This is a genomic window from Lederbergia citrisecunda, from assembly GCF_018343695.1.
Lineage (GTDB): Bacteria > Bacillota > Bacilli > Bacillales > Bacillaceae_C > Lederbergia > Lederbergia citrisecunda.
Map to the genome: position 1 here is coordinate 3,670,182 of NZ_JAGYPJ010000001.1, position 57,671 is coordinate 3,727,852.

Genomic DNA, 57,671 nt, shown 5'->3' on the forward strand with positions numbered 1-57,671 from the left:
TATTTGCGCCTGGGAAGTACATATTGGCCGGTCTAGCTGTAAAAGCCGTTTCAAATTTCATATTTGTACCTTTTTTTGGCACGATGGGTGCTGCTGTTGCAACGATCATCGGTTTAGCAGTCGTATCCATCCTTATGGTGAAAAAATTAAATAAAAAAGTGGCCGTTCTAGCGGTTTTGAAAAAAATGGTGAACAGGCTGATTGTTGCGGGGCTTGCCATGACGGCAGTTGTGCAAATATGGATGCTTCTAGTTTCTTTGATGGGCGATGGCCGCTTGGTTTATGCATTCATGGCATTAAGTAGTGTGATGTTAGGAGCGGCCGTTTATTTGGTTATGATAGTAAAAAGTCATATATTAACTGCTGAGGAAATATCGCTGATTCCTTTCGGAGAGCGACTTGTAACAAAAGAGCGGGAAAGGAAGTAATGATGGAAAAGGAAATAGTAATTATCGGGATTGGATCAGGTGATTTAGATCAGCTACCGCTTGGAGTTTATAAATTATTGAAGCATGGTGGCCGTCTAATGTTAAGAACAAAAGAGCATCCTGTTGTGGAAGAATTGGTTCGTGAAGAAATCGTTTTTGAATCATTCGATGAAGTATATGAAAAACATGATCAATTTGAAGCCGTATATGAGGAAATAACCGATACGCTTTTAAAAATGGCGGAGACTGAAAAGGTCATATATGCTGTCCCTGGACACCCAATGGTAGCGGAGAGGACGGTTCAATTGTTAATAGAGCAAGGTCCTTTGCGTGGCATCGAAATAAAAATAGGCGGCGGCCAAAGTTTTTTAGATAGTTTGTTTGCAACTGTAAAAGTGGACCCGGTAGAAGGCTTTCAGTTGCTTGACGGGACGATGCTCCAAAAAGAGCAAATTAGGATTGATCAACATATAATTATTGCTCAAGTTTATGATACTTTCGTAGCGTCCGATGTAAAATTGACGCTAATGGAGAAATATCCGGATGATTATGAGGTTGTTATGGTCACTGCGGCGGGCAGTACATTGGAGCAGATTTCAAAAATTCCTTTATATGAACTAGACAGGCAAATGAAGCTGAATAATTTAACAAGCCTTTACGTACCGCCAATTACTACACGAGAGCTTTCGTATAAAGAGTTTTCAACGTTGAGGGATATAATTGCGGAACTTAGAGGACCTGACGGGTGTCCATGGGATAAAGAACAAACACATGAATCTTTGAAAAAATTTTTAATAGAAGAAGCGTATGAACTGCTTGATGCGATTGATCGAGATGATATAGAGAACATGATTGAGGAATTGGGAGACGTATTGTTGCAAATCATGCTTCATGCGCAAATTGGTGAAGATGAAGGAATGTTTTCGATAGAAGATGTCATTGCTGGTATTAGTGAAAAAATGGTCCGTCGTCATCCCCATGTATTCGCAGATGTTCAAGCAGAAGACTCTGAACAAGTGGTTGCGAATTGGGCAAAAATCAAGGAAAAGGAAAAAAGTTCAACAGAACATAAAAAGTCTCTACTAGAGGGAACGAGTAAGGGTTTACCTGCTTTGTTGAGGTCCTATGAGTACCAAAAAATCGCGGCAAAAGTCGGCTTCGATTGGGGTGCTCCTGAAGAGGCTTGGGAAAAAGTAAAAGAGGAAATGCAGGAATTTGAGGATGAATTGACGAATGGAAATAAGCATGAGCAGCTTTTGGAATTAGGCGATTTACTATTTGCAATGGTAAACGTAGCTAGACTGCTTGGTCTTCATCCGGAAGAAGCGCTGCAAACCTCAAATGAAAAGTTTTTACGCCGTTTTTCTTTCATAGAAGCAAAAGTGCATGAGAGTGGGAAACCTTTTGAGGAATACAGTCTAGAAGAGCTTGATCAATTTTGGAATGATGCAAAAAAAGCAGGATTATAAGAGGAGTGAAATAGATGGCAACAATGCGTTTAGATAAATTTTTAAAAGTATCACGATTAATTAAAAGGCGCACTCTCGCAAAAGAAGTAGCGGATAAAGGTAGAATTACAATCAATGGACAAATTGCGAAAGCTAGCTCCAACGTAAAAACTGGAGATGAACTAGAAATTCGTTTTGGCCAAAAAACAGTAACAGTCCAAATAGACGTACTTCAAGAATCTTCAAGAAAAGAAGAAGCTGCTAATATGTACACAGTGTTAAAAGAAGAAAAGGTTGCAGGAGACGACCTTTAGGTTCTAAAGTTCAAATACCTGGCTAGTAAACGAGAGATAAGTCAATATCGGCTCGACTAGTCTAGCTGCAGATGCTAGGAGCTCGATCAAATAACCTGAGGGATACAAGTCAAAATACGGACTTTTTGCCTCAGGTTATTTGCTTGTAGCCGCTGATCGAGTCCCTCTCGCTTTTCGTACAGCTTGTTCTATAATCCTATTTTCCCTCATATGTATTAAACAAAATTAGTACGAAAATGAGGGATGAAAATGAACCAATATTACGAATCTATGCCTTCAAAAGGAACACCGCCTGAACACGATGTTGTGATGAGAGGAAGAAAAATCCTCGATATTACAGGGGTGAAGCAAGTAGAAAGCTTCGATAATGAAGAATTCTTGTTAGAAACATCGATGGGCTTTTTGGCCATTCGTGGCCAGAATTTGCAAATGAAAAACCTTGATGTTGATAAGGGGATTGTTTCTATAAAAGGGAAAATATATGACCTTGTCTATCTAGATGATCACCACGGTGAGAAAGCAAAAGGATTCTTTGGGAAGTTGTTTCGATGAGTTTATCTACTCAGTTTTATACAATGCTTTCCATGATCGCCATGGGAAGCTTTTTTGGCGCATCTCTCGACACGTATCAACGGTTTTTAAATCGAAAGAATCGAAAAAAACTAATCGTTTTTGTCAACGATATATTATTTTGGATTATCCATGGGCTAATTGCTTTTTATATCTTATTTCTTGTTAATTACGGAGAACTTCGTTTTTACTTACTTTTGGCGCTTCTTTGTGGCTTTTCAGCATATCAAGCATTATTGAAGAAGTTTTACTTAAAAGTTCTTGAATTAGTTATACATTTGACGAAAGAAACCATTCGTTTTCTTTATAAGTTATTTATCACACTTATCTATACCCCGATCAAATGGCTCGTTTTATTTATAATAGGGGCCCTTTTGTTTCTGGGGAAGGTCCTTTTGTCCCTTGTAAAATTTATGGTAAAAGTGTTATTATGGGTGTTAAAGGTTGTCCTCTATCCGATAAAATTAATAGGTAAAGGACTTCTTCAGCTTGTTCCAAAGCAAGTTAAGCAGGCTTTTCAAAAATTATTTAATGTTTTGGAAGGATATTTTATCATTATCAAGAATGTAATGACTAAAGGGATTCATTTCATAAAAAAGATATTTCGTATTTAAAAAAGTAGAAGCGCCGGAGTTAGCCGGCAAATGCTTAACTTAAAAAATATAGACCTATTAAAAATACTTTCATTTCTTTTAAAAAGGAGGCCGGAGGATGGGAGTTAAAAAGATTAAACCGATCACTTCACTAGAAACGAACTATATGAAGCAGCAAGAAGTCCACATGAGAAGAACGGCGAAAAGAAAAAAACTGCTCATTCGAAGGCTATCTGTTTTCCTCATCCTAACAATGGCGTTATCCTATTTGGTCATCTCCACCTTTATTTTTAGAACAGATGTCCTGGAAACTAAGAAAAAGGAAGAAGCAGAGTTGGAAAAAACGTTGGCTGAGCTCGAGAAGAAACAAACAATGCTTGAGAACGAGATTGTGAAGCTAAACGATGATGATTACATAGCAAAACTGGCAAGAAGTGAGTATTTCCTTTCTGAGAAAGGCGAAATTATTTTTAATATACCAGAGCCAAAAAAGAAAAAGAAAGAAGATAAGGTGTCTTATTGACACTTTTTTTATAAGTTCTATATAATGTATAATAAGGCTTATTTTTTATACTTTAAGGAGGATCATTTTTTTTATGTCGATCGAAGTAGGCAGCAAGTTACAAGGTAAGGTAACAGGCATCACTCATTTTGGGGCGTTCGTTGAATTGCCCGAAGGCACAACAGGTCTTGTTCACATTAGTGAAGTAGCCGACAATTATGTGAAAGACATCAATGAACATTTAAAAGTTGGCGATGAAGTCCTAGTAAAGGTCTTAAATGTTGAGAAAGACGGAAAAATTGGCTTGTCAATCCGTAAAGCGAAAGATCAGCCACCTGCTCAATCTCATTCAAATCCACGTCCACGACCAAATCGAGTAAATGATGTTCGTACAAAAGAAAGCTTTGAACAAAAAATGAATAAGTTTTTGAAAGATAGTGAAGACCGCCTGTCTTCATTGAAGCGTCATACGGAATCGAAACGTGGTGGACGAGGAGCAAGAAGAGGTTAACTTGCTGTCTGTTTTAAATAAACGGGACTGCCTATATCACTAGGAGTGATTGGGCAGTTTTTTCGTTATTAAGGATTGCCGATATGATTATAAGTAGACTAGCATTAGTTTTTTTTAAAATGTTTTTATATTTAACGCATACAAATTCTATAAGGCCTCATATTCTTTACAATTTCTACAATTGTTCTTATAGCAATGTAGACATCATTTTTACATATTAAGGAATTTCGCAATTCGTGTAAAAATTTGATTGACAAGATTATAAGTCGTCTGTATTATAGACATTGTGCCTTTTATAAGGTCCATGGCGGCGTAGCTCAGCTGGCTAGAGCGTACGGTTCATACCCGTGAGGTCGTGGGTTCGATCCCCTCCGCCGCTATAACGAAAAGCGAAAGCGCCTGCCCAGCGGCGTACAAACTTCAAGGCCTTTGACTTATCGTAGGAAAAGGACAGGAAGTCTGCTAGGCGCAGTAGCTAGACAATACGAAAAGCGAAAGCGCCTTGTTTAGCCTCGACAAGCAATTGTTCTGAGGCAAAAAGGGCGCTTTTTTTTGCCTTTTTATGCCTCAGGTTATTTGACCTCGAGGGGCTAGGCGCTACAATAAAACACAAATACCAAATAGCAGAGCAAAGCGTAAGACATTCTACACATGTAGGAAAGTCTTACGCTTTTTATTTTGCCCAAATTAGTCGAACTCTTTTTTTAGTCAACCCCATCAAATTGACAAAATATTAAAACAAGCCCCTTTATAATGAAAGCTATTATAAACAGTGGGGAGTGTATTAAAAGTGGAAAGAGGAGATCTAAGTATCATAACACCGTTACGAAATGTGGAGTTGCAACAGAATAAGTTTGACATCTCGAAGAAGCTCAAAATCATTCAACAGAAGCTCGATTATGTATTCCTGCAAAAGGGGATTGCCTTGCTTCTCATTTCTCTACTTCTTGGTCGAGCTTTAATATTATCCCATTTAACTCCGTTCGCATTGCCATTCTTCGCCGTTGTCTACTTATCCAAAAGAGACAAGGCCTCGTCCGTCCTTCTCGGTCTCTTAGCTGGTTCACTTACGCTTTCCATAGGAAATGCTGCGTACACCTTTATTTTATGTGTTATATTCCTGATTACTTATAAAATTCTGGAAAATTTATTCAAACATGCTTTTAAGATAGTGCCTTATGCCGTTCTATGTATCTCTTTTTTTATGAAATGCGGTTTCCAATATGTACAAAATGGCCAAACACTCACTCGTTACGATGGTGTAATGGCAGGAGTTGAAGCTAGTCTTGCATTTGTCCTTGTTTTTATTTTTATGCAAAGCATTCCATTTCTTTCTTCCCAAAAAAGAAAAAAATCTTTAAAGACGGAAGAAATTATCAGTTTGATCATCTTGCTTGCTTCCGTTTTAACGGGAACGATCGGTTGGACGGTATATGAATTATCCATCGAGCATATTCTGTCGCGTTATCTTGTTCTTCTTTTCGCTTTTACGGCGGGTGCGACTGTTGGATCGACTGTTGGGGTTGTGACAGGGCTGATTTTCAGTCTTGCGAATATTACTAGTCTCTATCAAATGAGTTTACTTGCTTTTTCAGGTCTACTTGGTGGTCTGCTTAAAGAAGGAAAGCGAATCGGTTCAGCAATCGGGTTAATGGTGGCAACGGTTCTAATTGGAATGTACGGGGAAGCGAACACACCACTTGCTTTGACAGTATATGAATCATGTGCAGCGATATTTCTATTTTTCATCACTCCATCAATTATGACCGATAAATTAGCGCGTTTTATTCCTGGCACTCCTGAACATGTAAAAGACCAACAACGATATGCTAGGAAAATTAGAGATATTACCGTTCGTAGAGTTGAGCAATTCTCATCTGTCTTCCAAGCTTTATCCAATAGCTTTTCTCAGCCCGAAAAATGGGAAGATGATAAAAACGAAGAACAAGAATTTGATTTATTCCTTAGTCATGTTACAGAAAAAACATGCCAAAACTGCTTTAAACGTAATAATTGCTGGAGTACCAACTTTGATAAAACATATGAATTAATGAGGACGGTTATGCATGATATGGATGAAATTTCGGGTACTCTCTCTTCTCCTGTTTATCGACAGCTTGACAAGCATTGTACGAAAGCAAAAAAAGTGAGGGATGCGATGCATAAGGAACTTACGATTATGAAGGTAAACCAGCAATTGAAAGTACAATTGCAGGAAAGTAGAAAGCTTGTTGCAGAACAATTATTAGGTGTGTCAGAAGTAATGGGGGATTTCGCAAAAGAAATTCAGCGGGAACAAGAAAGTCATCATCGGCAAGAGGAGATGATGCTTGATGTATTACAGGATTTCGGGATAGAGATTGAGCAAATTGAAATTTATAGCCTCGAACCTGGAAATGTCGATATTGATATAACCCTTCCTCATTCCAGTAGTTTAGGAGAATTTGAAAAAATAATTGCTCCTATCCTTTCTGACATTTTAAACGAAACAATAGTCGTAAAGGGAGAAGAGTATGAAGATTACCAGTCGGATCTCTCATACGCAACACTTCGATCAGCAAAAGCCTACCTTGTTGAAACGGGTATCGCGCATGCGGCGAAGGGAGGAGGTTTTTTATCTGGAGATAGCTATTCCACGATTGAATTGGGTCCCGGTAAGTTTGCAGTGGCGATTAGTGATGGGATGGGAAATGGGGAAAGAGCTCATCATGAAAGTAGTGAAACGCTAAAGCTTTTACAAAAGATACTTAAATCTGGCATTGAAGAAAAGGTGGCGATTAAATCAGTCAATTCGGTTTTATCTCTTAGAACGACGGATGAAATTTTTTCAACATTGGATCTTGCCATGATTGATTTGCATAATGCACAAGCAAAATTCCTTAAAATTGGTTCCACACCTAGCTTTATAAAAAGGGGGAATAAAATATTAAAAATTGAATCTGGTAATTTACCGATGGGAATTTTACAGGAATTTGATGTAGATGTCGTAACCGAGCAGCTGCGTGCAGAGGACTTACTCATCATGATGAGCGATGGCATTTTCGAAGGACCTAAAAATGTAGAAAATTATGAGCTATGGATGAAACGGAAGTTAAGGGAAATAGAAACAGATGAACCACAAGCTGTTGCAGATTTAATTATGGAGGAAGTGATAAGGACAAGATCTGGAGTAATTGCCGATGATATGACGATTGCTGTTGTCGCGATAAAGCATAATACTCCAAAATGGGCTGCCATTCCGGTAAAAAGTAGACATATGAAAATATCATAAAGAAGTATAAAAAAGGTTACTCCCGGCGAGGATGATAGCAACGAAACAGTTTCACTGTATGAAAACTGTTAAATCTGGAGGGGAGTACATGAAAAAGGGCAGTTTAAAACAAATTTTGTTAATTACGGACGGCTGTTCCAACCAAGGTGAAAATCCAATTTCAATGGCAGCGCTGGCACAAGAACACGGCATTACTGTAAACGTCATTGGTGTAGTTGAAAATGATTCGATTGAAGAAAAGGGAATAAAGGAAATTGAAGGGATTGCCACATCCGGTGGTGGCATTAGTCAAGTAGTTTTTGCGGAGCAATTATCACACACGGTACAAATGGTGACAAGAAAGGCGATGACCCAAACATTACAAGGGGTTGTAAATAAGGAATTGAGACAAATTTTAGGGAAAGAGATGGATTTAGAAGAGCTGCCGCCAGAGCAGCGAGGCGAAGTGATGGAAGTGGTGGATGAACTCGGCGAAACAAGTGACGTAGAGGTCGTTATATTAATTGATACGAGTGCAAGTATGAAGTCTAAGCTTCCTACTGTAAAAGAAGCCTTATTAGACCTTTCTTTAAGTTTGAACGCAAGGATGGGCAATAATCGTTTTGCAGTGTTAATATTTCCCGGGAAAAGGAGAGATGTAGAAAGGCTGCTAGATTGGACTCCTAATTTAGACCTGTTGACGAGCATTTTTCCAAAGCTCGCTGTTGGAGGGATTACACCGACTGGTCCGGCCATTCGTGAGGCGATATCATATTTCAAGAAAAAGCGTTCTTTGAAAGGGTTGCTGACGGGTGATGATGAACAATACATGGAAGAATCAATGTAGATATACCGGCGGCACGGTAATCGTTGGAAAATGGAATAGAAATCGCTATGAGATTGTCAAAAAGCTTGGCTCAGGTGCAAATGGAGTGGTGTATCTCGCTAAAAGCAGCTTTGGTTACACAGCTATAAAAATGAGTATCGATAGTGTTTCGATTATCTCAGAGGTAAATGTCCTAAAAGCACTTGAGAAGGTCCAGGGATCAACCCTCGGGCCTTCTTTGTATGATGTTGATGACTGGGAAAATGGTCCAAGAAAAATTCATTTTTATGCAATGGAATATATTAAAGGTCCAGAACTGCTTACTTTTATTAGGGAAAAAGGTCATTCCTGGGCAGGAGTAATGATGGTCCAACTGCTAGATGTTTTAGACGGTCTCCATCAAAAAGGATGGATTTTTGGTGACTTAAAACCAGAGAATTTAATTGTTGAGGGACCAACACCTAAAATTCGTTGTATAGATGTCGGTGGGACGACGATGAAGGGGCGCGCTATAAAAGAATTTACGGAGTTTTTCGATCGCGGCTATTGGGGGCTTGGTTCTAGAAAAGCTGAACCAAGTTATGACCTTTTTTCGACTGCTATGATGATGATTAATTTATACTACCCGAAACGGTTTGTTAAAAGCGGAAATAGTGTAAAGCAATTAACATCTATAATTCAGGGAAATAAAGATTTGATAAAATTTGAAACAGTTTTGATGAAGGCGCTACTAGGGAAATATGACAGTGCTAAAGAAATGAAAAAAGAGATTCTCATGATTCTCTCCGTAGGCGAGCGTTCGAAGAAGCAACGTACTACAAGGTACGTACAAAAACCGAAGAAGAATAAAATGAAATCGTTTCTTGAAACAGCTTCGATCCTGTTGGTTACCGTGATTTTATATACGTTATACATATATGGCTATATATTATAGGTAATTTTTAATGCTTTAAGCTACTCCTTCCAAACAAGTAAATGGTAACATGTAAGTAGAAAAGCGGAAGGCGCCTGTCCATCGACGTATAGGCCCACAGGATGTGGGTCCGTCGACGTCGCCACAGGACGTGGCGGTTTTAGTCGACGTTCTTTAGGGTCTCTGACTGAGATAAAGGAAACACGATGAGTCCGATAGGACGAATCGATGTTGACTATCGTAGGGAAGAGGGCAAAAAGTATGCTAGTCAATAGGCGCTGTAGCTAGACAAAGAAAAGCGGAAGGCGCTTGAATAGGGACGACAAGCAGATGTTCTGATGCAAAAAAGTCGTTTTTTGACTTTTATGCATCAGGTTATTTGACCTCGAGCCCCTAGCGCCTGCAGCTAGACAAAGAAAAGCGGAAGCGCCTGAAGTCAAAAACGGATGACAGAGCTTTTGAAAAAGGCGGAATTTCTGCAATAGTGTAAGGGAATGGTTTTTGTGTTGGAATTTGAGAGAAAAACGCATAACTTTATTTCAAAACATTCCTTGCTTCAAGAGGGAGATTATATTCTTGTCGCTGTGTCAGGTGGACCTGATTCTCTGGCGTTACTTGATTTTCTATATCATCAATCGGCAAAGTTTAATATAAAGATTGCAGCTGCTCATGTTGATCATATGTTAAGAGGAGATGCATCAAAAGAGGATCTTATTTTCGTTCAACAGTATTGTGAACATCGAGATATTGTCTTTAAAAGTGCTTCAATCGATATTAATACAAAAATGACTACCGATAAAACGGGTTTACAGGAAACGGCTCGAAAATATCGTTATCAATTTTTTGAAAAAGTAATGGAAGAACTTTGCGCAAATAAGCTTGCGGTCGGTCAGCACGGTGATGATCAAATAGAGACGATCCTTATGCGGCTTGTGAGGGGAAGTAGTGGAATTTCCAGAGCTGGTATTCAAGTGAAAAGGTCATTTGGGTCTGGTAAAGAAATGATTCGTCCGCTAATGGGCGTATCGAAAATGGAAATAGAGGAATACTGCGAGGCTCATCATCTAAAACCGCGTCGGGATTTAAGCAATGATACAAAAAAATATACAAGAAATCGGTTTAGACTTGATGTACTACCATTTTTAAAAAATGAAAACCCCCGAGTGATTGAACATTTTCAACGTTTCAGTGAAGAGTTGAGTGAGGATGAAGCGTTTTTTCAGGAATTGGCGAAGGAAGCCTTTAACAATTTGTGTCAGGAGTATGGAGAGGATGAAATAACTCTAGATATTCCCTCGTTTTGTGGAATAGCTTTGCCTTTACAAAGGAGGGTGATTCATCTAATATTAAACTATCTTTACAAGCAGTACATACCTGATTTAACGTCTTTACATATAGATGCACTACAACAGTTGATCAAAGGAGAGAATCCGTCAGGAAGATTGGATTTCCCAAATGGTTTAAAAGTAATTCGTTCATATGAATTATGCCGATTTACGTTTGTGGTGCAAGAGCGAAATAGTAGTTATTATTACGAAATTTTTGCAGGTGATCAAGTAGCTATTCCAAAGGGTAAAATGATACGTGTAGAAAAAGCCTCGCATTTACCTTTAAAAGCAGATGCGAATACACTTATCATCGACTCGGAATCCATTCAGTTTCCTTTAATCATTCGAACGAGACAACATGGAGACAAAATAAAAGTTAAAGGGATGAATGGCAGAAAGAAAATCAAGGATATTTTTATTGATATGAAAATACCTTTGGAAGAAAGGGCGATATGGCCCATTGTCACTGATCAAACTGGTGAAATTCTCTGGGTCCCTGGATTGAAAAAGTCTTCCTATGAAACACCTCCTGTACTACAAAAAGATTATTACCTAATATATTATAGCAACTAACTTTTCCTAGGAGGAAACCGACGAATGAAACATGATATTGAAAAAGTATTAATAACAGAAGAAGAAATTAATGCAAAAATAACTGAACTTGGACATAAACTTACAGAAGAATATGATGGGCGTTTTCCTCTTGCGATAGGAGTCCTAAAAGGGGCAACACCATTTATGACGGATCTTATGAAGAGGATTGATACATATTTAGAAATCGATTTTATGGATGTATCGAGCTATGGGAGATCCACTGTTTCTTCTGGGGAAGTAAAAATACTGAAAGATTTAAATACGCCTGTTGAGGGTAGAGATATCCTTATCATTGAAGATATCATCGATAGTGGCTTGACACTAAGCTATCTCGTTGACTTATTTCGCTACCGTAAAGCGAAATCAATCAAAATTGTTACGCTTTTGGATAAACCGACAGGCAGAAAAGCAGATATTCAAGCAGATTATGTAGGGTTTATCGTCCCTGACGAATTTGTAGTCGGCTACGGTCTTGATTACGCTGAGAAATATCGTAACCTGCCCTATATTGGGATATTAAAGCCTGAAATTTATGGCTAGAATGAATAATAATGAATAAAATATTGAAAAAGAAGTGGATTTGTTGTAAACACAGAAACTACTATGATACTATTGAATATAGTTTTTTTAAAAGCTAAAAATGAAAGCTTTTTTATAAGAAAAAATTTAAAATACAGTCATTTTTATATGCGCTTTTCGTAAAGTGGGAGGAGGTAAGGGATGAACCGGATTTTTAGAAATGTAATATTTTATGCTCTAATTTTTCTTGTGCTTGTGGGGATATTAAGTTGGTTTAAAAATAGCAATGAAACAATAAAACCGATGACGTATAATGATTTCGTCATGCATTTGGAAAATAATGATATCAAGAAGTATACAATGCAACCTGAACGGGGCGTTTATGAAATAAAAGGTCAATTAGCAAAAGCTAAAGAAGGTGAGTTTTTTATCACATATGTGATGAACAGTCCTGCTATGCTAGACCGTATTGATGCCGCAACTTCCTCTGAATTGGAAGTTAAGCCCGCGAAGGAAACTAGTGGTTGGGTATCGTTTTTCACGACGATTATACCTTTCATCATTATCTTTATTCTATTCTTCTTCTTGCTAAACCAAGCACAAGGTGGCGGAAGTCGAGTAATGAATTTCGGGAAGAGTAAAGCAAGACTCTATTCGGAAGAAAAGAAAAAGGTTCGTTTTAAAGATGTTGCGGGTGCCGATGAAGAAAAGCAGGAGCTCGTAGAAGTAGTGGAATTTTTAAAGGATCCAAGGAAATTCTCGGAGTTGGGAGCAAGAATACCAAAGGGGATTTTACTTGTTGGACCTCCTGGTACAGGTAAGACGCTTTTAGCACGTGCTGTAGCTGGGGAGGCTGGAGTGCCATTCTTCTCAATCAGTGGTTCCGACTTTGTTGAAATGTTTGTCGGTGTCGGTGCGTCTCGTGTCCGTGATTTGTTTGAAAATGCAAAGAAAAATGCTCCATGTATCATTTTTATTGATGAAATTGATGCTGTTGGACGCCAGCGTGGTGCTGGACTTGGTGGTGGACACGATGAGCGCGAGCAGACATTGAACCAATTACTCGTTGAAATGGATGGATTTGGTGAAAATGAAGGAATCATCATTGTAGCCGCTACAAACCGTCCTGATATTTTAGACCCTGCTCTATTACGTCCTGGTCGTTTTGACCGTCAAATTACGGTTGACCGTCCAGATGTGAAAGGGCGTGAAGCGGTCTTGCGTGTTCATGCAAGAAATAAACCGCTTGATGAGTCAGTTAATTTGAAATCAATCGCGATGAGAACGCCAGGTTTCTCAGGCGCAGACTTGGAAAATCTATTGAATGAAGCAGCATTAGTGGCTGCAAGGCACAATAAGAAGAAGATTGATATGCTTGATGTGGATGAGGCGACAGATCGCGTAATTGCCGGTCCAGCTAAGAAAAGCCGTGTCATATCCGAGAAAGAGCGAAACATTGTTGCGTATCACGAAGGTGGACATACGGTTATCGGTCTAGTATTGGATGAAGCAGATATGGTTCATAAGGTTACAATTGTTCCACGTGGTCAGGCTGGAGGGTATGCGGTCATGCTTCCTAAGGAAGACCGCTATTTCCAAACGAAGCCAGAGTTGCTTGATAAAATTACCGGGTTGCTTGGAGGTCGTGTGGCTGAAGAGATTACCTTCAATGAAGCGTCCACTGGTGCGCATAATGACTTCCAGCGTGCTACAGGAATTGCCCGCCGCATGGTCACTGAATTTGGAATGAGTGAAAAACTCGGTCCACTTCAATTTGGTCAAGCGCAAGGCGGTCAAGTATTCTTAGGTCGTGACTTACACAATGAACAAAACTATTCAGATGCGATTGCATATGAAATTGATATGGAAATTCAACGCATCATTAAAGATTGTTACAAGCGAGCTGAAAAAATTCTCAGAGAAAACCGTGATAAGCTTGAATTGTTTGCTCAAACACTTCTTGAAGTAGAAACCCTTGATGCCGATCAAATTCAGAGCCTTTATGAAAAAGGGGTTCTTCCAGATCGTCCAGTTTCTAAGGTGACTCCAGATTCATCAGATCCTAAAGTAACGATTCAGCCGAAGGACGATGGAGACATGTCGTTAAAAGAAGAACGAATCGACCCTCCTGTAGGCAAACCTGATAAAATGGGTCCAACGAAAAAAGCAGATGATCCATCCGATTCAAATGAAGAGGAAAATAAGGAATAGAATGAAGAAGACATCGAATGCAAATTCGGTGTCTTTTTTGATTGTTGTGAAAGTTGTCTTATCACCTACCTACCGGCCACACTTCAGTCAAGAAGTTTATAAATTTACACACAATAAAACAATTATGGTATGATGTTTGAAGAAAAAAAGTCTCTATAAAAAAGTGGTGAAGATGTTGATTTTTGTTTTGGATGTAGGAAATTCAAATATCGTTCTTGGTGCGTATCAAGGGAATGATTTGAAATATCATTGGCGCATTGAAACGAGCAGGCATAAAACGGAAGATGAGTTTGGCATGGCGATTAATGCCTTGTTTCAACATGTAGGATTAAGATTTGAAGATATTAATGGGATTATTATTTCCTCTGTTGTACCACCTATTATGTTCACGTTAGAGAGAATGTGCTCTAAGTATTTTCAAGTGAAGCCGTTGATTGTTGGACCTGGAATTAAAACAGGCTTAAATATAAAATATGAAAACCCCCGTGAGGTTGGAGCGGATCGCATCGTTAACGCGGTGGCGGGAATACATGAGTATGGAAGTCCGTTAATCATCGTCGATTTTGGGACAGCTACAACGTTTTGCTATATTAACGAAAAAAGTGAATATATGGGCGGCGTTATTGCACCAGGTATTGGAATCTCCACAGAAGCACTATATTCAAAGGCAGCGAAGCTTCCACGGATAGAGATTACGCATGTTGATGAAATCATTGGAAAAAATACAGTAGCGGCGATGCAGGCGGGTATTTTATTTGGTTTTGTTGGACAGGTTGAGGGTATTGTAAAGCGCATAATAGAGAAAAGTAAGCAAAAGCCTACGGTTGTTGCAACAGGTGGGCTTGCTAATTTAATTGCATCAGAAACGAAGATGATTGATATTATAGATCAAGATTTGACTCTTAAAGGGCTGCAACTCATTTATAAGAGAAATGTCAGCGAATGAAAGGTGACTAGCAAATGGCGGACTATTTAGTAAAAGCACTAGCCTACAATGGCCAAGTACGTGCATATGCAGCACTCACAACGGATACCATTGGAGAGGCGCAACGTCGTCATTATACATGGCCTACTGCTTCTGCTGCTCTTGGTAGAGCAATGACAGCAGGCGTAATGATGGGGGCTATGCAAAAAGGTGAAGAAAAAATTACGGTTAAAGTAGAAGGAAATGGACCACTCGGTGTTATCCTTGTTGATGCAGACGCCAAAGGGAATGTTCGTGGATATGTAACGAATCCGCAAACCCATTTTGATTTAAATGAGCATGGGAAATTGGATGTAAGGAAAGCAGTCGGGACAGAAGGTACGTTATCGGTAGTAAAGGATGTTGGTCTGCGCGAACATTTCACAGGTCAAGTACCAATTGTCTCCGGTGAAGTAGGAGAAGATTTCACCTATTATTTTGCAAAATCCGAGCAAACTCCATCTTCAGTTGGGGTGGGAGTACTCGTTAATCCGGATAACACTATTTTGGCTGCGGGTGGATTTATCATCCAAATTATGCCTGGAGCAAGTGAAGAAGTGATTGACGATATTGAAAAACGTTTAGGATCTATTTTGCCTGTTTCCACTATGATTCGAGAAGGGTATACACCTGAAGAAATTCTTAATCAGGTACTTGGATCCGATAATGTAAAAGTATTAGAAAAGGTACCAGTACAATTTCTCTGTACTTGCTCAAAAGAACGATTTGCCAACGCGATCGTCAGTCTTGGTGAAGAAGAAATCCAGGATATGATTGATGAAGATGGCGAGGCAAATGCTCAATGTCATTTTTGTAACTCCACTTACCATTATTCGAAGGAAGAACTGGAAGAGCTTAAAGAGACATCGAGAAAAAGTTTGAGCTAAAACGAAATGATGTGAAAAAGGCGGGCGTTGAATAAAACGAACCGCTTTTTTTGCTTTTATGGAAAGCAAAATTTACATTGGTGTTGTTTTGTAAAATTGCATGTGGTGTATGCCGATGAGCAAGGTGCGTGTTTTTTTACCTTATGGGAATATTTTCATAGGAATATGGAAATAATAAGTCTTCGTTATTGACAGTTCACCTATTTACTGGTAATTTGTAAATAAACCAACAAAAATACTCGGATTTAGAGGTGGAGAACATGACGAAAAAGGCAAATTCAATCGCCGAATTAGTGGGTAATACCCCGGTAGTCAAATTAAACCGCATCGTAGAAGAAAACAGCGCTGACGTTTATGTAAAGCTTGAATATATGAATCCCGGAAGCAGTGTAAAAGATCGAATCGCTTTAGCAATGATCGAAGCTGCGGAAAAAGAAGGGAAATTAAAAGAAGGCGATACGATTGTTGAGCCAACTAGTGGGAATACAGGTATTGGTCTTGCTATGATTGCTGCTGCGAAAGGCTACCGTGCAGTTCTCGTAATGCCTGAGACGATGAGCCTAGAACGCCGGAATTTACTTAGGGCTTATGGGGCAGAGTTAGTATTGACTCCAGGGGCTGAAGGAATGAAAGGCGCTATTAAAAAGGCGAATGAGTTAGCTGAGGAAAAAGGTTATTTTATGCCTCAACAATTCGAAAACTTTGCTAATCCGGAAATCCATCGCTTGACAACTGGGAAAGAAATCGTTGAACAAATGGGAGATCAGTTAGATGCATTTGTATCAGGGATTGGAACAGGTGGAACCATTACAGGTGCTGGCGAAGTTTTAAAAGAAAAATATCCTGATATTAAAATATTTGCAGTAGAGCCTGAAGACTCTCCAGTTCTTTCAGGTGGAAATCCTGGTCCTCATAAAATTCAAGGAATCGGAGCAGGTTTTGTTCCAACTGTATTAAATACAGAGATTTTTGATGAAGTGCTTAAAATCTCTACTGATGAAGCTTTTGCAGCTTCAAGACGTGCTGCCAAAGAAGAAGGCATACTTGGAGGAATTTCAGCCGGAGCTGCAATTGCAGCGGCATTACAAGTAGCGGAAAAATTAGGAAAAGGGAAGATTGTATTAGCAGTTCTTCCGGACAATGGAGAGCGTTATTTAAGTACTGCACTCTATCAATATGAAAGCTAATAATACTTAATGAGAAGCAGGTCCAAATTTGGGCTTGCTTTTCTATTTTTATTAAAAGAGGTATTCTATTAGAAAAGCGTAAGCGCCTTGCTCATTGACGTACAGGCCCACAGGATGTGGGTCCGTCGACGTTGCCACAAGGACGTGGCGATTTTAGTCGACGTTCTTTATTGGCCTCTAACTGAGATAAAGGAAACACGGTGAGGGACGAGCCGATGTTGACTTATCGTAGGGAAGTGGACAAGAAGTTTGCTAGTCGATAGGCGCTGCAGCTAAACAAAGAAAAGCGGATTTGTTAGTCGATAGAGCTGGACACTATAAGAAATAAAAAAGGTGTGAACAACAATGAAATGCGGATCATATGAGCTACATTTTAACAAGACATTGATTATGGGAATTTTAAATGCCACGCCCGATTCCTTTTCTGATGGCGGCCGTTATAACAGTGTAGAAATCGCTGTTCAACATGCTGTTCAAATGATAGCGGATGGGGCGGACATTATTGATATTGGCGGTGAATCTACAAGACCAGGTCATGAACCTGTTTCAGTGGAAGAGGAAATTGCAAGAGTCGTTCCGGTTATTGAAGCGGTAGCCGCTAATGGAACCGTTCCAATTTCTATCGATACATATAAAGCGGAAACCGCAAAGCGGGCTATTGAAGCGGGTGCTTCTATCGTAAATGATATTTGGGGAGCGAAAAAAGACCCTGATATAGCGAGAGTAGCAGCTGATTTTAAAGTTCCGATCATCTTAATGCATAATCGAGATAATCGTAATTATGATTCATTTATTCGTGATGTGTTGAATGATTTGTATGAAAGCATCTCGATTGCAAAAAAGGCTGGGGTAGCGGATGATCAGATTATTTTAGATCCGGGTATCGGCTTTGCAAAAGATTATGAGGAAAACATTGAGATGATGGCCAATCTAGATAAACTTGTTGGACTTGGTTATCCTGTTCTCCTTGCAACCTCCCGTAAGCGCATGATTGGGACTGCACTCGATTTACCTGTGGAGGAAAGAATGGAAGGAACAGGTGCCACTGTTTGCTTTGGGATTCAAAAAGGATGCCACATTATGCGTGTCCATGATGTGAAAGAAATAAGCAGGATGGCTACTATGATGGATGTTTTATTAGGAAAGGGGAATCGTAATGGATAAAATTTACCTAAATGAAATGGAGTTTTATGGGTACCATGGGGTTCTTCCCGAAGAAACGAAGCTAGGGCAACGTTTTCGTGTTAATGTTGTAGCAGAAACGGATTTTAAAGAGGCTGGTTTAAACGACGACCTTGAATTAACAGTAAGCTATGCCGATATTTATTTGCTGTGTAAGGAAATAGTTGAAGGAAAACCATTTAAGTTAATTGAAGCAGTTGCTGAGCGTATTGCGTGTGGGATACTTGAAACATTCATAAAAATAGAATCAGTCACAGTAAAAGTTATTAAACCAGATCCACCAATACCGGGGCACTATCATTCTGTTGCGGTAGAAATTACGAGGAAAAGATCATGAAAAACATTGTCTATTTATCTTTAGGGTCAAATATTGGAAAACGAGAAGAATTTTTAAAGCTAGCTATACAAAAACTATCTGAAGACAAACATATTCATATCGAAGCTTGCTCCTCTATATATGAAACAGATCCCGTTGGTTTTACGGATCAGGATAATTTTTTAAATATGGCTGCAAAAATATCCACCTCTTATACACCCCTGCAACTTTTGGAGCGGTGTATGAAAATTGAACATGAATTAGGAAGAATTAGGGAGTTTAGATGGGGTCCGAGGGTGATAGACCTTGACATTTTATTGTATAATAAAGAAAATATTGAAATGGAGACTTTACAAGTGCCTCATCCTCGAATGACGGAGCGAGCATTTGTACTTATTCCACTTTTAGAAATCGATCGGAGCCTTGTGCTTCCGACTATAAATACCCCTATAGTTGAAGTTCTGGACGAAATACCTGATAGAGAAGGAGTTCGGTTATGGAAACAGATAAATGGGGAAGACGCATTCGCGCTTTTCGAAAGTTAAAAGGTTATACGCAAGAAGGACTTGCGAAAGATATAGGGATTTCCGTTTCGGTTCTTGGTGAGATCGAAAGAGGCACACGTATGCCTTCAGAAAACATTCTATTGGCAATATCTAAAGTGCTAGATGTTCCAAAAGAAGAACTCACCCCCGCTGAGGAAGAAGATAACTAAATTAATAAATAAGAAAGGAGGTTATTTATCTGTTAAAAATCGGAGATATCGAAATGAAAAACCAGGTCGTTCTTGCGCCAATGGCGGGTATCTGTAATTCGGCATTCCGCTTAACGGTAAAAGAATTTGGCGCTGGACTCGTATGTGCAGAGATGATCAGTGATAAGGGTATTGTTCAAAAAAATGAAAAAACGATGAAACTGCTCTATATTGATGAACGTGAAAAGCCGCTATCCTTGCAAATATTTGGAGGAGAAAAAGAAACTCTTGTAGAGGCTGCAAGATTTGTTGATCAAAACACGAACGCAGATATAATTGATATAAATATGGGATGTCCGGTCAATAAGATCATTAAGTGTGAAGCGGGAGCAAGATGGCTTCTTGAACCTAATAAAATTTATGATATGGTATCAGCTGTTGTAGAAGCGGTTGAAAAGCCCGTTACGGTAAAAATGCGTATCGGATGGGATGAAGAGCATATTTTTGCAGTAGAAAACGCTCAAGCAGTAGAGAGCGCGGGTGGTGCAGCAGTCTCTATGCATGGTCGAACTCGTGTTCAAATGTATGAAGGTGTAGCGAATTGGGATATCATACGTAAAGTTAAGCAATCAATCAATATCCCATTGATTGGGAATGGTGACGTGAAAACTCCAGAGGATGCTAAGAGAATGTTGGATGAGACTGGGGTAGACGGCATTATGATCGGAAGAGCTGCTCTTGGGAATCCATGGATGATTTATCAAACGGTTAAATTTTTGGAAACAGGAGAATTAACAGGCGAGCCGACTATAAAAGAAAAGATGGATGTCTGCAAGCTTCATCTAGACCGCTTAATCGCATTAAAAGGAGAATATGTTGCGGTTAGAGAAATGCGCAAGCATGCTGCTTGGTACTTAAAAGGTATTCAAGGAAATGGTATGATAAGAAATGCTATCAATGAATGCCTGACAAGATCCGAGCTTGTCGCTTTATTGGATTACATTACTGATAGTGCAGAAGTAAAAGAAAAGCAAGCTGTTTAACTTAATTCAGCATAACCCTACGGTGGATTTACATTCAGTGGGAAAATGTACTAAAATTAAGTTAAATTCTACGGCGGATTCCTACATATTGAAATAGGGAACTTTTCTGCCAAAGTTTTTGATCATTGCTGATTACACTGCCAGTAAATGCTGGCAGTTGTTTTATTTTCCTTGAACTGTGTATTTTTAATAAAAGATAGGAGTGGTATAAATGAGTCAAGAAGAATTGAATGATCAGGTACGGGTAAGACGCGACAAAATGACTTCGCTGCGCGAGAATGGAATAGATCCTTTCGGTAAAAGATTTGAACGCACTCATGATACGCAAGAAATAAAAGAATTATACGATCAATTGTCAAAAGAAGAATTAGATGAAAAGAATATTCTAGTAACCATTGCTGGCAGGGTTATGACGAAACGTGGTAAAGGAAAAGCAGGTTTTGCTCATATTCAGGATCTTCCAGGACAAATTCAAATCTATGTTAGACAAGATGGTGTAGGTGAGGAACAATATAGTCTCTTCAACACTGTTGATCTTGGGGATATTGTTGGTGTAACTGGAACAGTTTTTAAAACAAAAGTAGGCGAGCTTTCTATAAAAGCGAAGGAATTTACTTTACTTGCAAAATCGCTTCGCCCACTTCCAGAAAAATTCCATGGTTTAAAAGATGTTGAGCAGCGCTATCGTCAACGCTACTTAGATTTGATCACGAATCAAGATAGTAAAGAAACCTTTATTTCTCGTAGTCTGATCATTCAATCTATGAGACGTTACCTAGATAAAAAAGGCTTTTTGGAAGTTGAAACTCCTATGTTGCACGCGATTGCTGGGGGAGCGGCTGCTCGTCCTTTTGAAACTCATCATAATGCTCTGGATATGCCCTTTTTTATGAGAATCGCGATTGAGCTACATTTAAAACGTCTAATTGTCGGCGGTATGGAAAAGGTATATGAAATTGGTCGAGTTTTTCGTAATGAAGGAGTATCGACAAGACATAATCCAGAGTTTACGATGTTAGAGCTTTATGAAGCGTACGCAGACTACAATGATATTATGGAATTGACTGAAAATCTTATCGCACACGTGGCACAAGAGGTATTAGGCTCTACTACGGTCCAATATGGAGAGCATGAGGTAAACCTTGAGCCTAAATGGCAACGACTGCATATGGTTGATGCTGTTAAAGAATATACAGGTGTTGATTTTTGGAAAGACATGAGTGATGACGAAGCAAGACAACTTGCCAAAGATCACGGAATAGAAATTACTGAACATATGACTTTTGGTCATATCGTCAATGAGTTTTTTGAGCAAAGAATTGAAGAAAAACTAATACAGCCAACATTTATCTATGGGCATCCGGTTGAAATATCACCGCTTGCTAAAAAGAACGAAGAAGATCCTAGATTCACAGATCGATTTGAATTGTTTATCGTTGGCCGTGAGCATGCAAATGCATTTACAGAATTAAACGATCCTATTGACCAACGTGAGCGTTTTGAAAATCAATTACGCGAACGTGAACAAGGTAATGATGAAGCACATGAAATGGATGAAGATTTCATTGAAGCTTTAGAATACGGAATGCCGCCTACAGGAGGATTAGGAATAGGTATCGATCGTTTGGTTATGTTATTAACAAATTCTCCGTCTATACGCGATGTGTTGTTATTCCCGTTGATGAGAAAACGTGATTAACTGATTTAAGTCCCCGTTTTTTACGGGGACTTTTCTTAACTAGAGGGTAAAATAAACTTTTTTTAATTTCTTATAAAAAAGTGTTGCTACATTAACAAAATGGTGTTATATTATTATTCGTGCCTCGATTGAGAGACAACAAAGTTAATTAAGAATGAAAAAATTAATTAAAAAAGTTGTTGACATGACTTCTCGATTTTGTTAAAATAGAAAAGTCGCCATCGGGTGACGCAAAAGAATTTGATCTTTGAAAACTGAACGAAACAAACGTCAAAAATTATTTTTAAACAATGGTTTTAAACCATTGCCAGCTAATGAGCTAATCAACTACTTATATGAGAGTTTGATCCTGGCTCAGGACGAACGCTGGCGGCGTGCCTAATACATGCAAGTCGAGCGAATGGATGGGAGCTTGCTCCCTGAAGTTAGCGGCGGACGGGTGAGTAACACGTGGGCAACCTGCCTGTAAGACTGGGATAACTTCGGGAAACCGGAGCTAATACCGGATAACTTCTTTCCCCGCATGGGGAAAGGTTAAAAGACGGTTTTGCTGTCACTTACAGATGGGCCCGCGGCGCATTAGCTAGTTGGTGAGGTAACGGCTCACCAAGGCGACGATGCGTAGCCGACCTGAGAGGGTGATCGGCCACACTGGGACTGAGACACGGCCCAGACTCCTACGGGAGGCAGCAGTAGGGAATCTTCCGCAATGGACGAAAGTCTGACGGAGCAACGCCGCGTGAGTGAAGAAGGTTTTCGGATCGTAAAACTCTGTTGTCAGGGAAGAATAAGTACCGTCTAACTAACGGTACCGTGACGGTACCTGACCAGAAAGCCACGGCTAACTACGTGCCAGCAGCCGCGGTAATACGTAGGTGGCAAGCGTTGTCCGGAATTATTGGGCGTAAAGCGCGCGCAGGCGGTTTCTTAAGTCTGATGTGAAATCTCGCGGCTCAACCGTGAGCGGTCATTGGAAACTGGGAAACTTGAGTGCAGAAGAGAAGAGCGGAATTCCACGTGTAGCGGTGAAATGCGTAGAGATGTGGAGGAACACCAGTGGCGAAGGCGGCTCTTTGGTCTGTAACTGACGCTGAGGCGCGAAAGCGTGGGGAGCGAACAGGATTAGATACCCTGGTAGTCCACGCCGTAAACGATGAGTGCTAAGTGTTAGAGGGTTTCCGCCCTTTAGTGCTGCAGCTAACGCATTAAGCACTCCGCCTGGGGAGTACGGCCGCAAGGCTGAAACTCAAAGGAATTGACGGGGGCCCGCACAAGCGGTGGAGCATGTGGTTTAATTCGAAGCAACGCGAAGAACCTTACCAGGTCTTGACATCCTCTGACAACTCTAGAGATAGAGCGTTCCCCTTCGGGGGACAGAGTGACAGGTGGTGCATGGTTGTCGTCAGCTCGTGTCGTGAGATGTTGGGTTAAGTCCCGCAACGAGCGCAACCCTTGATCTTAGTTGCCAGCATTCAGTTGGGCACTCTAAGGTGACTGCCGGTGACAAACCGGAGGAAGGTGGGGATGACGTCAAATCATCATGCCCCTTATGACCTGGGCTACACACGTGCTACAATGGATGGTACAAAGGGCAGCAAAACCGCGAGGTCGAGCCAATCCCATAAAACCATTCTCAGTTCGGATTGCAGGCTGCAACTCGCCTGCATGAAGCCGGAATCGCTAGTAATCGCGGATCAGCATGCCGCGGTGAATACGTTCCCGGGCCTTGTACACACCGCCCGTCACACCACGAGAGTTTGTAACACCCGAAGTCGGTGGGGTAACCTTTTGGAGCCAGCCGCCGAAGGTGGGACAGATGATTGGGGTGAAGTCGTAACAAGGTAGCCGTATCGGAAGGTGCGGCTGGATCACCTCCTTTCTAAGGAATCTTGATCAGTCGAGTGCTGATCAGAAGACGTTTCGTTTCGTTCAGTTTTGAGAGGTTGAACTCTCAAAACATGGCTATCTTTTATAGAGGCCTGTTATTTGTTCCTTGAAAACCAGATAATAGAGAATAAACAAACCAAGAAACATCACCTTATGGAATCATCCATAAGAAACCTTTTTACTGATTAAGTTAGAAAGGGCGCACGGTGGATGCCTTGGCACTAGGAGCCGATGAAGGACGGGACTAACACCGATATGCTTCGGGGAGCTGTAAGCAAGCTTTGATCCGGAGATTTCCGAATGGGGAAACCCACTGCCCGTAATGGGGTAGTATCCATTTCTGAATACATAGGAAATGGAAGGCAGACCCGGGGAACTGAAACATCTAAGTACCCGGAGGAAGAGAAAGAAAAATCGATTTCCTGAGTAGCGGCGAGCGAAACGGAAAAAGCCCAAACCAAGAGGCTTGCCTCTTGGGGTTGTAGGACACTCAACATGGAGTTACAAAGGAACGGGGTAGTTGAAGCGATCTGGAAAGATCCGCCATAGAAGGTAACAGCCCTGTAGTCGAAACTTCGTTCCCTCCTGAGTGGATCCTGAGTACGGCGGGACACGTGAAATCCCGTCGGAAGCTGGGAGGACCATCTCCCAAGGCTAAATACTCCCTAGTGACCGATAGTGAACCAGTACCGTGAGGGAAAGGTGAAAAGCACCCCGGAAGGGGAGTGAAAAAGATCCTGAAACCGTGTGCCTACAAATAGTCAAAGCACATTCATGTGTGATGGCGTGCCTTTTGTAGAATGAACCGGCGAGTTACGATTTCATGCAAGGTTAAGTCGATGAGACGGAGCCGCAGCGAAAGCGAGTCTGAATAGGGCGTTTTGAGTATGAGGTCGTAGACCCGAAACCAGGTGATCTACCCATGTCCAGGGTGAAGGTAAGGTAACACTTACTGGAGGCCCGAACCCACGTACGTTGAAAAGTGCGGGGATGAGGTGTGGGTAGCGGTGAAATTCCAATCGAACCTGGAGATAGCTGGTTCTCTCCGAAATAGCTTTAGGGCTAGCCTCAAGGTAAAGAGTCTTGGAGGTAGAGCACTGTTTGGACTAGGGGCCCTCATCGGGTTACCGAATTCAGACAAACTCCGAATGCCAATGACTTGTCCTTGGGAGTCAGACTGCGAGTGATAAGATCCGTAGTCAAGAGGGAAACAGCCCAGACCGCCAGCTAAGGTCCCAAAGTATCCGTTAAGTGGAAAAGGATGTGGAGTTGCTTAGACAACCAGGATGTTGGCTTAGAAGCAGCCACCATTTAAAGAGTGCGTAATAGCTCACTGGTCGAGTGATTCTGCGCCGAAAATGTACCGGGGCTAAACGGATCACCGAAGCTGCGGATTGACACCGTTGGTGTCAGTGGTAGGAGAGCGTTCTAAGGGCTGTGAAGCAAGACCGGAAGGACTTGTGGAGCGCTTAGAAGTGAGAATGCCGGTATGAGTAGCGAAAGAAGGGTGAGAATCCCTTCCACCGAATGCCTAAGGTTTCCTGAGGAAGGCTCGTCCGCTCAGGGTTAGTCGGGACCTAAGCCGAGGCCGAAAGGCGTAGGCGATGGACAACAGGTTGATATTCCTGTACCACCTTTTTACCGTTTGAGCAATGGGGGGACGCAGGAGGATAGGGTAAGCGCGCTGTTGGATATGCGCGTCCAAGCAGTTAGGCTGGGGTGGAGGCAAATCCTTCATCCTAAAGCGGAGCTGTGATGGCGAGGGAAATTTAGTACCGAAGTTCCTGATTCCACACTGCCAAGAAAAGCCTCTAGCAAGGTAAATGGTGCCCGTACCGCAAACCGACACAGGTAGGCGAGGAGAGAATCCTAAGGTGATCGAGAGAACTCTCGTTAAGGAACTCGGCAAAATGACCCCGTAACTTCGGGAGAAGGGGTGCTCTTTGGGGTGCAAGCCCTAGAGAGCCGCAGTGAATAGGCCCAGGCGACTGTTTAGCAAAAACACAGGTCTCTGCGAAGCCGCAAGGCGAAGTATAGGGGCTGACGCCTGCCCGGTGCTGGAAGGTTAAGAGGAGCGCTTAGACTTCGGTCGAAGGTGCGAATTGAAGCCCCAGTAAACGGCGGCCGTAACTATAACGGTCCTAAGGTAGCGAAATTCCTTGTCGGGTAAGTTCCGACCCGCACGAAAGGCGTAACGATCTGGGCACTGTCTCAACGAGAGACTCGGTGAAATTATAGTACCTGTGAAGATGCAGGTTACCCGCGACAGGACGGAAAGACCCCGTGGAGCTTTACTGCAGCCTGATATTGAATGTTGGTGCAGCTTGTACAGGATAGGTAGGAGCCTTGGAAATGGGAGCGCCAGCTTCCATGGAGGCATCGGTGGGATACTACCCTTGCTGTACTGACCTTCTAACCCGCACCCGTGATCCGGGTGGGAGACAGTGTCTGGCAGGCAGTTTGACTGGGGCGGTCGCCTCCTAAAGAGTAACGGAGGCGCCCAAAGGTTCCCTCAGAATGGTTGGAAATCATTCGTAGAGTGTAAAGGCACAAGGGAGCTTGACTGCGAGACCTACAAGTCGAGCAGGGACGAAAGTCGGGCTTAGTGATCCGGTGGTTCCGCATGGAAGGGCCATCGCTCAACGGATAAAAGCTACCCCGGGGATAACAGGCTTATCTCCCCCAAGAGTTCACATCGACGGGGAGGTTTGGCACCTCGATGTCGGCTCATCGCATCCTGGGGCTGTAGTCGGTCCCAAGGGTTGGGCTGTTCGCCCATTAAAGCGGTACGCGAGCTGGGTTCAGAACGTCGTGAGACAGTTCGGTCCCTATCCGTCGCGGGCGCAGGAAATTTGAGAGGAGCTGTCCTTAGTACGAGAGGACCGGGATGGACGCACCGCTGGTGTACCAGTTGTCTTGCCAAAGGCATCGCTGGGTAGCTATGTGCGGACGGGATAAGTGCTGAAAGCATCTAAGCATGAAGCCCCCCTCAAGATGAGATTTCCCATCGCGCAAGCGAGTAAGATCCCTGAAAGATGATCAGGTTGATAGGTCCGGTGTGGAAGTGTGGCGACACATGGAGCTGACGGATACTAATCGATCGAGGACTTAATCAACAAACAATCAAGTTTCGGTTTGCCTTCTCTATATCTGGTTTTGAGGGAATGAATCCCTTTGTAACATACATGTCTGGTGACGATGGCGAAGAGGTCACACCCGTTCCCATCCCGAACACGGAAGTTAAGCTCTTCAGCGCCGATGGTAGTAAGGGGCTTCCCCTTGCAAGAGCAGGACGTTGCCAGGCATACATATTTGGAGGATTAGCTCAGCTGGGAGAGCATCTGCCTTACAAGCAGAGGGTCGGCGGTTCGATCCCGTCATCCTCCACCATATATGCCGGCCTAGCTCAATTGGTAGAGCAACTGACTTGTAATCAGTAGGTTGGGGGTTCAAGTCCTCTGGCCGGCACCAGCAATCTTAAATATGTACGAGCCATTAGCTCAGTTGGTAGAGCATCTGACTTTTAATCAGAGGGTCGCAGGTTCGAATCCTGCATGGCTCACCATTGTTTTTTGCCGAAGGCAAAATAACTTATCATAACGCGGGTGTGGTGGAACTGGCAGACACGCTAGACTTAGGATCTAGTGCCGCAAGGCGTGGGGGTTCGACTCCCTTCACCCGCATTATATAGATTTTTAGTTGAGAGTTGTTAAACCACGCGGAAGTAGTTCAGTGGTAGAACACCACCTTGCCAAGGTGGGGGTCGCGGGTTCGAATCCCGTCTTCCGCTCCAACTCATGCCGGGGTGGCGGAACTGGCAGACGCACAGGACTTAAAATCCTGCGGTAGGTGACTACCGTACCGGTTCGATTCCGGTTCTCGGCATCAAGTTATTTTGTTTCAGTAAAATAACTGGGATTTTTGCAAAGCAAAATATCCTTTCATAAAAATGCGCCCGTAGCTCAATTGGATAGAGCGTCTGACTACGGATCAGAAGGCTATGGGTTCGACTCCTTTCGGGCGCGCCAATAAAATATGATAATCTTTTTTCGGGAAGTAGCTCAGCTTGGTAGAGCACTTGGTTTGGGACCAAGGGGTCGCAGGTTCGAATCCTGTCTTCCCGACCATTATTTGGGGCCTTAGCTCAGCTGGGAGAGCGCCTGCTTTGCACGCAGGAGGTCAGCGGTTCGATCCCGCTAGGCTCCACCAAAAAAAGTGTTGACAAACATTTTTAAAAAGAGTAATATAGAAAAGTCGCTTATGAGCGACTGGATTTGATCTTTGAAAACTGAACGAAACAAACGTCAAAAATTATTTTTAAACAATGGTTTTAAACCATTGCCAGCTAATGAGCTAATCAACTACTTATATGAGAGTTTGATCCTGGCTCAGGACGAACGCTGGCGGCGTGCCTAATACATGCAAGTCGAGCGAATGGATGGGAGCTTGCTCCCTGAAGTTAGCGGCGGACGGGTGAGTAACACGTGGGCAACCTGCCTGTAAGACTGGGATAACTTCGGGAAACCGGAGCTAATACCGGATAACTTCTTTCCCCGCATGGGGAAAGGTTAAAAGACGGTTTTGCTGTCACTTACAGATGGGCCCGCGGCGCATTAGCTAGTTGGTGAGGTAACGGCTCACCAAGGCGACGATGCGTAGCCGACCTGAGAGGGTGATCGGCCACACTGGGACTGAGACACGGCCCAGACTCCTACGGGAGGCAGCAGTAGGGAATCTTCCGCAATGGACGAAAGTCTGACGGAGCAACGCCGCGTGAGTGAAGAAGGTTTTCGGATCGTAAAACTCTGTTGTCAGGGAAGAATAAGTACCGTCTAACTAACGGTACCGTGACGGTACCTGACCAGAAAGCCACGGCTAACTACGTGCCAGCAGCCGCGGTAATACGTAGGTGGCAAGCGTTGTCCGGAATTATTGGGCGTAAAGCGCGCGCAGGCGGTTTCTTAAGTCTGATGTGAAATCTCGCGGCTCAACCGTGAGCGGTCATTGGAAACTGGGAAACTTGAGTGCAGAAGAGAAGAGCGGAATTCCACGTGTAGCGGTGAAATGCGTAGAGATGTGGAGGAACACCAGTGGCGAAGGCGGCTCTTTGGTCTGTAACTGACGCTGAGGCGCGAAAGCGTGGGGAGCGAACAGGATTAGATACCCTGGTAGTCCACGCCGTAAACGATGAGTGCTAAGTGTTAGAGGGTTTCCGCCCTTTAGTGCTGCAGCTAACGCATTAAGCACTCCGCCTGGGGAGTACGGCCGCAAGGCTGAAACTCAAAGGAATTGACGGGGGCCCGCACAAGCGGTGGAGCATGTGGTTTAATTCGAAGCAACGCGAAGAACCTTACCAGGTCTTGACATCCTCTGACAACTCTAGAGATAGAGCGTTCCCCTTCGGGGGACAGAGTGACAGGTGGTGCATGGTTGTCGTCAGCTCGTGTCGTGAGATGTTGGGTTAAGTCCCGCAACGAGCGCAACCCTTGATCTTAGTTGCCAGCATTCAGTTGGGCACTCTAAGGTGACTGCCGGTGACAAACCGGAGGAAGGTGGGGATGACGTCAAATCATCATGCCCCTTATGACCTGGGCTACACACGTGCTACAATGGATGGTACAAAGGGCAGCAAAACCGCGAGGTCGAGCCAATCCCATAAAACCATTCTCAGTTCGGATTGCAGGCTGCAACTCGCCTGCATGAAGCCGGAATCGCTAGTAATCGCGGATCAGCATGCCGCGGTGAATACGTTCCCGGGCCTTGTACACACCGCCCGTCACACCACGAGAGTTTGTAACACCCGAAGTCGGTGGGGTAACCTTTTGGAGCCAGCCGCCGAAGGTGGGACAGATGATTGGGGTGAAGTCGTAACAAGGTAGCCGTATCGGAAGGTGCGGCTGGATCACCTCCTTTCTAAGGAATCTTGATCAGTCGAGTGCTGATCAGAAGACGTTTCGTTTCGTTCAGTTTTGAGAGGTTGAACTCTCAAAACATGGCTATCTTTTATAGAGGCCTGTTATTTGTTCCTTGAAAACCAGATAATAGAGAATAAACAAACCAAGAAACATCACCTTATGGAATCATCCATAAGAAACCTTTTTACTGATTAAGTTAGAAAGGGCGCACGGTGGATGCCTTGGCACTAGGAGCCGATGAAGGACGGGACTAACACCGATATGCTTCGGGGAGCTGTAAGCAAGCTTTGATCCGGAGATTTCCGAATGGGGAAACCCACTGCCCGTAATGGGGTAGTATCCATTTCTGAATACATAGGAAATGGAAGGCAGACCCGGGGAACTGAAACATCTAAGTACCCGGAGGAAGAGAAAGAAAAATCGATTTCCTGAGTAGCGGCGAGCGAAACGGAAAAAGCCCAAACCAAGAGGCTTGCCTCTTGGGGTTGTAGGACACTCAACATGGAGTTACAAAGGAACGGGGTAGTTGAAGCGATCTGGAAAGATCCGCCATAGAAGGTAACAGCCCTGTAGTCGAAACTTCGTTCCCTCCTGAGTGGATCCTGAGTACGGCGGGACACGTGAAATCCCGTCGGAAGCTGGGAGGACCATCTCCCAAGGCTAAATACTCCCTAGTGACCGATAGTGAACCAGTACCGTGAGGGAAAGGTGAAAAGCACCCCGGAAGGGGAGTGAAAAAGATCCTGAAACCGTGTGCCTACAAATAGTCAAAGCACATTCATGTGTGATGGCGTGCCTTTTGTAGAATGAACCGGCGAGTTACGATTTCATGCAAGGTTAAGTCGATGAGACGGAGCCGCAGCGAAAGCGAGTCTGAATAGGGCGTTTTGAGTATGAGGTCGTAGACCCGAAACCAGGTGATCTACCCATGTCCAGGGTGAAGGTAAGGTAACACTTACTGGAGGCCCGAACCCACGTACGTTGAAAAGTGCGGGGATGAGGTGTGGGTAGCGGTGAAATTCCAATCGAACCTGGAGATAGCTGGTTCTCTCCGAAATAGCTTTAGGGCTAGCCTCAAGGTAAAGAGTCTTGGAGGTAGAGCACTGTTTGGACTAGGGGCCCTCATCGGGTTACCGAATTCAGACAAACTCCGAATGCCAATGACTTGTCCTTGGGAGTCAGACTGCGAGTGATAAGATCCGTAGTCAAGAGGGAAACAGCCCAGACCGCCAGCTAAGGTCCCAAAGTATCCGTTAAGTGGAAAAGGATGTGGAGTTGCTTAGACAACCAGGATGTTGGCTTAGAAGCAGCCACCATTTAAAGAGTGCGTAATAGCTCACTGGTCGAGTGATTCTGCGCCGAAAATGTACCGGGGCTAAACGGATCACCGAAGCTGCGGATTGACACCGTTGGTGTCAGTGGTAGGAGAGCGTTCTAAGGGCTGTGAAGCAAGACCGGAAGGACTTGTGGAGCGCTTAGAAGTGAGAATGCCGGTATGAGTAGCGAAAGAAGGGTGAGAATCCCTTCCACCGAATGCCTAAGGTTTCCTGAGGAAGGCTCGTCCGCTCAGGGTTAGTCGGGACCTAAGCCGAGGCCGAAAGGCGTAGGCGATGGACAACAGGTTGATATTCCTGTACCACCTTTTTACCGTTTGAGCAATGGGGGGACGCAGGAGGATAGGGTAAGCGCGCTGTTGGATATGCGCGTCCAAGCAGTTAGGCTGGGGTGGAGGCAAATCCTTCATCCTAAAGCGGAGCTGTGATGGCGAGGGAAATTTAGTACCGAAGTTCCTGATTCCACACTGCCAAGAAAAGCCTCTAGCAAGGTAAATGGTGCCCGTACCGCAAACCGACACAGGTAGGCGAGGAGAGAATCCTAAGGTGATCGAGAGAACTCTCGTTAAGGAACTCGGCAAAATGACCCCGTAACTTCGGGAGAAGGGGTGCTCTTTGGGGTGCAAGCCCTAGAGAGCCGCAGTGAATAGGCCCAGGCGACTGTTTAGCAAAAACACAGGTCTCTGCGAAGCCGCAAGGCGAAGTATAGGGGCTGACGCCTGCCCGGTGCTGGAAGGTTAAGAGGAGCGCTTAGACTTCGGTCGAAGGTGCGAATTGAAGCCCCAGTAAACGGCGGCCGTAACTATAACGGTCCTAAGGTAGCGAAATTCCTTGTCGGGTAAGTTCCGACCCGCACGAAAGGCGTAACGATCTGGGCACTGTCTCAACGAGAGACTCGGTGAAATTATAGTACCTGTGAAGATGCAGGTTACCCGCGACAGGACGGAAAGACCCCGTGGAGCTTTACTGCAGCCTGATATTGAATGTTGGTGCAGCTTGTACAGGATAGGTAGGAGCCTTGGAAATGGGAGCGCCAGCTTCCATGGAGGCATCGGTGGGATACTACCCTTGCTGTACTGACCTTCTAACCCGCACCCGTGATCCGGGTGGGAGACAGTGTCTGGCAGGCAGTTTGACTGGGGCGGTCGCCTCCTAAAGAGTAACGGAGGCGCCCAAAGGTTCCCTCAGAATGGTTGGAAATCATTCGTAGAGTGTAAAGGCACAAGGGAGCTTGACTGCGAGACCTACAAGTCGAGCAGGGACGAAAGTCGGGCTTAGTGATCCGGTGGTTCCGCATGGAAGGGCCATCGCTCAACGGATAAAAGCTACCCCGGGGATAACAGGCTTATCTCCCCCAAGAGTTCACATCGACGGGGAGGTTTGGCACCTCGATGTCGGCTCATCGCATCCTGGGGCTGTAGTCGGTCCCAAGGGTTGGGCTGTTCGCCCATTAAAGCGGTACGCGAGCTGGGTTCAGAACGTCGTGAGACAGTTCGGTCCCTATCCGTCGCGGGCGCAGGAAATTTGAGAGGAGCTGTCCTTAGTACGAGAGGACCGGGATGGACGCACCGCTGGTGTACCAGTTGTCTTGCCAAAGGCATCGCTGGGTAGCTATGTGCGGACGGGATAAGTGCTGAAAGCATCTAAGCATGAAGCCCCCCTCAAGATGAGATTTCCCATCGCGCAAGCGAGTAAGATCCCTGAAAGATGATCAGGTTGATAGGTCCGGTGTGGAAGTGTGGCGACACATGGAGCTGACGGATACTAATCGATCGAGGACTTAATCAACAAACAATCAAGTTTCGGTTTGCCTTCTCTATATCTGGTTTTGAGGGAATGAATCCCTTTGTAACATACATGTCTGGTGGCGATGGCGAAGAGGTCACACCCGTTCCCATCCCGAACACGGAAGTTAAGCTCTTCAGCGCCGATGGTAGTAAGGGGCTTCCCCTTGCAAGAGCAGGACGTTGCCAGGCAATCAAAGGCATCCAATTAGTGGATGTCTTTTTTGTTTTCCAAAAAAATACCGAAGGTATAGAAGAAAAGAAACGAAAACAACGTTAGCGAGGATCAGGAGGAGCAAGAAAATCGAGGAATCAAGGGAGTGAGACTCGGAATGGGCTATGCCCATGAGAATCGAACGAGCGCAGATGACGATGAGATTCCCGGTCATCATGATCCGCAGCCCGAACACGGAAGTTAAGCTCGCGCGCCGATGGTAGTAAGGGGCTTCCCCTTGCAAGAGCAGGACGTTGCCAGGCAATCAAAGACATCCAATAAAGGATGTCTTTTTTGTTTTATGGGCATATGAAAAGAGATTGGTGACCTAACCTCCACTAGTTTCATAGTTGATGGTCACCAATCTGAGTATTGATACCCTTAGTTCTGCTGATTTCGGGTATAAAGGTCACCAATTCTATGATTGACATCCTTAGCCCTACTTATTTCGACTTGAAGGTCATCAATCCAATCTTGGGGCCAACCATTGTTACATATTTATAATATAGGGTACAATTTCACTTTATGGTTATTAATTAGATGGAATATGCTCGAGAGTATTCTTTATAAGATAGAAAACATATTAAATATGGAAACTTTTCAAAAACCACGAAAAATGAAAGATACATACTATTTAACGATATGTAAGCCCGTGTCGTCACTTAGTTAAAGTAATAAATCCGATCAATCAATCCCCCGCGTTAAAAAAAATCCAACGAAATATTCTTATCAGCAGATTCGCTTATTACCTCTTTTTCATCAATACATAATTATTCCATTGTAAAACGTAACTAGTATAAATATTTTTTAATTAAAGTAATACAATCAGTGGTTTTGTTTTTTCTCCTGCGGATAAAATAATGTTTAGAATAGACAATTGCATTCTATACATATTGTCTTGTATAATTAAGTCAAATATAGTCAAAGTCAAGCTGCATTGCAAGGAGGTGCTTGTTGATGCGGAATATATCCGATGTAATTGAAAGTTATTTAAAAAAAGTGCTGGAATTAAGCGGCTCGGAAATTGTTGAGATTAAAAGAAGTGAAATTGCCGATAAATTTCAATGTGTTCCTTCCCAAATAAATTACGTAATCAATACTCGCTTTACGATTGAAAGAGGGTATATGGTAGAAAGTAAAAGAGGGGGAGGCGGTTATATTCGGATAACCAAGGTAAGAACACATACTAAAGCTCATCTTATTGATCAGCTGAAAGTGCTTGTTGGAAGGAAAATTTCCCAAACAAATGCACATGATATTATTTTTCGGCTTTTAGAAGAGAGAGTTATAACTGAAAGAGAAGCGAAATTAATGCTAAGCGTAGTCGACAGATCTGTCATTTATCTTGATTTACCCGAACGGGATGAGATGAGAGCGAGAGTTATGAAGGCGATGCTCCAAGCGATTAAATACGAATAAAGGTAAGGTGAAGGTGATGATATGCCAAGAATGTAAAGAAAGACCTGCAACGATGCATTTTACAAAGGTTGTAAATGGTGAAAAGACTACGATTCAACTTTGTGAAAAATGTGCCCAAGAAAAAGGCGAGCTATTTATGATTGATGGGGCCGGGGGTTTTTCATTTAACGACTTACTTGCAGGACTTTTAAATTTTGATCCTTCATTTCAACAGGCAAAATCACAACCTTCTCCATCTGAAGAAATTGTCCATTGTGAAGAATGTAAAATGACTTTTCAGCAATTTATAAATATAGGCAGATTTGGATGTGCTAATTGCTATAACGCATTTAAGAATCATATGGTGCCAATTTTGAGACGGCTTCATAGCGGCAATATCAAACATGGTGGAAAGGTTCCAAAAAGGATAGGCGGATCTATCCATATAAAGCAGCAAGTTCAATTACTAAAAGAAGAGCTTCGTTCCTTAATTGTACAGGAAGAATTTGAAAAAGCCGCCGAAATACGTGACCAAATACGTTCCCTCGAAAATACGATGTTGGATGAGGAGGGGAAACAATGAATCTAGAAAGATTTCTTAATAAAGCGGTTAGCTCGTGGATGAGTGCGGAAGGTCCTGATTCTGATATTATTCTAAGTTCCCGAATACGTCTTGCCAGAAATTTTCGCAATTATAAATTTCCTACATTGTTTAGTAATGACGAAGCAAGGGAAATTATTACTCAGCTTAAGGGCTTACTGAATTCCGGTTTATTCGATTCCTACGGAGCAATGGAGTTTTTAGAAGTAGAAGACTTAAAATCATTGCAAAAAAGAGTACTAGTAGAAAAACATTTGATTAGTCCTCGCCTCGCAGAAAATGCTTCTCACGGTGCTTTTATATTATCCGAAAATGAAGATATTAGTATCATGGTTAATGAAGAAGACCATATAAGAATTCAATGCTTATATCCTGGACTGCAAATTAATGAAGCTCTAAAGAGAGCCAATGAAATTGATGATTTATTAGAGGAAAAGGTAGACTATGCCTTTGATGAGGACTTTGGTTATTTAACAAGTTGTCCAACGAATGTGGGAACTGGATTAAGGGCCTCTGTGATGGTTCATCTTCCAGGGTTAATTTTAACTAGACAAATGAATCGCATCATTCCTGCAATTAATCAACTTGGCCTCGTTGTAAGAGGGATTTATGGTGAAGGAAGCGAAGCGCTGGGCAACATTTTTCAAATATCGAACCAAATTACACTTGGAAAATCTGAAGAGGATATTGTGGGAGATCTAACGAGTGTCGTCCAACAGATTATTGCGCAAGAAAGGTCAGCAAGGGAAGCATTAGTAAAAACATCGAACATACAATTAGAGGATAGAGTATTTCGATCTTATGGAATTTTAGCGAACAGCCGTGTAATTGAAACAAAAGAGGCTGCAGAATGTTTATCAGATGTTAGATTGGGCATAGATACAGGGTATATAAAACATTTATCAAGAAATATCCTCAATGAATTAATGATTTTAACACAGCCTGGATTTTTACAACAATATGCTGGCGGGCCTCTCCGTCCGGCTGAACGTGATATTAAAAGAGCAACATTTATTCGAGAGCGATTAAAACTTGAAGAGAAAGATAGTTAGGAGGAGAGTCGTATGATGTTTGGGCGATTTACTGAAAGAGCACAGAAGGTATTAGCGTTGTCGCAAGAGGAAGCAGTTCGTCTTGGACACAGCAATATCGGAACGGAACATATTTTGCTTGGTCTTGTGAGGGAAGGCGAAGGCATCGCCGCCAAAGCGTTGTATGGTCTTGCACTAGGACCAGAAAAAATCCAAAAAGAAGTAGAGAATTTAATTGGACGTGGTCAAGATACCTCGCAAAATATTCACTATACACCGAGAGCAAAAAAAGTAATTGAGCTATCTATGGATGAGGCCCGAAAACTTGGCCATTCCTATGTAGGGACAGAACATATTCTTTTAGGTTTAATTCGTGAGGGTGAAGGCGTGGCAGCCCGTGTTTTAAATAATTTAGGAGTGAGCCTAAATAAAGCACGTCAGCAAGTGCTTCAGCTATTAGGAAGCAACGAAGCGAATAGTCACGGTGGTAGTTCATCAAGTGCAAGTACTCCAACGTTAGACGGACTTGCACGTGATTTAACTGCCATTGCTAGAGAAGGAAGCTTAGATCCTGTTATTGGTCGAAATAAAGAAATTCAAAGGGTCATTGAAGTATTAAGCAGACGTACGAAAAATAATCCTGTTCTCATTGGTGAGCCTGGGGTTGGTAAAACGGCGATTGCAGAAGGACTGGCGCAACAGATTATTCATAATGAAGTTCCAGAGATTTTACGTGATAAACGAGTAATGACGCTAGACATGGGAACTGTTGTAGCGGGAACTAAATACCGTGGAGAATTTGAAGATCGCTTGAAGAAAGTAATGGATGAGATTCGCCAAGCGGGAAATATCATTCTCTTTATTGATGAGCTTCATACATTGATTGGTGCCGGTGGAGCAGAAGGTGCAATTGATGCCTCCAATATTTTAAAACCATCTTTAGCACGTGGAGAATTGCAATGTATTGGTGCGACTACACTTGATGAATATCGAAAATATATTGAAAAAGATGCGGCATTAGAACGTCGTTTCCAGCCAATTCAGGTCGATGAGCCGACAGTTGAGGAATCGATTCAAATTTTAGAAGGGCTGCGTGATCGTTACGAGGCACATCATCGCGTTTCGATTACCGATGAAGCAATTGAAGCGGCTGTAAAATTATCCGACCGATATATATCCGACCGTTTTTTACCTGATAAAGCGATTGATTTAATTGATGAAGCAGGTTCGAAAGTACGACTTCGTTCATATACAACTCCTCCAAACTTAAAAGAGCTTGAAGTGAAACTTGAGACGATTCGAAAAGAAAAAGATGCAGCTGTTCAAAGTCAGGAGTTTGAAAAAGCGGCCTCTCTTCGCGATTCGGAGCAACGTCTTCGCGAGGAGCTGGAAGAAACGAAAAAAACGTGGAAAGAAAAACAAGGTCAGGAAAACAGCGAAGTCACGGTCGATGATATTGCTCACGTCGTTTCAAGCTGGACTAGAATTCCAGTTTCCAAGCTGGCAGCAACAGAAACTGAAAAGCTGCTCAACTTAGAAGAAATTTTACATTCAAGGGTTATTGGTCAGGAAGAAGCGGTAAAATCAGTGGCGAAAGCTGTGCGTAGAGCAAGGGCAGGTCTAAAAGATCCAAAGCGACCAATTGGTTCATTCATATTCTTAGGTCCTACAGGGGTTGGTAAGACTGAGCTTGCAAGAGCCTTGGCAGAAGCAATGTTTGGCGATGAAGATGCAATGATTCGCATTGATATGTCAGAATACATGGAGAAACATTCAACTTCAAGACTTGTCGGTTCTCCTCCAGGTTATGTCGGTTTTGAAGAAGGCGGACAATTAACTGAAAAAGTAAGAAGGAAGCCATATTCTGTTATTTTACTTGATGAAATTGAGAAGGCTCATCCTGACGTATTCAATATTTTATTGCAAGTTTTAGAAGATGGTCGCTTAACTGATTCAAAAGGAAGAACAGTCGACTTTAGAAATACTGTGTTAATTTTAACTTCAAACGTTGGAGCAGAATCTCTAAAACGTAATAAATATGTTGGCTTCAGCATTCAAGATGGGGAACAAGATTATAAGGATATGAAGAGTAAAGTAATGGAAGAATTGAAAAAAGCCTTCCGTCCTGAATTCCTAAATCGTATTGATGAAATTATCGTATTCCATGCTCTTGAAAAGCCACACTTAAAGGAAATTGTTTCATTGATGGCAGAAACATTAATGAAGCGATTAAAAGAGCAGGAAATGGATCTAGAGTTAACCGAGGCAGCGAAAGATAAAATCACCGATGAGGGATTTGATCCTGAATACGGAGCTCGTCCGCTTAGAAGGGCCATTCAAAAATTCATTGAAGATCGTTTATCCGAAGAATTATTGAAAGGCAATATTGCTACAGGACAACATATATTGATTGATGTAGAAAATGGAGAGTTCACTGTAAAAGCAACTGAAAAATCTATGTCATAATTGAAAACTTCAAGCAGAAGGTTATTTTGCTGAAGCAAAAAACCTGGGTACACTGTTTTTATGTGTACCCAGTTCGTTTCTATCATGGTATATTTGTCAAAAGGCTCTGCCGCTTTTCTAAACGTAAAGAAACTATATATATTTTGTAGTGTCAGCTCCAGCGCCTATCGACTAGTAAACATCTTGTCCTTCTTCCTACGATAAGTCAACATAGATTCGCCTTATTAGGCTCATCGTGTTTCCTTTATCTCAATCGAAAGCCCCGATTTTCGTACGTCGATGAACAAGGCGCTTCCGCTTTTATATATGAGGGGAGAAAAAGATGGCGAAGAAAAAAACAAAATTTATGTGTCAATCTTGTGGGTATGAATCGGCCAAATGGATGGGAAGGTGTCCTGGCTGTGGGGAATGGAATCAAATGGTGGAAGAAGTAGATATAATCGGGAAACAACCGAGACGATCATTTCAACATACCTCTTCTGAAGAACTTTCCAAAGCATCTCCTATCACTTCCATTGAAACCAAAAATGAACCGCGCGTAACGACACAATTGAAAGAATTAAACCGTGTACTTGGTGGAGGAGTTGTACCAGGGTCTCTTATACTAATTGGCGGCGATCCGGGAATTGGTAAATCCACCTTACTTTTGCAAGTTTCCGCTCAGTTAGCAGCAGTAAATCCAAAAGTCCTCTATATTTCTGGTGAAGAATCAGTCAAACAAACAAAACTCAGAGCGGATCGATTAAATGTTTCATCTCCAGAACTATATATATATGCAGAAACAAATTTAGAATTGATTCACCAAACCATAGAAAATATTTCACCTAAATTTGTAGTGATAGATTCCATTCAAACCGTCTATCATCCTGAGGTCACATCCGCTCCAGGAAGTGTTTCTCAGGTTAGAGAATGTACGGCAGAACTGATGCGAATTGCCAAAACAAAAGGAATTGCTATTTTTATCGTTGGCCATGTAACAAAAGAAGGTGCGATTGCAGGACCACGTTTATTAGAACATATGGTGGATACTGTCCTCTATTTTGAAGGTGAGCGACACCATACATATAGAATCCTTCGGGCTGTAAAAAATCGCTTTGGCTCCACAAATGAAATGGGAATATTTGAAATGAAGGAATCGGGCTTAGAAGAGGTGGAAAACCCATCAGAGATATTCCTAGAGGAAAGATCGAAAGGCACCTCGGGTTCCACTGTCGTAGCTTCTATGGAAGGGACACGCCCTGTTTTGGTGGAAATTCAAGCTCTTGTTTCACCAACTAGCTTTGGCAATCCTAGGAGAATGGCTACCGGTATTGATCATAACCGGGTTTCATTAATTATGGCTGTTTTAGAAAAACGAGTAGGCTTATTATTGCAAAACCAAGATGCCTATTTAAAAGTAGCAGGTGGAGTCAAGCTTGATGAACCAGCGATTGACCTAGCTGTAGCAACAAGCATCGCATCAAGTTTCCGTGACAAACAAACAAGAGCAACGGATTGCATTATTGGTGAAGTAGGATTAACAGGTGAAGTTCGTCGTGTATCCAGAATTGAACAACGTGTTCAGGAAGCGGCAAAGCTAGGGTTCGAAAGGGTAATTATACCTTCTAATAATATAGGAGGCTGGAAAGTCCCTAATGGAATTGAGATTATTGGTGTTAACACTGTAGGAGAAGCACTTCAGCATGCATTTTCATAGAAAGTGACAAGAATCGTTTCCATCTACTCAACATCAATTTCTACATTGTTTTAGGTTCAAATGGGATTGCCAACTTATTGTTATTCAATTCTTGTAGTCGCTATGTTGAGTCAAGTGTGCTTTTTCCTATCAATTCTTAATATGCTCATTTTTATTATGTACAAGTTGATTGGAGCGGAGGTTGGGAGACTTCTTCGGGAAAAATAGAATAAGTGAGCCTTTCCCGCACTGAGATATAGGCTCGTTCGCTAGACGCTAGGAGTCGTAGCAAAACAACGAGTAAAGCGCCAAGGAGTCACATACCTCCAGGGGGAAAAGACCGCAGTGGAATCGACATACAATATACAAAGTCTTTTATAAAGAATGGTCTTTTGTCCTATGCTAAAATTGACATTAATATATAAAATTGCTACCTTTTGGTGAAGGAGATTTTTTACAAATAATGTTATATTAAAATGAGAACTTATATTGTATTAAGAATCAATCATTTTTCAACTAGAATAAGGTCTTTATTATTTGCAAGCCCACGGTTTTAAAGCAAGTTAATTGTTAATAATTAGAAGGAGGAGGTGAAGGAGTGTATGTTAAAAAGAATTGTGCAAGCATGTTTTTTGCTACTTGGTGGGACTTTAGGGATTTTTCTGATTCCTGAACTATTAAAATTGGTAAAGTTGGATAGCGTAGCGTTGATCAATAATCCGTATATTACCGCTATCATAGGTGCAATTATTTTTTATTTATTAACTTTTTGGGCTGTTGATTTTATTGTCAATGGAGTAAAGTGGCTGGAAGATAGGCTTGTAAAAGCTCCTATCACAGATATTTTATTTGGTAGTCTTGGTCTCATTTTCGGTCTGATCGTTGCATTTTTAGCAGGCTTGGCCATTAATCAAATGGAAATTCCTATCATCAATACGTACGTTCCGATATTGTTGACTTTATTGCTAGGGTATTTAGGATTCCAAGTGGGCTTTAAAAAGCGTGATGAACTTACGAGTCTTTTTTCTATCAATCGCGGTGGAAAAAAACGAGGAGCAGATGGTGTAGAACCTGAAAAAGAGACTGCCTCCAAACGGTTAAAAATACTAGATACAAGCGTCATTATAGATGGTAGGGTTGCAGATATTTGCCAAACTGGATTTTTGGATGGGATTATTGTCATTCCTCAATTTGTCCTTGAGGAGCTTCAGCATATTGCAGATTCGTCAGATGCATTGAAGCGGAACAGGGGTAGAAGGGGTCTTGATATCCTTAATCGTATTCAAAAAGAAATTGATGTACAAGTTGAAATGTATGAAATTGATTTTGAGGATATCCAAGAGGTAGACAGTAAACTGGTTAAGCTTGCTAAGCTAACAGATGGGACCGTAGTAACGAATGATTATAATTTAAATAAAGTATGTGAGTTTCAAAATGTACATGTTTTGAATATTAATGACCTAGCCAATGCAGTGAAACCTGTTGTTCTTCCTGGAGAAGAGTTAAATGTTCAAGTGATAAAGGATGGAAAAGAATATAACCAAGGAGTCGCTTATTTGGACGACGGAACGATGATTGTCGTAGAAGAAGGCAGGAATTATATTGGCAAACGCATTGATGTAGTCGTGACTAGCGTTCTGCAAACGTCTGCTGGGCGTATGATTTTTGCTAAGCCGAAGTTATTGGAAAAGGCCTTATAAAGATTGAATGAGAATAGGGGAAAAGCAATGAATTATCAAGTGATTATTCCGGCAGCAGGGTCTGGTAAAAGAATGGGTGCGGGATATAATAAACTATTGATGAACTTGGCAGGAAGACCCATCATTCTTCACACACTTGATGTTTTTGAAACAGATCCTAATTGTAGTCGAATCATCCTTGTCATACATTCGGCTGATGAACCATTTTTTACTGAAATTAAAAGTCGCTATACGAAGATTTACATCGTTTATGGCGGTAACGAGCGGCAATATAGTGTTTTTAATGGATTGAAAGCTGCCGAGGCAGAAGGAATCATTCTTGTTCATGATGGAGCTCGACCTTTTATTCGACCCGAAACCATATCACGTCTCGTACAGTCTGCGAGAGAGTGTGGGGCGGCTATAGCGGCTGTTCCGGTCAAGGATACGATCAAAAAAGTAATAGACCTCGAAGTCATTGAAACGGTAGACCGATCCAGCTTGTGGCAGGTGCAAACCCCACAAGCTTTTCGTTTTTCCGTGTTGGAGAGCGCCCATGAACAAGCACAAAAAGAGCAGTATTTAGGGACAGATGAAGCGTCGCTAGTAGAGAAAATCGGACATACGGTGAAAATTGTCGAAAGTGACTATGATAACATTAAATTGACAACGCCAGAGGATCTCTACTTTGCTGAGGCGATTATCAAGAAACGAAACAGATGAATAATAGCATAGACCTGTCCTAAGGATGAAAGGAGAATGAATGTATGTTTAGAGTTGGGCAAGGCTTTGATGTGCATGAATTTGCTGAAGGCCGACCATTAATAATAGGCGGAATAGAGATACCTTATGATAAAGGATTGATAGGGCATTCCGATGCAGATGTGCTTTTACATACAGTTGCAGACGCATGTCTTGGAGCAATCGGAGAGGGAGATATTGGGAGGCATTTTCCTGATACGGACCCAGAGTATAAAGATGCAGATTCCGCCAAGCTTTTGGCTCACGTATGGAATCTTGTAAAAGAACGTGGCTATTCTCTCGTTAATATTGATTGTACAATTATGGCGCAAAAGCCGAAAATGGCGCCCCATATTGATAAAATGAAAGAGCGGATAGCGGAGCTTTTAGAGGCTGATCCATCTCAGGTTAATGTAAAGGCCACAACAACGGAGCGCCTAGGATTTGTGGGACGTGAAGAAGGCATTGCGACCCAGGCTGTGATATTAATAGAGAAAAAATAATGAGGTCACCCGCCGGAGAAATTTTGTCACTACGTTAATTGGAGCGGAAATCAACTTACATAGTTTAAAACCAACAACTTTAATCATCGTTCAAATTATTGTAAAATAAAAAGACCGTGATTTTGAATGGAGGCAAGAAAATGTCAAATGACATTAGAGTGCGCTATGCGCCAAGTCCAACAGGCCATCTGCACATTGGAAATGCGCGTACTGCATTATTTAATTATTTATTCGCACGTAATATGGGTGGAACATTCCTTATTCGAATTGAAGATACAGATTTAAAGCGAAATATTGAAGGTGGCGAAGAGAGTCAGCTTAAGTACTTAAAATGGCTTGGAATCGATTGGGATGAAAGTGTGGATAAGGACGGAGGATATGGCCCTTACCGACAATCGGAACGTGTTGCCATTTACAAAGAATATTACGATCAGCTTTTAGATCGTGAACTAGCCTATAAATGTTACTGTACCGAAGAAGAATTAGAGAAGGAACGTGAAGCACAAATTGCCCGCAGTGAGATGCCTCGCTATTCCGGGAAATGTGCTCATCTTTCCAAAGAAGAGCAAGATGCATTAGAAGCAGAAGGAAGAATACCGAGCATCCGCTTTAGAGTACCAGCTGGGAAAGTCTATGCATTCAAAGATATGGTGAAGGATGATGTTTCCTTTGAATCTGACGGTATTGGTGACTTTGTCATAGTAAAAAAAGATGGCATCCCAACGTATAATTTCGCTGTAGCCATCGATGACTATCTAATGAAAATTAGCCATGTTCTTCGTGGCGATGACCATATTTCCAATACACCAAAACAATTGATGATTTTTGAAGCATTTGATTGGGAACCTCCTACTTATGGACATATGACACTTATTGTTAACGAAAGCCGCAAAAAGTTGAGTAAGCGCGACGAATCCATTATTCAATTTATTGAGCAATACGCTGAACTAGGGTATTTACCTGAAGCGCTGTTTAATTTCATTGCTTTGCTTGGCTGGTCACCTCAAGGAGAAGAGGAAATTTTTTCAAAAGATGAGTTCATTAAGATTTTCGATGCAAATAGACTATCGAAGTCCCCAGCATTATTCGACAAGCAAAAGCTTGCTTGGATGAATAATCAATATATGAAAAAACTTGATCTAGACGAAGTGGTTGCTCTTGCACTACCTCATCTTGTAAAAGCAGGACTTGTTAGTGAACAGTTAAATCAAGAAGAGGAAAAATGGGCTAGAGATTTAGTTGCTCTATATCAAGATCAAATGAGCTACGGAGCTGAAATCGTAGAGCTATCAAGCATGTTCTTCAAAGATGAAATCGAATATGATGAAGAGGCAAAAGCTGTTTTGGAAGAGGAGCAGGTACCTGAAGTATTGAGTGCATTTTATGACGAAGTCGATGCCCTTTCACCTTTCGAAGCGGATGGTATTAAGCAAGCAATAAAAGCTGTCCAAAAATCGACTGGGCATAAAGGGAAAAAATTATTTATGCCTATACGTGTAGCAGTTACGGGTCAAACACATGGACCAGAGCTTCCTAACGCAATAGAATTATTAGGCAAAGAAAAAATTAAAAAGCGACTAGAGCGTTTGAAGGGTTAACAATTAGATAAAAATATAATATATTAAGGTTAGAATGTTCAAAAAGACCAGTTTATCCTCCTTTTTGAACAAGCATTTATAATCAAAACGTTGAAGAGGAAAAGTAAAAAAATGATGCTGTTCAGAGAGTACCGCCATCGGCTGAGAGCGGGACCAGCTACTCGTTTTTTGAAGTGCGCCTCTGAGTCCTAATCCGAACAGGGAAACTAAGTAGGTGCAGGCGGTAGTCTTGCCGTTATCAAGAAGGAGCTGGGGCGCCCGCTTTCTAATGGAAGCAGTGCCCAACCAGAGTGGAACCGCGCTAAAGGCGTCTCTGAATATTCTCAGAGGCGTCTTTTTTTTTTACGAAGAAAATTGTATTTGGGAATTCTGTAAAAGCTTTCTGCGCATATTGACTCTTGCCATTTTCTTTCAATAATTCGACGGCTTAGAAGTTCGTACAATGTTGAACAAGTCGCTTGCGCTTTTCTAATTAAGGGGGTGTCTATCAGTATGTTTAAAAGAATGAAAGAAGATATAGAGACTGTATTCGATCAGGACCCTGCTGCACGCAATAGTCTAGAGGTTATCCTAACATATTCCGGCTTGCATGCAATTTGGGCTCATCGAATCGCACATGCTTTATATAAGAGAAAAATGTATTTTACTGCGAGAGTCATATCGCAAATTAATCGCTTTTTTACAGGTATTGAGATTCATCCTGGAGCGGTCATCGGAAGACGTTTCTTCATAGACCACGGGATGGGTGTTGTTATTGGAGAAACGTGCGAGATCGGTAATAATGTGACCGTTTATCAAGGAGTAACCCTTGGAGGAACCGGGAAAGAAAAAGGTAAACGACACCCAACGATTGAGGATAATGCTCTCATCGCAACAGGTGCCAAGGTGCTTGGAAATATTACAATAGGGAAAAATTCAAAAGTAGGGGCAGGCTCCGTCGTGTTAAAAGATGTACCTCCCCATTCCACTGTGGTTGGCATACCAGGAAGAGTCGTTGTCCGGGACGGAGTAAGACTTAAAGATTTGAATCATTGTGATTTGCCTGATCCAATTTCAGATAAATGTACAGATATGGAAAAAAAGATCTCTCAATTGCATGAAGAAATCTCTCAATTACGGAAGGAAAACTCGAAAGGAGTCTCGATTGATGGCCATTAAAATTTACAATACACTAACTCGAAAAAAAGAAGATTTTATACCTTTAGAAGAAGGAAAGGTAAAGATGTATGTATGCGGTCCGACCGTCTATAACTATATTCATATCGGAAACGCAAGACCACCTATCGTATTCGACACAGTACGCCGCTATTTGGAGTATCGAGGATATGATGTAAATTTTGTATCTAATTTTACAGATGTGGACGATAAGCTTATTAAAGCGGCCGCAGAGCTTGGCACTGACGTACCGACAGTTGCGGAACGATTCATTAATGCATTTTATGAAGATGTATCGGCGCTTGGCTGCAAGAGAGCAGACCTTCATCCGCGTGTAACAGAAAATATGGATATCATTATTGAATTCATTGAAACCTTAGTTGAAAAAGGGTTTGCTTATGAATCAAATGGAGATGTTTATTATAGAACAAGACGTTTTGACGGGTACGGAAAGCTTTCCCACCAATCGGTAGATGATTTAAAAATAGGAGCTCGTATTCAAGCTGGTGAAAAGAAAGAAGACGCACTTGATTTTACATTATGGAAAGCAGCAAAAGAAGGAGAAATTTTTTGGGATAGTCCGTGGGGCGAGGGAAGACCGGGCTGGCATATTGAGTGCTCCGCTATGGCTCGAAAATACTTGGGCGATACGATTGATATACATGCGGGCGGGCAAGATTTAACTTTTCCACATCATGAAAATGAAATTGCCCAATCAGAAGCGCTGACTGGCAAAACATTCGCTCGATATTGGATGCATAATGGATATATCAATATCGATAATGAAAAAATGTCGAAGTCGTTAGGAAACTTTGTACTCGTTCACGATATTTTAAAATCCGTAGATCCACAAGTATTAAGGTTCTTTATGTTAGCTGTACATTATCGTAATCCGATCAACTTTACAGATGAATTGTTACGAAATGCTGGAGCGGGTCTTGAAAGATTAAAAACGTCTTATCAAAACTTAAAACATCGTCTGGATGTAAGTGCTAATTTGACAACGAATAATGATGAATGGCTGCAAAAAATTTCTGATTTAAAGAGTGACTTTGTCAAAGAAATGGACGATGATTTTAATACAGCGGATGGAATCTCGATTCTATTTGAGCTTGCGAAACAAGCGAATTATTATTTAATGGAAGAAAATACATCCGTTAAAGTTATAGAATCATTCATGAATGCATTTGAAGAATTATTCTCTGTTTTAGGCTTACAATTGGAAACGATAGAGCTGCTCGACGAAGAGATCGACAAATTAATTCAAGAACGTTTAGAAGCAAGAAAAAATCGCAACTTCCAACGTGCTGATCAAATTCGTGATCAATTAAAAGAAATGGACATTATTCTTGAAGACACACCACAAGGGACAAGATGGAAACGGGGATAAACAATATGAATTTGCCTGAAAAAGAAGTAGACTACAAGCAATTAAATAGCTTAGCTCTCGCTTATATCGGTGATGCTGTATATGATGTATTTATCAGGCATTACCTTTTACTTAATGGTAAAACAAAGCCTCATCGGCTTCACCGAGAAGCGACCCGTTTCGTTTCAGCCAAAGCGCAGTCTCGAATTTTGAAGAAAATGGTAGAAGAAAATTTTTTAAATGAAGAAGAAATGAATGTCATGAAGCGCGGAAGAAATGCGAAATCTGGGACAACCCCTAAAAATACGGATGTCCTCACCTACCGCCATAGCACCGCTTTTGAAGCAGTAATTGGCTGGGTATATTTAGCAAACGACCGTAATCGACTTAACGATATCATTAATGAGGCAATTAATAAGATTGAAACCGGGGGAGTGGGAACAGCATGAGTCAAGAGTGGATTGCGGGAAAAAATCCTGTTATTGAAGCGTTGAAATCAGACCGGGATATTAATAAAATCTGGATTGCTGAAGGATCTCAAAAAGGACAAATGCAAGTGATTGTAAAACTTGCAAAAGAACGCAATGTTTTAGTTCAATACGTTCCTAAGCAAAAGATTGAACAGAATACGAAAGAGAACCATCAAGGCGTCATTGCTCAAGTCGCCGCATATCAATATGCTGAAATTGACGATTTATTTGCAAATGCCTCCAAAAAGGGAGAAGATCCATTTTTCCTAATTTTAGATGAGCTGGAAGATCCTCATAATTTAGGTTCTATATTACGTACGGCTGATGCGGCCGGGGTTCACGGCATCATTATTCCAAAGCGAAGGGCAGTGGGCCTGACCGCTACGGTCGCGAAGCTCTCAACGGGAGCCATCGAATATATCCCCGTTGCACGTGTGACGAACATCGCAAGAACCATCGATGAATTGAAAGAACGTGGTATTTGGGTGTATGGAACTGACGCTAAAGGAAGTCAAGATTATCGCAGGATGGATGCCAAAATGCCGCTTGCCATCGTCATTGGAAGTGAAGGTAAAGGGATTGGGCGATTAATCAGGGAAAAATGTGACTTTTTAATCCATTTGCCAATGTCGGGACATGTTACATCACTGAATGCTTCAGTAGCGGCTGCTTTACTTATGTATGAAGTTCATCGTAAACGGAATCCAATCGAGGGCTGACGAAATGGATATCCTTATTGTCGATGGCTATAATATCATCGGTGCTTGGGCCGAGCTGATTGAATTAAAGAAGAAGGACCTTGCTGCTGCAAGGGATCGGCTAATTGAGATAATGGCTGATTATCAAGGCTATACTGGCTATAAAGTCATTGTCGTGTTTGATGCCTATGAAGTAAAGGGAGTTGAAAAAAAGTATCGCAAACATAAAATTGACGTCATTTTTACGAAAGCCGAAGAAACGGCAGATGAGCGAATCGAAAAATTAGCAAGGGAATTAAGTAATATTCGAACGCAAATTCATGTTGCAACTTCAGATTACACGGAACAATGGGCAATTTTTGGACAAGGGGCTCTTAGAATTTCCGCCCGGGAGTTATTGATTGAAGTTGAAGCCATTGATCGAAAGATAGGAAAACGGCTTGAAAGTACAAGAGAAAAACTTCCAGTATCGAAGATCCCATTAAGTGATGAAGTTGCAGCAATTTTCGAAAAATGGCGACGCGGGGAGAAATGACTAGTTGACGCTAGAAAATTCTGTCATGTATAATAGTTTTATCTATGGTTTTGAGGGTGGGGGGATACGGTGATTTCAAATATCAGACTAGATGACGACATCAGATATGATTTATTAGAAGATGAAGAATTGATCGAACTGATTCATGAAGGAGAAAGTGAAGCACTAGATTACCTCATTAAAAAATACCGCAATTTTGTTAGAGTGAAAGCCCGCTCGTATTTTTTAATTGGAGCTGATAAAGAAGACATCGTGCAAGAAGGCATGATCGGTCTTTATAAAGCCATTCGAGACTTTAAAGAAGATAAGCTTTCATCATTTAAAGCTTTTGCCGAGCTTTGCATCACAAGACAAATTATCACTGCAATCAAAACAGCCACCCGACAAAAACACATCCCACTGAATTCCTATGTTTCTTTGGACAAGCCTATCTATGACGAAGAATCAGATCGTACATTAATGGATGTGATCTCTGGTGCAAAGATTCTTGATCCTGAGGAACTCTTAATTAATAGAGAAAAACTAAATAATATCGAAGAAAAGGTAATGGAATTATTAAGCGATTTGGAAAGAAAAGTGTTAGCGCTTTATCTTGACGGGCGATCATATCAGGAGATATCTGATGAACTTGATCGTCACGTGAAATCAATTGATAACGCTTTACAAAGAGTTAAGAGAAAGCTAGAGCGCTACTTGGAACTTCGAGAATTGAGCATCTAAATTCAAAACCTTTTATTGACAGAAAGAAACTTCCGTGATATTTTTTATTAGATAATTGGGAGAGCAGGTGCTGCAAGTGAAGAAGAAAGTTGCATTAGTCTGTGCAGTGTGTGGCTCGCGCAATTATGTGACGGATAAGAATAAAGAAGATGCTACACGACTAGAATTAAAGAAATTCTGCAAAAGTTGTAACGCTCATACAATTCACAAAGAAACAAAATAGCATACATCCACATATAAGAGGATGTTCAAAAAGTCCGGTAAAAATGACACGGCGAATTTCTTCGTTGGCTCGTTTCTCCGCTGCTCATGTATCTAAAAGCATACATTCCGCTGCTCGAAACTGCGCCTCCTCGAACTTCTTGGTCTTTTTTATCCTCCTTTTTGAACACGCTCAATAAGCAGCTATTTACTTGGAGGTACGATCATGTCAAGCTTAACCCAATTCATTCGCAACGTTAGCTCGGAGATGAGAAAAGTAAGTTGGCCTAGACGGAAGGAACTTACCGGCTATACGATTACAGTTGTAGCAACAGTCACGATCCTTGCATTATTTTTTGCGGGAGTCGACCTAATTATCTCTAAAACAATTCGTTTTGTTCTCGGATTATAACTTCGTATTTTACCTTGGGACTTGTATAACCTACACTTTCTCATGGTATAATGAAAAATATAGATACAGAGTATTAGAGCCCGGTCAACGGGTTTTTTCATTTGGTGAAAATATTAATGTGTGCAGGGAGGGAAGGACATAGAGTCCTAATAAATGGAAAAGAACTGGTATGTTGTCCATACATATTCTGGCTATGAAAATAAGGTCAAAGCGAACCTCGAAAAGCGTGTAGAGTCTATGGGCATGCAAGATAAAATTTTCCGAGTGATCGTACCTGAAGACGAGGAAACGGATTTCAAAAATGGTAAAAAGAAACTCGTGAAAAGAAAGGTTTTCCCAGGCTATGTATTAGTCGAGATTATTATGACAGATGATTCTTGGTATGTTGTGCGTAATACACCAGGAGTAACAGGGTTTGTAGGATCTTCAGGATCGGGCTCAAAGCCAACGCCATTATTACCTGAAGAAATTTCTTTTATCCTTAAGCGTATGGGATTGGAAGAAAAACGTATTGATGTGCAGTTTGAACAGGGTGAAACTGTAACGGTGAAAGAAGGTCCGTTTGCGAATTTCACTGGTAAAATTGAAGATATGGACCAAACTAAAGGAAAAGCAAGAGTTATGGTTAATATGTTTGGTCGGGAAACGCCTGTTGAATTAGATTTCACTCAAATTGAGAAATTATAATTTGAAACAACTTGAAATCTATTGTGAAAAGTGATAATATCTTCTAGGTCAGTATGCTTCTAATTGGAGAACTGATTAACATTTAGTATCTTATATTTTGATATGATGAGTGGGAGGGTGAAAACCCATTTACCACATCACGGACTTAAGGAGGTGTGTCTCGTGGCTAAAAAAGTAATTAAACTTGTAAAATTACAAATTCCTGCGGGCAAAGCGAATCCAGCTCCACCAGTTGGACCAGCACTAGGTCAAGCAGGTGTAAATATCATGGGATTCTGTAAGGAGTTTAATGCTCGTACAGCAGATCAAGCTGGTTTAATTATTCCAGTTGAAATCACGGTATTTGAAGACCGTTCTTTTACATTCATTACAAAAACTCCACCTGCTGCAGTTTTACTTAAAAAAGCAGCTGGTATCGAGTCTGGTTCTGGTGAACCAAATAAAAAGTCAGTTGCGACTGTAAAACGCGATAAAGTACGCGAAATCGCTGAAACAAAAATGCCAGACCTAAATGCAGCTAGCGTTGAAGCGGCTATGCTTATGGTTGAAGGCACTGCGCGCAGCATGGGTATCAAAATCGAAGACTGATTTTGATTTGTAAGAAAGGTTGTTGATAGAGGGAGGCTGCTTTTCAGCCTTCCTCTATTCGTGGGAGGTCACATTCCGCTAAAACCACATTATAGGAGGAAATTTTAATGGCTAAAAAAGGCAAAAAGTATGTAGAAGCTTTGAAGCAAGTTGACCGTTCAAAAGCTTATTCAATCGATGAAGCAATTGAACTTGTGAAAAAAGTTGACTATGCAAAATTTGATTCAACAGTTGAAGCAGCTTTCCGTTTAGGCGTAGATCCTAAAAAAGCAGACCAACAAATCCGTGGTGCAGTTGTACTTCCAAATGGTACAGGTAAAACTCAACGCGTGTTGGTATTTGCTAAAGGTGAAAAGCTTAAAGAAGCAGAAGCTGCGGGTGCTGATTACGTAGGAGATTCTGAATACATTAATAAAATCAACCAAGGTTGGTTTGAATTTGATGTAATCGTTGCTACTCCGGATATGATGGGTGAAGTTGGTAAACTTGGTCGTACACTTGGACCAAAAGGTTTAATGCCAAACCCTAAAACAGGTACAGTTACATTTGATGTAGCAAAAGCTGTTAACGAAATTAAAGCTGGTAAAGTTGAATACCGTGTAGACAGAGCGGGTATTATTCACGTTCCTATCGGAAAAGTTTCTTTCGATCAAGAGAAGCTTGTTGAAAACTTTGCTACTATTTTCGATACATTGTTAAAAGTGAAGCCATCTGCTGCAAAAGGAACTTACATGAAGAACGTTACAGTTACTTCAACAATGGGACCTGGCGTAAAAGTTGATCCTTCTTCAGTATAAAAAATAGTTGACTATCAGTGCTTAATCTGATAGAATACAGATTGTTGAAAATTTAATCATTTGTACCGTAGACAGTAGGTGCTGTTATAGCTTAATTTCCTGCCGAGGTCATTGCGATATATAATCAATCTATTTGAATGATTGACGCGTGAAACCTCCATGTCTATATGGAGGTTTTTGTGTATGGTATAAATGTCCATCTGGTAATTAGGAGGTGTAAGGATGAGCAAAGTAATTGAGCAAAAGAAACAAGTTGTACAAGAAATTTCTGAGAAATTCAAAACAAGCGTTTCTACAGTGGTTGTTGATTACCGTGGTTTGTCAGTTGCACAAGTAACTGAGCTTCGTAAACAACTTCGTGAAGCAGGTGTTGAATTTAAAGTTTACAAAAACTCAATGACACGCCGTGCTGCAGAATTTGCTGAACTAGCTGGTTTAAATGAAGCTTTGACAGGACCAAACGCAATCGCATTCAGTACTGATGACGTTGTAGCTCCTGCAAAAATATTAAACGACTTTGCGAAAAAGAATGAGGCACTTGAAATCAAAGCAGGTGTGATCGAAGGAAACATTGCAACTGCTGAAGAAGTTAAGGCGCTTGCAGAACTTCCATCTCGCGAAGGATTGCTTTCTATGTTGCTTAGCGTTCTACAAGCTCCTATTCGTAACTTGGCACTTGCAACTAAAGCTGTTGCAGACCAAAAAGAAGAGCAAAGCGCGTAATTTAGGAAATCTAATATAAAAAACTAATAATATTAACGGAGGAAACAAATCATGACTAAAGAACAAATCATTGAAGCTGTCAAATCTATGACGGTTCTTGAATTAAACGATCTTGTTAAAGCAATTGAAGAAGAATTTGGCGTAACTGCTGCTGCTCCTGTAGCTGTAGTTGGCGGTGCTGCTGGTGGCGAAGCTGCTGCAGAACAAACTGAGTTTGATGTAGTACTTGCTAGCGCTGGTGCACAAAAAATTAAAGTTATCAAAGTTGTACGCGAACTTACAGGCCTTGGCTTGAAAGAAGCGAAAGAACTTGTTGATAACGCTCCTAAAGCACTTAAAGAAGGCGCATCTAAAGAAGAAGCAGAAGAAATCAAAGCTAAACTTGAAGAAGTTGGAGCTAGCGTCGAAGTTAAGTAATCATCCAGAAAATAAAAAGCTCGCTGCTTTTAAAGCGGGCTTTTTTTCGCTAATTTTTATAAGTCTTTTTTATTGAATGGCTTTGTTAAAACTAAATGTTAGTATCGGTAATCAAAATTCGAGTTTTAACAATGCTTATTGAGTTAGGGGTTCAAAGGAGGTCATCGCTTGGTTGAACATTATTATTCGCGTGAACCTGAAGTAGCTAGTGATCCGAAGTTTTGGAATGTAGAGTTACGGAATCATACATTTCGGTTTAAAACGGATCAAGGTGTTTTTTCTAAAGGCGAAGTGGACTTTGGATCACGATTATTAATAGATACATTTGAACCTCCGGGAATTGCCGGTCCTATATTGGATGTAGGGTGCGGATATGGGCCGATTGGCTTAAGCGTTGCAAAGGATTTTCAGGATCGGTTGGTTCATATGATAGATGTGAATCAAAGGGCGATTGCGCTGGCAAAAGAAAATGCTGATAGAAACGATATCGATAATGTAGATATTTATGAAAGTGATCGACTTGCTAGTGTGAGTGAGGAAAACTTTGCGGCAATTTTAACAAATCCACCTATTCGTGCTGGAAAGGAAGTCGTTCATGCTATTTTTGAACATAGCTTCCATCATTTAGGACCTGAAGGAGAGTTATGGGTGGTCATCCAAAAGAAGCAAGGAGCTCCGTCTGCGATGGCAAAGCTTGAGGAGTTATTTGGTAATGTAGAGACGTTGGCAAAAAAGAAAGGCTATTACATTTTAAAAGCAATAAAATATTGACTTGTAAGTAGTCTTGTGGTAGCATTGTAAAATGCGAATATAGTGTTTTCTAATCTTTTGTCAATTTCATAATAAATTGTATGGAAGTTGGCAAAGTTGGAAAAGATTATAAAATAATAGTTCGTCATGTGAAAAATGTGGTTTTCAAAGCAAAACCATTTTTCTTTTTGTTCTATGATACACCATTTTCTCTGGTTTTTCCAGAAAAAAAATGCAATCATTAAAACGCATGATTTGAGGGGTGAATCAGTTGACAGGTCAACTAGTTCAGTACGGACGGCACAGAAAGCGCAGAAGCTTTGCGCGAATCAGCGAAGTATTGGAGCTGCCGAATCTAATCGAAATCCAATCTTCATCCTACCAATGGTTTCTTGATGAGGGCCTAAAGGAAATGTTCCAAGACATCTCCCCAATCGAGGATTTTGCAGGAAATCTTTCATTGGAATTTATTGATTACAGTCTTGGAGAACCCAAATATTCTGTAGAAGAATCAAAAGAGCGAGATGCAACTTATTCCGCTCCACTTAGGGTTAAGCTTCGTCTTGTTAACAAAGAAACAGGTGAAGTGAAAGACCAAGATGTATTTATGGGTGATTTCCCGTTAATGACAGAAATGGGTACTTTTATAATAAATGGTGCCGAGCGCGTAATTGTTTCGCAGCTTGTTCGTTCTCCGAGTGTTTACTATAACGGTAAGCTCGATAAGAACGGTAAAAAAGGTTTTACAGCTACAGTCATCCCAAATCGTGGTGCATGGCTAGAGTATGAAACAGATGCCAAAGATGTAGTATATGTACGCATCGATCGTACAAGGAAATTGCCAGTTACGGTTCTTTTACGAGCATTGGGATTTGGTTCTGATCAAGAAATCATCGATATAATTGGTGACAATGAATATCTCCGTAATACTCTTGAAAAAGACAATACGGAAAGCATTGAAAAAGCATTGCTCGAAATTTATGAGCGCCTTCGTCCTGGTGAACCTCCTACGGTGGAAAATGCAAAAAGTTTGCTAGTATCCAGGTTCTTTGATCCAAAACGATATGATCTTGCTAGTGTTGGACGTTATAAAATTAATAAAAAACTCCATATTAAAAATCGTCTTTTTGGACAACGTTTGGCTGAAACGCTAGCCGATCCAGAAACAGGGGAAATTATTGCAGAAGAAGGTACAGTGCTTGACCGCCGTAATTTGGATAAAATCATCTCTAATTTAGAAAATGGTACGGGTTTTAAAACGTATCATCAACATGGGGGAGTATTAGATGGTGATATTGTTGTTCAATCCATCAAAATTTACGCACCTCACGATGATGAGGATAAGGTCATCAATGTAATCGGAAATGCTTATGTTGAGGAAGCTATCAAAAATATTACACCTGCTGATATTATCGCATCTATAAGCTACTTCTTTAATTTGCTCTACGAAGTAGGAGACACTGATGATATCGATCACCTCGGTAATCGTCGTCTTCGTTCTGTAGGCGAATTGTTGCAAAACCAGTTTAGAATCGGTTTATCGCGTATGGAGCGTGTCGTTAGAGAACGTATGTCCATCCAAGACATTAACACGATCACTCCACAGCAGTTGATTAATATTCGCCCAGTCATCGCATCTATTAAAGAATTTTTCGGTAGTTCACAGCTATCTCAATTCATGGACCAAACAAATCCGCTTGCGGAGTTAACTCATAAACGACGCCTTTCCGCACTTGGACCTGGTGGATTAACACGTGAACGAGCAGGCTTTGAAGTCCGTGACGTTCACTATTCTCACTACGGTCGGATGTGTCCAATTGAAACTCCAGAGGGTCCGAATATCGGTTTGATCAACTCTTTATCCAGCTTCGCCAAAGTAAATCGTTTTGGATTTATTGAAACACCATATCGTCGCGTTGATCCTGAAACAGGGTTAGTTACGGCCCGAATCGATTACTTAACTGCGGATGAAGAAGATAATTATGTTGTTGCCCAAGCGAATTCTCCCCTTACTGAAGAAGGCGGGTTCTTAAACGATGAAGTCGTTGCTCGTTTCCGTGGTGAAAACACTGTCGTAAGAAGAGAAAGGATTGACTACATGGATGTTTCGCCGAAACAAGTTGTTTCTGCTGCAACAGCCTGTATTCCATTCTTGGAGAACGACGACTCGAACCGTGCCCTAATGGGAGCGAACATGCAGCGTCAAGCTGTTCCACTTATGCAGCCAGAAGCTCCTCTTGTAGGAACTGGTATGGAATACGTATCAGCGAAAGATTCAGGGGCAGCAGTAATCTGTAAGCATGATGGAATCGTTGAGCATGTTGAATCCCGTGAAGTATGGGTTCGTAATATTAAAGAAGTTGACGGTCAAGAAGTGAAGGGTGACCTTCGTAAATATCGCATGCAAAAGTTTATTCGCTCTAACCAAGGAACATGCTACAACCAGCGTCCAATCGTTAGTGTTGGAGATCGAGTGTCTAAAGGAGAAATCTTAGGCGATGGTCCTTCAATGGATAAAGGTGAATTGGCTCTTGGAAGAAACGTCCTAGTCGCATTTATGACATGGGAAGGATATAACTATGAAGATGCGATTATCATGAGTGAACGCCTTGTAAAGGACGATGTGTATACATCTATTCATATTGAAGAATATGAATCCGAAGCCCGTGATACAAAGCTTGGACCGGAAGAAATGACACGCGATATTCCAAACGTGGGAGAAGATGCATTACGCAATTTAGATGAACGTGGAATTATCCGTATCGGTGCAGAAGTAAAAGATGGAGATTTACTCGTTGGTAAAGTAACTCCTAAAGGTGTAACGGAACTGACAGCAGAGGAACGTCTACTTCATGCAATCTTTGGAGAAAAAGCTCGTGAAGTCCGTGATACTTCACTTCGCGTACCACACGGTGGTGGCGGAATCGTGCTTGATGTTAAAGTATTCAACCGTGAAGATGGAGATGAACTACCTCCGGGAGTAAATCAACTCGTTCGCGTTTATATTGTTCAAAAGCGGAAAATTTCTGAAGGGGATAAGATGGCAGGACGCCATGGAAACAAAGGGGTTATTTCCCGTATCCTCCCTGAAGAAGATATGCCGTATATGCCAGACGGAACTCCAGTCGATGTAATGCTTAACCCGCTTGGGGTACCATCCCGTATGAATATCGGGCAAGTACTCGAGCTTCATTTGGGTATGGCTGCTAGAAGTCTAGGTCTTCACATGGCATCACCAGTTTTTGATGGTGCTACTGAAGAAGACGTCTGGGAAACGATTGAAGAGGCAGGAATGGCAAGCGACGCAAAAACAGTCCTTTATGATGGCAGAACGGGAGAAGCTT

The 57,671-nt window shown here is 41.7% G+C and carries 46 protein-coding genes, 10 tRNA genes, 6 rRNA genes and 2 other annotated features (2 of these 64 cut by a window edge); all 62 genes read left to right on the forward strand.

Annotation, left to right across the window (positions count from 1 at the left end):
* Positions 1-428, forward strand: the 3' portion of a protein-coding gene (locus KHA93_RS17840; protein ID WP_213111958.1) for a putative polysaccharide biosynthesis protein. Its footprint begins 1,192 nt before the window's first position; only the last 428 of its 1,620 coding nucleotides appear in the window; the start codon falls outside the window, past its left edge; its stop codon occupies positions 426-428.
* A gap of 2 nt (positions 429-430) precedes the next feature.
* Positions 431-1,897, forward strand: coding sequence for a bifunctional methyltransferase/pyrophosphohydrolase YabN (gene yabN, locus KHA93_RS17845; RefSeq protein WP_213113020.1), 1,467 nt, complete (start codon positions 431-433; stop codon positions 1,895-1,897).
* Between the two features lie 23 nt (positions 1,898-1,920).
* The gene (locus KHA93_RS17850) at positions 1,921-2,190 is read left to right on the forward strand and encodes an RNA-binding S4 domain-containing protein (protein ID WP_213113021.1); all 270 of its coding nucleotides are present in this window, start codon (positions 1,921-1,923) and stop codon (positions 2,188-2,190) included.
* 249 nt (positions 2,191-2,439) lie between these two features.
* On the forward strand, positions 2,440-2,742 hold the full coding sequence (gene yabP / locus KHA93_RS17855) for a sporulation protein YabP (RefSeq protein ID WP_213111959.1): 303 nt from the start codon (positions 2,440-2,442) through the stop codon (positions 2,740-2,742).
* Entirely contained in the window at positions 2,739-3,374 is a 636-nt protein-coding gene (gene yabQ, locus KHA93_RS17860; protein ID WP_213111960.1) for a spore cortex biosynthesis protein YabQ, read from the forward strand. The genes yabP and yabQ overlap by 4 nt, the downstream gene beginning before the upstream one ends.
* A 97-nt stretch (positions 3,375-3,471) precedes the next feature.
* A complete protein-coding gene (locus KHA93_RS17865) occupies positions 3,472-3,876 on the forward strand; it encodes an FtsB family cell division protein (RefSeq protein WP_213111961.1) in 405 nt (134 codons plus the stop codon).
* 73 nt (positions 3,877-3,949) lie between these two features.
* Entirely contained in the window at positions 3,950-4,366 is a 417-nt protein-coding gene (locus KHA93_RS17870; protein ID WP_213111962.1) for a S1 domain-containing RNA-binding protein, read from the forward strand.
* A 306-nt stretch (positions 4,367-4,672) separates the two neighbouring features.
* Positions 4,673-4,746 (forward strand) — tRNA-Met (locus KHA93_RS17875).
* Positions 4,747-5,156: 410 nt separating this feature from the next.
* The gene (spoIIE, locus tag KHA93_RS17880) at positions 5,157-7,637 is read left to right on the forward strand and encodes a stage II sporulation protein E (RefSeq protein WP_213111963.1); all 2,481 of its coding nucleotides are present in this window, start codon (positions 5,157-5,159) and stop codon (positions 7,635-7,637) included.
* Between the two features lie 58 nt (positions 7,638-7,695).
* Entirely contained in the window at positions 7,696-8,463 is a 768-nt protein-coding gene (locus KHA93_RS17885) for a vWA domain-containing protein (RefSeq protein WP_213111964.1), read from the forward strand.
* Positions 8,432-9,376: a serine/threonine protein kinase PrkT gene (gene prkT, locus KHA93_RS17890; protein WP_213111965.1), complete on the forward strand. Its 945-nt coding sequence runs from the start codon at positions 8,432-8,434 to the stop codon at positions 9,374-9,376. The genes KHA93_RS17885 and prkT overlap by 32 nt, the downstream gene beginning before the upstream one ends.
* A 473-nt stretch (positions 9,377-9,849) precedes the next feature.
* Positions 9,850-11,256, forward strand: coding sequence for a tRNA lysidine(34) synthetase TilS (tilS, locus tag KHA93_RS17895; protein WP_213111966.1), 1,407 nt, complete (start codon positions 9,850-9,852; stop codon positions 11,254-11,256).
* Positions 11,257-11,280: 24 nt separating this feature from the next.
* Complete coding sequence (gene hpt, locus KHA93_RS17900) at positions 11,281-11,817, forward strand: hypoxanthine phosphoribosyltransferase (protein WP_213111967.1); 537 nt, start codon at positions 11,281-11,283, stop codon at positions 11,815-11,817.
* Between the two features lie 180 nt (positions 11,818-11,997).
* Positions 11,998-14,007 (forward strand): ATP-dependent zinc metalloprotease FtsH, encoded by a 2,010-nt coding sequence (ftsH, locus tag KHA93_RS17905; protein ID WP_213111968.1) that lies wholly within the window; start codon positions 11,998-12,000, stop codon positions 14,005-14,007.
* A 172-nt stretch (positions 14,008-14,179) separates the two neighbouring features.
* The gene (locus KHA93_RS17910; RefSeq protein ID WP_213113022.1) at positions 14,180-14,953 is read left to right on the forward strand and encodes a type III pantothenate kinase; all 774 of its coding nucleotides are present in this window, start codon (positions 14,180-14,182) and stop codon (positions 14,951-14,953) included.
* Between the two features lie 14 nt (positions 14,954-14,967).
* On the forward strand, positions 14,968-15,858 hold the full coding sequence (hslO, locus tag KHA93_RS17915) for an Hsp33 family molecular chaperone HslO (RefSeq protein ID WP_213111969.1): 891 nt from the start codon (positions 14,968-14,970) through the stop codon (positions 15,856-15,858).
* A 260-nt stretch (positions 15,859-16,118) separates the two neighbouring features.
* A complete protein-coding gene (gene cysK / locus KHA93_RS17920) occupies positions 16,119-17,045 on the forward strand; it encodes a cysteine synthase A (RefSeq protein WP_213111970.1) in 927 nt (308 codons plus the stop codon).
* 345 nt (positions 17,046-17,390) lie between these two features.
* Positions 17,391-18,209, forward strand: coding sequence for a dihydropteroate synthase (gene folP / locus KHA93_RS17925; RefSeq protein WP_213111971.1), 819 nt, complete (start codon positions 17,391-17,393; stop codon positions 18,207-18,209).
* Positions 18,202-18,564: a dihydroneopterin aldolase gene (gene folB, locus KHA93_RS17930; RefSeq protein ID WP_213111972.1), complete on the forward strand. Its 363-nt coding sequence runs from the start codon at positions 18,202-18,204 to the stop codon at positions 18,562-18,564. The genes folP and folB overlap by 8 nt, the downstream gene beginning before the upstream one ends.
* The gene (gene folK, locus KHA93_RS17935; RefSeq protein WP_213111973.1) at positions 18,561-19,088 is read left to right on the forward strand and encodes a 2-amino-4-hydroxy-6-hydroxymethyldihydropteridine diphosphokinase; all 528 of its coding nucleotides are present in this window, start codon (positions 18,561-18,563) and stop codon (positions 19,086-19,088) included. Before folB ends, folK begins: the two co-directional genes overlap by 4 nt.
* Positions 19,040-19,258: a helix-turn-helix domain-containing protein gene (locus KHA93_RS17940; protein ID WP_213111974.1), complete on the forward strand. Its 219-nt coding sequence runs from the start codon at positions 19,040-19,042 to the stop codon at positions 19,256-19,258. The genes folK and KHA93_RS17940 overlap by 49 nt, the downstream gene beginning before the upstream one ends.
* A gap of 29 nt (positions 19,259-19,287) precedes the next feature.
* Positions 19,288-20,280: a tRNA dihydrouridine synthase DusB gene (gene dusB, locus KHA93_RS17945; RefSeq protein ID WP_213113023.1), complete on the forward strand. Its 993-nt coding sequence runs from the start codon at positions 19,288-19,290 to the stop codon at positions 20,278-20,280.
* Positions 20,281-20,491: 211 nt separating this feature from the next.
* Entirely contained in the window at positions 20,492-21,979 is a 1,488-nt protein-coding gene (gene lysS / locus KHA93_RS17950; protein ID WP_213111975.1) for a lysine--tRNA ligase, read from the forward strand.
* Positions 21,980-22,310: 331 nt separating this feature from the next.
* Positions 22,311-23,858: ribosomal RNA gene (locus KHA93_RS17955) — 16S ribosomal RNA — on the forward strand.
* 191 nt (positions 23,859-24,049) lie between these two features.
* A 23S ribosomal RNA gene (locus tag KHA93_RS17960) occupies positions 24,050-26,982 on the forward strand.
* 72 nt (positions 26,983-27,054) lie between these two features.
* Positions 27,055-27,170 (forward strand): 5S ribosomal RNA (gene rrf / locus KHA93_RS17965).
* A gap of 10 nt (positions 27,171-27,180) precedes the next feature.
* A tRNA-Val gene (locus KHA93_RS17970) sits at positions 27,181-27,256 on the forward strand.
* Between the two features lie 5 nt (positions 27,257-27,261).
* Positions 27,262-27,337 (forward strand) — tRNA-Thr (locus KHA93_RS17975).
* Positions 27,338-27,355: 18 nt separating this feature from the next.
* Positions 27,356-27,431: transfer RNA gene (locus KHA93_RS17980), tRNA-Lys, on the forward strand.
* Positions 27,432-27,467: 36 nt separating this feature from the next.
* A tRNA-Leu gene (locus KHA93_RS17985) sits at positions 27,468-27,549 on the forward strand.
* 35 nt (positions 27,550-27,584) lie between these two features.
* Positions 27,585-27,659: transfer RNA gene (locus KHA93_RS17990), tRNA-Gly, on the forward strand.
* A 6-nt stretch (positions 27,660-27,665) separates the two neighbouring features.
* A tRNA-Leu gene (locus KHA93_RS17995) sits at positions 27,666-27,751 on the forward strand.
* A gap of 66 nt (positions 27,752-27,817) precedes the next feature.
* A tRNA-Arg gene (locus tag KHA93_RS18000) sits at positions 27,818-27,894 on the forward strand.
* A 22-nt stretch (positions 27,895-27,916) separates the two neighbouring features.
* Positions 27,917-27,993 (forward strand) — tRNA-Pro (locus KHA93_RS18005).
* A gap of 6 nt (positions 27,994-27,999) precedes the next feature.
* Positions 28,000-28,075 (forward strand) — tRNA-Ala (locus KHA93_RS18010).
* 156 nt (positions 28,076-28,231) lie between these two features.
* Positions 28,232-29,779: ribosomal RNA gene (locus tag KHA93_RS18015) — 16S ribosomal RNA — on the forward strand.
* 191 nt (positions 29,780-29,970) lie between these two features.
* Positions 29,971-32,903: ribosomal RNA gene (locus KHA93_RS18020) — 23S ribosomal RNA — on the forward strand.
* 72 nt (positions 32,904-32,975) lie between these two features.
* Positions 32,976-33,091, forward strand: a 5S ribosomal RNA gene (gene rrf / locus KHA93_RS18025).
* Together the 16S, 23S and 5S rRNA genes with 9 tRNA genes alongside form the textbook arrangement of a ribosomal RNA operon.
* A gap of 979 nt (positions 33,092-34,070) precedes the next feature.
* Positions 34,071-34,532 carry a CtsR family transcriptional regulator gene (locus KHA93_RS18030; protein ID WP_213111976.1) on the forward strand — a complete coding sequence of 154 codons (462 nt, stop codon included), beginning with the start codon at positions 34,071-34,073 and terminating at the stop codon, positions 34,530-34,532.
* A gap of 16 nt (positions 34,533-34,548) precedes the next feature.
* Positions 34,549-35,094 (forward strand): protein-arginine kinase activator protein McsA, encoded by a 546-nt coding sequence (gene mcsA, locus KHA93_RS18035; protein WP_213111977.1) that lies wholly within the window; start codon positions 34,549-34,551, stop codon positions 35,092-35,094.
* A complete protein-coding gene (gene mcsB / locus KHA93_RS18040) occupies positions 35,091-36,164 on the forward strand; it encodes a protein-arginine kinase McsB (protein WP_213111978.1) in 1,074 nt (357 codons plus the stop codon). The genes mcsA and mcsB overlap by 4 nt, the downstream gene beginning before the upstream one ends.
* A 12-nt stretch (positions 36,165-36,176) precedes the next feature.
* Complete coding sequence (gene clpC / locus KHA93_RS18045) at positions 36,177-38,609, forward strand: ATP-dependent protease ATP-binding subunit ClpC (RefSeq protein WP_213111979.1); 2,433 nt, start codon at positions 36,177-36,179, stop codon at positions 38,607-38,609.
* A gap of 322 nt (positions 38,610-38,931) precedes the next feature.
* Entirely contained in the window at positions 38,932-40,305 is a 1,374-nt protein-coding gene (gene radA / locus KHA93_RS18050; protein WP_213111980.1) for a DNA repair protein RadA, read from the forward strand.
* Positions 40,306-40,886: 581 nt separating this feature from the next.
* A complete protein-coding gene (locus KHA93_RS18055) occupies positions 40,887-41,984 on the forward strand; it encodes a PIN/TRAM domain-containing protein (RefSeq protein ID WP_213111981.1) in 1,098 nt (365 codons plus the stop codon).
* Between the two features lie 27 nt (positions 41,985-42,011).
* On the forward strand, positions 42,012-42,686 hold the full coding sequence (ispD, locus tag KHA93_RS18060; RefSeq protein WP_213111982.1) for a 2-C-methyl-D-erythritol 4-phosphate cytidylyltransferase: 675 nt from the start codon (positions 42,012-42,014) through the stop codon (positions 42,684-42,686).
* A gap of 44 nt (positions 42,687-42,730) precedes the next feature.
* Positions 42,731-43,207: a 2-C-methyl-D-erythritol 2,4-cyclodiphosphate synthase gene (ispF, locus tag KHA93_RS18065; protein WP_213111983.1), complete on the forward strand. Its 477-nt coding sequence runs from the start codon at positions 42,731-42,733 to the stop codon at positions 43,205-43,207.
* A gap of 140 nt (positions 43,208-43,347) precedes the next feature.
* Complete coding sequence (gltX, locus tag KHA93_RS18070; protein WP_213111984.1) at positions 43,348-44,805, forward strand: glutamate--tRNA ligase; 1,458 nt, start codon at positions 43,348-43,350, stop codon at positions 44,803-44,805.
* Positions 44,806-44,886: 81 nt separating this feature from the next.
* Positions 44,887-45,123: a binding site (T-box leader), on the forward strand.
* A 174-nt stretch (positions 45,124-45,297) separates the two neighbouring features.
* Complete coding sequence (cysE, locus tag KHA93_RS18075) at positions 45,298-45,963, forward strand: serine O-acetyltransferase (protein ID WP_213111985.1); 666 nt, start codon at positions 45,298-45,300, stop codon at positions 45,961-45,963.
* A complete protein-coding gene (gene cysS / locus KHA93_RS18080; protein ID WP_213111986.1) occupies positions 45,953-47,350 on the forward strand; it encodes a cysteine--tRNA ligase in 1,398 nt (465 codons plus the stop codon). Before cysE ends, cysS begins: the two co-directional genes overlap by 11 nt.
* A 5-nt stretch (positions 47,351-47,355) precedes the next feature.
* Positions 47,356-47,778 (forward strand): Mini-ribonuclease 3, encoded by a 423-nt coding sequence (locus tag KHA93_RS18085; RefSeq protein WP_213111987.1) that lies wholly within the window; start codon positions 47,356-47,358, stop codon positions 47,776-47,778.
* Positions 47,775-48,518 (forward strand): 23S rRNA (guanosine(2251)-2'-O)-methyltransferase RlmB, encoded by a 744-nt coding sequence (gene rlmB, locus KHA93_RS18090; protein WP_213111988.1) that lies wholly within the window; start codon positions 47,775-47,777, stop codon positions 48,516-48,518. The genes KHA93_RS18085 and rlmB overlap by 4 nt, the downstream gene beginning before the upstream one ends.
* Positions 48,519-48,522: 4 nt before the next feature.
* Positions 48,523-49,032, forward strand: a complete 510-nt coding sequence (locus KHA93_RS18095) for an NYN domain-containing protein (RefSeq protein ID WP_213113024.1) — start codon at positions 48,523-48,525, stop codon at positions 49,030-49,032.
* 69 nt (positions 49,033-49,101) lie between these two features.
* Positions 49,102-49,752 (forward strand): RNA polymerase sporulation sigma factor SigH, encoded by a 651-nt coding sequence (sigH, locus tag KHA93_RS18100; RefSeq protein WP_213111989.1) that lies wholly within the window; start codon positions 49,102-49,104, stop codon positions 49,750-49,752.
* A gap of 76 nt (positions 49,753-49,828) precedes the next feature.
* Positions 49,829-49,975 carry a 50S ribosomal protein L33 gene (gene rpmG, locus KHA93_RS18105; RefSeq protein ID WP_213113025.1) on the forward strand — a complete coding sequence of 49 codons (147 nt, stop codon included), beginning with the start codon at positions 49,829-49,831 and terminating at the stop codon, positions 49,973-49,975.
* 204 nt (positions 49,976-50,179) lie between these two features.
* Positions 50,180-50,365: a preprotein translocase subunit SecE gene (gene secE, locus KHA93_RS18110; protein ID WP_213111990.1), complete on the forward strand. Its 186-nt coding sequence runs from the start codon at positions 50,180-50,182 to the stop codon at positions 50,363-50,365.
* A gap of 153 nt (positions 50,366-50,518) precedes the next feature.
* On the forward strand, positions 50,519-51,052 hold the full coding sequence (gene nusG / locus KHA93_RS18115; protein ID WP_213111991.1) for a transcription termination/antitermination protein NusG: 534 nt from the start codon (positions 50,519-50,521) through the stop codon (positions 51,050-51,052).
* A 162-nt stretch (positions 51,053-51,214) separates the two neighbouring features.
* Positions 51,215-51,640, forward strand: a complete 426-nt coding sequence (gene rplK, locus KHA93_RS18120; RefSeq protein ID WP_213111992.1) for a 50S ribosomal protein L11 — start codon at positions 51,215-51,217, stop codon at positions 51,638-51,640.
* Positions 51,641-51,747: 107 nt separating this feature from the next.
* Positions 51,748-52,437 (forward strand): 50S ribosomal protein L1, encoded by a 690-nt coding sequence (rplA, locus tag KHA93_RS18125; protein ID WP_213111993.1) that lies wholly within the window; start codon positions 51,748-51,750, stop codon positions 52,435-52,437.
* Positions 52,438-52,484: 47 nt separating this feature from the next.
* Positions 52,485-52,626 (forward strand) — a sequence feature (ribosomal protein L10 leader region).
* 33 nt (positions 52,627-52,659) lie between these two features.
* The gene (rplJ, locus tag KHA93_RS18130; RefSeq protein WP_213111994.1) at positions 52,660-53,160 is read left to right on the forward strand and encodes a 50S ribosomal protein L10; all 501 of its coding nucleotides are present in this window, start codon (positions 52,660-52,662) and stop codon (positions 53,158-53,160) included.
* 51 nt (positions 53,161-53,211) lie between these two features.
* Positions 53,212-53,577: a 50S ribosomal protein L7/L12 gene (gene rplL, locus KHA93_RS18135; protein WP_213111995.1), complete on the forward strand. Its 366-nt coding sequence runs from the start codon at positions 53,212-53,214 to the stop codon at positions 53,575-53,577.
* Positions 53,578-53,745: 168 nt separating this feature from the next.
* Positions 53,746-54,348 carry a class I SAM-dependent methyltransferase gene (locus KHA93_RS18140; RefSeq protein WP_213111996.1) on the forward strand — a complete coding sequence of 201 codons (603 nt, stop codon included), beginning with the start codon at positions 53,746-53,748 and terminating at the stop codon, positions 54,346-54,348.
* 250 nt (positions 54,349-54,598) lie between these two features.
* Positions 54,599-57,671, forward strand: the 5' portion of a protein-coding gene (gene rpoB, locus KHA93_RS18145) for a DNA-directed RNA polymerase subunit beta (protein ID WP_213111997.1). The gene runs 482 nt beyond the window's last position; 3,073 of the gene's 3,555 nt are visible here — the first part of the coding sequence; it begins with the start codon at positions 54,599-54,601; its stop codon lies beyond the right edge, outside the window.

Coding starts and splice junctions, on each gene's coding strand:
- KHA93_RS18055 (WP_213111981.1), top strand. CDS start 40,887: ATGTTAAAAAGAATTGTGCAAGCATGTTTTTTGCTACTTGGTGGGACT.
- rplL (WP_213111995.1), top strand. CDS start 53,212: ATGACTAAAGAACAAATCATTGAAGCTGTCAAATCTATGACGGTTCTT.
- cysE (WP_213111985.1), top strand. CDS start 45,298: ATGTTTAAAAGAATGAAAGAAGATATAGAGACTGTATTCGATCAGGAC.
- folK (WP_213111973.1), top strand. CDS start 18,561: ATGAAAAACATTGTCTATTTATCTTTAGGGTCAAATATTGGAAAACGA.
- cysS (WP_213111986.1), top strand. CDS start 45,953: ATGGCCATTAAAATTTACAATACACTAACTCGAAAAAAAGAAGATTTT.
- rlmB (WP_213111988.1), top strand. CDS start 47,775: ATGAGTCAAGAGTGGATTGCGGGAAAAAATCCTGTTATTGAAGCGTTG.
- prkT (WP_213111965.1), top strand. CDS start 8,432: ATGATGAACAATACATGGAAGAATCAATGTAGATATACCGGCGGCACG.
- tilS (WP_213111966.1), top strand. CDS start 9,850: ATGGTTTTTGTGTTGGAATTTGAGAGAAAAACGCATAACTTTATTTCA.
- folB (WP_213111972.1), top strand. CDS start 18,202: ATGGATAAAATTTACCTAAATGAAATGGAGTTTTATGGGTACCATGGG.
- rplJ (WP_213111994.1), top strand. CDS start 52,660: ATGAGCAAAGTAATTGAGCAAAAGAAACAAGTTGTACAAGAAATTTCT.
- yabQ (WP_213111960.1), top strand. CDS start 2,739: ATGAGTTTATCTACTCAGTTTTATACAATGCTTTCCATGATCGCCATG.
- KHA93_RS17865 (WP_213111961.1), top strand. CDS start 3,472: ATGGGAGTTAAAAAGATTAAACCGATCACTTCACTAGAAACGAACTAT.
- folP (WP_213111971.1), top strand. CDS start 17,391: ATGAAATGCGGATCATATGAGCTACATTTTAACAAGACATTGATTATG.
- ispD (WP_213111982.1), top strand. CDS start 42,012: ATGAATTATCAAGTGATTATTCCGGCAGCAGGGTCTGGTAAAAGAATG.
- KHA93_RS17940 (WP_213111974.1), top strand. CDS start 19,040: ATGGAAACAGATAAATGGGGAAGACGCATTCGCGCTTTTCGAAAGTTA.
- hpt (WP_213111967.1), top strand. CDS start 11,281: ATGAAACATGATATTGAAAAAGTATTAATAACAGAAGAAGAAATTAAT.
- ispF (WP_213111983.1), top strand. CDS start 42,731: ATGTTTAGAGTTGGGCAAGGCTTTGATGTGCATGAATTTGCTGAAGGC.
- rplA (WP_213111993.1), top strand. CDS start 51,748: ATGGCTAAAAAAGGCAAAAAGTATGTAGAAGCTTTGAAGCAAGTTGAC.
- KHA93_RS17885 (WP_213111964.1), top strand. CDS start 7,696: ATGAAAACTGTTAAATCTGGAGGGGAGTACATGAAAAAGGGCAGTTTA.
- gltX (WP_213111984.1), top strand. CDS start 43,348: ATGTCAAATGACATTAGAGTGCGCTATGCGCCAAGTCCAACAGGCCAT.
- cysK (WP_213111970.1), top strand. CDS start 16,119: ATGACGAAAAAGGCAAATTCAATCGCCGAATTAGTGGGTAATACCCCG.
- ftsH (WP_213111968.1), top strand. CDS start 11,998: ATGAACCGGATTTTTAGAAATGTAATATTTTATGCTCTAATTTTTCTT.
- KHA93_RS17910 (WP_213113022.1), top strand. CDS start 14,180: ATGTTGATTTTTGTTTTGGATGTAGGAAATTCAAATATCGTTCTTGGT.
- mcsA (WP_213111977.1), top strand. CDS start 34,549: ATGATATGCCAAGAATGTAAAGAAAGACCTGCAACGATGCATTTTACA.
- KHA93_RS18095 (WP_213113024.1), top strand. CDS start 48,523: ATGGATATCCTTATTGTCGATGGCTATAATATCATCGGTGCTTGGGCC.
- radA (WP_213111980.1), top strand. CDS start 38,932: ATGGCGAAGAAAAAAACAAAATTTATGTGTCAATCTTGTGGGTATGAA.
- lysS (WP_213111975.1), top strand. CDS start 20,492: ATGAGTCAAGAAGAATTGAATGATCAGGTACGGGTAAGACGCGACAAA.
- hslO (WP_213111969.1), top strand. CDS start 14,968: ATGGCGGACTATTTAGTAAAAGCACTAGCCTACAATGGCCAAGTACGT.
- nusG (WP_213111991.1), top strand. CDS start 50,519: ATGGAAAAGAACTGGTATGTTGTCCATACATATTCTGGCTATGAAAAT.
- KHA93_RS17850 (WP_213113021.1), top strand. CDS start 1,921: ATGCGTTTAGATAAATTTTTAAAAGTATCACGATTAATTAAAAGGCGC.
- yabP (WP_213111959.1), top strand. CDS start 2,440: ATGAACCAATATTACGAATCTATGCCTTCAAAAGGAACACCGCCTGAA.
- KHA93_RS17870 (WP_213111962.1), top strand. CDS start 3,950: ATGTCGATCGAAGTAGGCAGCAAGTTACAAGGTAAGGTAACAGGCATC.
- KHA93_RS18030 (WP_213111976.1), top strand. CDS start 34,071: ATGCGGAATATATCCGATGTAATTGAAAGTTATTTAAAAAAAGTGCTG.
- mcsB (WP_213111978.1), top strand. CDS start 35,091: ATGAATCTAGAAAGATTTCTTAATAAAGCGGTTAGCTCGTGGATGAGT.
- yabN (WP_213113020.1), top strand. CDS start 431: ATGGAAAAGGAAATAGTAATTATCGGGATTGGATCAGGTGATTTAGAT.
- secE (WP_213111990.1), top strand. CDS start 50,180: ATGTCAAGCTTAACCCAATTCATTCGCAACGTTAGCTCGGAGATGAGA.
- clpC (WP_213111979.1), top strand. CDS start 36,177: ATGATGTTTGGGCGATTTACTGAAAGAGCACAGAAGGTATTAGCGTTG.
- KHA93_RS18085 (WP_213111987.1), top strand. CDS start 47,356: ATGAATTTGCCTGAAAAAGAAGTAGACTACAAGCAATTAAATAGCTTA.